At 65.3% G+C, this 56,289-nt stretch carries 53 protein-coding genes, 1 tRNA gene and 2 pseudogenes (1 of these 56 only partly in view); 35 read left to right on the plus strand and 21 right to left on the minus strand.

The window, feature by feature from the left end:
• Positions 1–125 precede the first annotated feature (125 nt).
• From CSQ99_RS19920 to CSQ99_RS19935, 4 genes and pseudogenes are all read left to right on the plus strand, one after another.
• Positions 126–476 (plus strand): annotated as a pseudogene (locus CSQ99_RS19920) (Dyp-type peroxidase); the annotation flags it as partial.
• Between the two features lie 126 nt (positions 477–602).
• Complete coding sequence (locus CSQ99_RS19925) at positions 603–1,751, plus strand: metallophosphoesterase family protein (protein ID WP_099040745.1); 1,149 nt, start codon at positions 603–605, stop codon at positions 1,749–1,751.
• Positions 1,748–4,393: an AAA family ATPase gene (locus CSQ99_RS19930; protein WP_099040746.1), complete on the plus strand. Its 2,646-nt coding sequence runs from the start codon at positions 1,748–1,750 to the stop codon at positions 4,391–4,393. The genes CSQ99_RS19925 and CSQ99_RS19930 overlap by 4 nt, the downstream gene beginning before the upstream one ends.
• Positions 4,394–4,452: 59 nt before the next feature.
• Entirely contained in the window at positions 4,453–5,991 is a 1,539-nt protein-coding gene (locus CSQ99_RS19935; RefSeq protein WP_099040747.1) for a GMC family oxidoreductase, read from the plus strand.
• On the opposite strand, the gene CSQ99_RS19940 is transcribed toward CSQ99_RS19935, so the two are convergent.
• Complete coding sequence (locus tag CSQ99_RS19940; protein ID WP_099040748.1) at positions 5,988–6,401, minus strand: DUF1622 domain-containing protein; 414 nt, start codon at positions 6,399–6,401, stop codon at positions 5,988–5,990. The genes CSQ99_RS19935 and CSQ99_RS19940 overlap by 4 nt on opposite strands.
• Before the next feature lie 80 nt (positions 6,402–6,481).
• Between CSQ99_RS19940 and CSQ99_RS19945 the strand changes: the two genes are divergently transcribed.
• The gene (locus CSQ99_RS19945; RefSeq protein WP_099040749.1) at positions 6,482–7,744 is read left to right on the plus strand and encodes an alpha/beta fold hydrolase; all 1,263 of its coding nucleotides are present in this window, start codon (positions 6,482–6,484) and stop codon (positions 7,742–7,744) included.
• On the opposite strand, the gene CSQ99_RS19950 is transcribed toward CSQ99_RS19945, so the two are convergent.
• The 5 genes from CSQ99_RS19950 to CSQ99_RS19970 form a co-directional block, all read right to left on the minus strand.
• Positions 7,734–9,401 (minus strand): ABC transporter family substrate-binding protein, encoded by a 1,668-nt coding sequence (locus CSQ99_RS19950; protein WP_099040750.1) that lies wholly within the window; start codon positions 9,399–9,401, stop codon positions 7,734–7,736. The genes CSQ99_RS19945 and CSQ99_RS19950 overlap by 11 nt on opposite strands.
• A gap of 77 nt (positions 9,402–9,478) precedes the next feature.
• Positions 9,479–10,909, minus strand: a complete 1,431-nt coding sequence (locus CSQ99_RS19955) for an RNA-guided endonuclease InsQ/TnpB family protein (protein ID WP_176561110.1) — start codon at positions 10,907–10,909, stop codon at positions 9,479–9,481.
• A 129-nt stretch (positions 10,910–11,038) separates the two neighbouring features.
• Positions 11,039–12,874, minus strand: coding sequence for a dipeptide ABC transporter ATP-binding protein (locus CSQ99_RS19960; protein ID WP_099040752.1), 1,836 nt, complete (start codon positions 12,872–12,874; stop codon positions 11,039–11,041).
• On the minus strand, positions 12,871–13,821 hold the full coding sequence (locus CSQ99_RS19965) for an ABC transporter permease (protein WP_099040753.1): 951 nt from the start codon (positions 13,819–13,821) through the stop codon (positions 12,871–12,873). Before CSQ99_RS19965 ends, CSQ99_RS19960 begins: the two co-directional genes overlap by 4 nt.
• Positions 13,818–14,795 carry an ABC transporter permease gene (locus CSQ99_RS19970; protein ID WP_099040754.1) on the minus strand — a complete coding sequence of 326 codons (978 nt, stop codon included), beginning with the start codon at positions 14,793–14,795 and terminating at the stop codon, positions 13,818–13,820. Before CSQ99_RS19970 ends, CSQ99_RS19965 begins: the two co-directional genes overlap by 4 nt.
• Positions 14,796–15,181: 386 nt before the next feature.
• On the opposite strand from CSQ99_RS19970, the gene CSQ99_RS19975 reads away from it, so the two are divergent.
• The 11 genes from CSQ99_RS19975 (at position 15,182) to CSQ99_RS20025 (ending at position 27,878) form a co-directional block, all read left to right on the plus strand.
• On the plus strand, positions 15,182–15,388 hold the full coding sequence (locus CSQ99_RS19975; protein ID WP_099040808.1) for a hypothetical protein: 207 nt from the start codon (positions 15,182–15,184) through the stop codon (positions 15,386–15,388).
• Between the two features lie 197 nt (positions 15,389–15,585).
• Positions 15,586–16,290: a response regulator transcription factor gene (locus tag CSQ99_RS19980; RefSeq protein WP_099040809.1), complete on the plus strand. Its 705-nt coding sequence runs from the start codon at positions 15,586–15,588 to the stop codon at positions 16,288–16,290.
• Complete coding sequence (locus CSQ99_RS19985; protein ID WP_099040755.1) at positions 16,268–17,845, plus strand: sensor histidine kinase; 1,578 nt, start codon at positions 16,268–16,270, stop codon at positions 17,843–17,845. The genes CSQ99_RS19980 and CSQ99_RS19985 overlap by 23 nt, the downstream gene beginning before the upstream one ends.
• Before the next feature lie 23 nt (positions 17,846–17,868).
• Positions 17,869–19,746, plus strand: coding sequence for an ArnT family glycosyltransferase (locus tag CSQ99_RS19990; RefSeq protein WP_099040756.1), 1,878 nt, complete (start codon positions 17,869–17,871; stop codon positions 19,744–19,746).
• Positions 19,747–19,793: 47 nt separating this feature from the next.
• Positions 19,794–21,062: a bifunctional glycosyltransferase family 2/GtrA family protein gene (locus CSQ99_RS19995; protein ID WP_425437843.1), complete on the plus strand. Its 1,269-nt coding sequence runs from the start codon at positions 19,794–19,796 to the stop codon at positions 21,060–21,062.
• 40 nt (positions 21,063–21,102) lie between these two features.
• Positions 21,103–23,004, plus strand: a complete 1,902-nt coding sequence (locus CSQ99_RS20000) for an ArnT family glycosyltransferase (protein WP_099040757.1) — start codon at positions 21,103–21,105, stop codon at positions 23,002–23,004.
• A gap of 85 nt (positions 23,005–23,089) precedes the next feature.
• Positions 23,090–23,581, plus strand: coding sequence for a beta-class carbonic anhydrase (locus CSQ99_RS20005; protein ID WP_099040811.1), 492 nt, complete (start codon positions 23,090–23,092; stop codon positions 23,579–23,581).
• 302 nt (positions 23,582–23,883) lie between these two features.
• On the plus strand, positions 23,884–24,099 hold the full coding sequence (locus CSQ99_RS20010) for a ferredoxin (RefSeq protein ID WP_099040758.1): 216 nt from the start codon (positions 23,884–23,886) through the stop codon (positions 24,097–24,099).
• A complete protein-coding gene (locus tag CSQ99_RS20015; RefSeq protein WP_099040759.1) occupies positions 24,096–25,499 on the plus strand; it encodes an NAD(P)/FAD-dependent oxidoreductase in 1,404 nt (467 codons plus the stop codon). The genes CSQ99_RS20010 and CSQ99_RS20015 overlap by 4 nt, the downstream gene beginning before the upstream one ends.
• 24 nt (positions 25,500–25,523) lie before the next feature.
• Positions 25,524–26,798, plus strand: a complete 1,275-nt coding sequence (locus CSQ99_RS20020; protein WP_099040760.1) for a cytochrome P450 — start codon at positions 25,524–25,526, stop codon at positions 26,796–26,798.
• A 90-nt stretch (positions 26,799–26,888) separates the two neighbouring features.
• Positions 26,889–27,878 (plus strand): NAD(P)-dependent alcohol dehydrogenase, encoded by a 990-nt coding sequence (locus CSQ99_RS20025; protein ID WP_245909003.1) that lies wholly within the window; start codon positions 26,889–26,891, stop codon positions 27,876–27,878.
• Here the strand turns inward: CSQ99_RS20025 and CSQ99_RS20030 are convergent, their stop codons facing one another.
• Positions 27,879–28,307, minus strand: coding sequence for a PaaI family thioesterase (locus tag CSQ99_RS20030; protein ID WP_099040762.1), 429 nt, complete (start codon positions 28,305–28,307; stop codon positions 27,879–27,881). It abuts the gene before it with no gap.
• A 205-nt stretch (positions 28,308–28,512) separates the two neighbouring features.
• On the opposite strand from CSQ99_RS20030, the gene cysD reads away from it, so the two are divergent.
• The 4 genes from cysD to CSQ99_RS20050 are packed head-to-tail and all read left to right on the plus strand — an operon-like array spanning position 28,513 to position 32,505.
• Entirely contained in the window at positions 28,513–29,439 is a 927-nt protein-coding gene (gene cysD / locus CSQ99_RS20035; protein WP_099040763.1) for a sulfate adenylyltransferase subunit CysD, read from the plus strand.
• Complete coding sequence (cysN, locus tag CSQ99_RS20040) at positions 29,439–31,283, plus strand: sulfate adenylyltransferase subunit CysN (RefSeq protein WP_099040764.1); 1,845 nt, start codon at positions 29,439–29,441, stop codon at positions 31,281–31,283. Before cysD ends, cysN begins: the two co-directional genes overlap by 1 nt.
• Positions 31,280–32,020, plus strand: a complete 741-nt coding sequence (locus tag CSQ99_RS20045; protein ID WP_099040765.1) for a 3'(2'),5'-bisphosphate nucleotidase CysQ — start codon at positions 31,280–31,282, stop codon at positions 32,018–32,020. The genes cysN and CSQ99_RS20045 overlap by 4 nt, the downstream gene beginning before the upstream one ends.
• An 8-nt stretch (positions 32,021–32,028) precedes the next feature.
• Positions 32,029–32,505 carry an Rrf2 family transcriptional regulator gene (locus tag CSQ99_RS20050; RefSeq protein ID WP_099040766.1) on the plus strand — a complete coding sequence of 159 codons (477 nt, stop codon included), beginning with the start codon at positions 32,029–32,031 and terminating at the stop codon, positions 32,503–32,505.
• Here the strand turns inward: CSQ99_RS20050 and CSQ99_RS20055 are convergent.
• On the minus strand, positions 32,502–33,143 hold the full coding sequence (locus CSQ99_RS20055; RefSeq protein ID WP_099040767.1) for a TetR/AcrR family transcriptional regulator C-terminal domain-containing protein: 642 nt from the start codon (positions 33,141–33,143) through the stop codon (positions 32,502–32,504). The genes CSQ99_RS20050 and CSQ99_RS20055 overlap by 4 nt on opposite strands.
• A gap of 67 nt (positions 33,144–33,210) precedes the next feature.
• Between CSQ99_RS20055 and CSQ99_RS20060 the strand changes: the two are divergent.
• Both CSQ99_RS20060 and CSQ99_RS20065 read left to right on the plus strand, forming a co-directional pair.
• A pseudogene (locus CSQ99_RS20060) lies at positions 33,211–34,125 on the plus strand (alpha/beta hydrolase); the annotation flags it as partial.
• A complete protein-coding gene (locus CSQ99_RS20065) occupies positions 34,112–34,771 on the plus strand; it encodes a maleylpyruvate isomerase family mycothiol-dependent enzyme (protein ID WP_099040769.1) in 660 nt (219 codons plus the stop codon). The pseudogene CSQ99_RS20060 and the gene CSQ99_RS20065, both read left to right, overlap by 14 nt.
• Here the strand turns inward: CSQ99_RS20065 and CSQ99_RS20070 are convergent.
• The gene (locus CSQ99_RS20070) at positions 34,740–35,132 is read right to left on the minus strand and encodes a VOC family protein (RefSeq protein WP_099040812.1); all 393 of its coding nucleotides are present in this window, start codon (positions 35,130–35,132) and stop codon (positions 34,740–34,742) included. The genes CSQ99_RS20065 and CSQ99_RS20070 overlap by 32 nt on opposite strands.
• 54 nt (positions 35,133–35,186) lie before the next feature.
• Between CSQ99_RS20070 and CSQ99_RS20075 the strand changes: the two genes are divergently transcribed.
• Genes CSQ99_RS20075 through CSQ99_RS20085 form a run of 3 tightly spaced genes read left to right on the plus strand, consistent with a single transcriptional unit; the run spans position 35,187 to position 38,125 of the window.
• On the plus strand, positions 35,187–35,714 hold the full coding sequence (locus CSQ99_RS20075; RefSeq protein WP_099040770.1) for a GNAT family N-acetyltransferase: 528 nt from the start codon (positions 35,187–35,189) through the stop codon (positions 35,712–35,714).
• A complete protein-coding gene (locus CSQ99_RS20080; protein ID WP_099040771.1) occupies positions 35,714–36,730 on the plus strand; it encodes a nitronate monooxygenase in 1,017 nt (338 codons plus the stop codon). Before CSQ99_RS20075 ends, CSQ99_RS20080 begins: the two co-directional genes overlap by 1 nt.
• Positions 36,731–36,778: 48 nt before the next feature.
• Positions 36,779–38,125 carry a flavin monoamine oxidase family protein gene (locus CSQ99_RS20085; RefSeq protein WP_099040772.1) on the plus strand — a complete coding sequence of 449 codons (1,347 nt, stop codon included), beginning with the start codon at positions 36,779–36,781 and terminating at the stop codon, positions 38,123–38,125.
• 7 nt (positions 38,126–38,132) lie between these two features.
• Here CSQ99_RS20085 and CSQ99_RS20090 read toward each other — a convergent pair whose 3' ends face one another.
• Positions 38,133–38,546, minus strand: a complete 414-nt coding sequence (locus CSQ99_RS20090) for a VOC family protein (RefSeq protein WP_099040773.1) — start codon at positions 38,544–38,546, stop codon at positions 38,133–38,135.
• A 40-nt stretch (positions 38,547–38,586) separates the two neighbouring features.
• On the opposite strand from CSQ99_RS20090, the gene CSQ99_RS20095 reads away from it, so the two are divergent.
• Positions 38,587–39,477 carry an LLM class flavin-dependent oxidoreductase gene (locus CSQ99_RS20095; RefSeq protein WP_099040813.1) on the plus strand — a complete coding sequence of 297 codons (891 nt, stop codon included), beginning with the start codon at positions 38,587–38,589 and terminating at the stop codon, positions 39,475–39,477.
• Here CSQ99_RS20095 and CSQ99_RS20100 read toward each other — a convergent pair.
• Complete coding sequence (locus CSQ99_RS20100; protein WP_099040774.1) at positions 39,462–39,896, minus strand: hypothetical protein; 435 nt, start codon at positions 39,894–39,896, stop codon at positions 39,462–39,464. The genes CSQ99_RS20095 and CSQ99_RS20100 overlap by 16 nt on opposite strands.
• 39 nt (positions 39,897–39,935) lie before the next feature.
• Here CSQ99_RS20100 and CSQ99_RS20105 point away from each other — a divergent pair, with 39 nt between their 5' ends.
• Entirely contained in the window at positions 39,936–40,616 is a 681-nt protein-coding gene (locus CSQ99_RS20105) for a DUF899 domain-containing protein (RefSeq protein ID WP_099040775.1), read from the plus strand.
• Here CSQ99_RS20105 and CSQ99_RS20110 read toward each other — a convergent pair.
• From CSQ99_RS20110 to CSQ99_RS20130, 5 genes are read right to left on the minus strand one after another with little or no spacing between them, the layout of a single operon-like run.
• Positions 40,613–41,434 (minus strand): mycofactocin-coupled SDR family oxidoreductase, encoded by an 822-nt coding sequence (locus CSQ99_RS20110; RefSeq protein WP_099040776.1) that lies wholly within the window; start codon positions 41,432–41,434, stop codon positions 40,613–40,615. The genes CSQ99_RS20105 and CSQ99_RS20110 overlap by 4 nt on opposite strands.
• Positions 41,434–42,267, minus strand: a complete 834-nt coding sequence (locus tag CSQ99_RS20115; protein WP_099040777.1) for an oxidoreductase — start codon at positions 42,265–42,267, stop codon at positions 41,434–41,436. Before CSQ99_RS20115 ends, CSQ99_RS20110 begins: the two co-directional genes overlap by 1 nt.
• A 1-nt stretch (position 42,268) precedes the next feature.
• Positions 42,269–43,522, minus strand: a complete 1,254-nt coding sequence (locus CSQ99_RS20120) for a DUF1214 domain-containing protein (RefSeq protein WP_099040778.1) — start codon at positions 43,520–43,522, stop codon at positions 42,269–42,271.
• Positions 43,522–44,724, minus strand: coding sequence for a sulfotransferase family protein (locus CSQ99_RS20125; protein ID WP_099040779.1), 1,203 nt, complete (start codon positions 44,722–44,724; stop codon positions 43,522–43,524). The genes CSQ99_RS20120 and CSQ99_RS20125 overlap by 1 nt, the downstream gene beginning before the upstream one ends.
• Positions 44,725–44,728: 4 nt before the next feature.
• Positions 44,729–45,172: a nuclear transport factor 2 family protein gene (locus CSQ99_RS20130; RefSeq protein WP_099040780.1), complete on the minus strand. Its 444-nt coding sequence runs from the start codon at positions 45,170–45,172 to the stop codon at positions 44,729–44,731.
• Between the two features lie 74 nt (positions 45,173–45,246).
• On the opposite strand from CSQ99_RS20130, the gene CSQ99_RS20135 reads away from it, so the two are divergent.
• Complete coding sequence (locus CSQ99_RS20135; RefSeq protein ID WP_099040814.1) at positions 45,247–46,137, plus strand: SDR family NAD(P)-dependent oxidoreductase; 891 nt, start codon at positions 45,247–45,249, stop codon at positions 46,135–46,137.
• Positions 46,138–46,161: 24 nt separating this feature from the next.
• Here CSQ99_RS20135 and CSQ99_RS20140 read toward each other — a convergent pair whose 3' ends face one another.
• Positions 46,162–46,596, minus strand: a complete 435-nt coding sequence (locus tag CSQ99_RS20140) for a DoxX family protein (protein WP_099040781.1) — start codon at positions 46,594–46,596, stop codon at positions 46,162–46,164.
• Positions 46,597–46,683: 87 nt separating this feature from the next.
• The gene (locus CSQ99_RS20145; protein ID WP_099040782.1) at positions 46,684–47,340 is read right to left on the minus strand and encodes a transmembrane-type terpene cyclase; all 657 of its coding nucleotides are present in this window, start codon (positions 47,338–47,340) and stop codon (positions 46,684–46,686) included.
• A 71-nt stretch (positions 47,341–47,411) separates the two neighbouring features.
• On the opposite strand from CSQ99_RS20145, the gene CSQ99_RS20150 reads away from it, so the two are divergent.
• Positions 47,412–48,011, plus strand: a complete 600-nt coding sequence (locus CSQ99_RS20150; RefSeq protein ID WP_245909004.1) for a TetR/AcrR family transcriptional regulator — start codon at positions 47,412–47,414, stop codon at positions 48,009–48,011.
• A gap of 184 nt (positions 48,012–48,195) precedes the next feature.
• Here the strand turns inward: CSQ99_RS20150 and CSQ99_RS20155 are convergent, their stop codons facing one another.
• Positions 48,196–48,516 carry a DUF732 domain-containing protein gene (locus CSQ99_RS20155; RefSeq protein ID WP_099040784.1) on the minus strand — a complete coding sequence of 107 codons (321 nt, stop codon included), beginning with the start codon at positions 48,514–48,516 and terminating at the stop codon, positions 48,196–48,198.
• A gap of 239 nt (positions 48,517–48,755) precedes the next feature.
• Between CSQ99_RS20155 and CSQ99_RS20160 the strand changes: the two genes are divergently transcribed.
• From CSQ99_RS20160 to CSQ99_RS20170, 3 genes are all read left to right on the plus strand, one after another.
• On the plus strand, positions 48,756–49,388 hold the full coding sequence (locus tag CSQ99_RS20160; RefSeq protein WP_099040785.1) for a GIY-YIG nuclease family protein: 633 nt from the start codon (positions 48,756–48,758) through the stop codon (positions 49,386–49,388).
• 156 nt (positions 49,389–49,544) lie between these two features.
• Complete coding sequence (locus CSQ99_RS20165; protein WP_245909005.1) at positions 49,545–50,024, plus strand: DUF4232 domain-containing protein; 480 nt, start codon at positions 49,545–49,547, stop codon at positions 50,022–50,024.
• A gap of 177 nt (positions 50,025–50,201) precedes the next feature.
• A complete protein-coding gene (locus CSQ99_RS20170; RefSeq protein ID WP_141562706.1) occupies positions 50,202–52,193 on the plus strand; it encodes a hypothetical protein in 1,992 nt (663 codons plus the stop codon).
• 73 nt (positions 52,194–52,266) lie between these two features.
• On the opposite strand, the gene CSQ99_RS20175 is transcribed toward CSQ99_RS20170, so the two are convergent.
• Complete coding sequence (locus CSQ99_RS20175) at positions 52,267–52,641, minus strand: hypothetical protein (RefSeq protein ID WP_245909006.1); 375 nt, start codon at positions 52,639–52,641, stop codon at positions 52,267–52,269.
• 57 nt (positions 52,642–52,698) lie between these two features.
• A tRNA-Arg gene (locus CSQ99_RS20180) sits at positions 52,699–52,774 on the minus strand.
• 104 nt (positions 52,775–52,878) lie between these two features.
• On the opposite strand from CSQ99_RS20180, the gene argS reads away from it, so the two are divergent.
• The 3 genes from argS to CSQ99_RS20195 all read left to right on the plus strand — a co-directional run.
• Complete coding sequence (gene argS, locus CSQ99_RS20185; RefSeq protein ID WP_099040788.1) at positions 52,879–54,528, plus strand: arginine--tRNA ligase; 1,650 nt, start codon at positions 52,879–52,881, stop codon at positions 54,526–54,528.
• 65 nt (positions 54,529–54,593) lie between these two features.
• Positions 54,594–55,943, plus strand: coding sequence for a diaminopimelate decarboxylase (gene lysA, locus CSQ99_RS20190; protein WP_176561111.1), 1,350 nt, complete (start codon positions 54,594–54,596; stop codon positions 55,941–55,943).
• 2 nt (positions 55,944–55,945) lie between these two features.
• Positions 55,946–56,289: the 5' end (the start) of a homoserine dehydrogenase gene (locus CSQ99_RS20195; protein ID WP_099040790.1), read on the plus strand. It continues 982 nt past the right edge of the window; 344 of the gene's 1,326 nt are visible here — the first part of the coding sequence; its start codon is at positions 55,946–55,948; its stop codon lies off the right edge, out of view.

Raw genomic sequence — 56,289 nt, forward strand, 5'->3', positions numbered from 1 at the left:
AGGCCGGGCGGCCAGTCCTTTCAAGCCGCACCACCAAGGCCGGCTAAACCGATGCAGCCTCACCCGGCCCACCCGGGTCACAGCACAACGTAACAACACGAAGTAACTGCACCTACGAACTTAAGGAGTCCGATGTGCCCGACCTGGACGCCGCCGTCGACGGGATACCGGTCATCCCGCCCAACGCGCACATCGCGCTGGCCCGACACCGCACCGCCGACGAGCAGTTCCTGCGCAGGCCCTACAACTACGACGATCAACCCGGTGCGGGTCGCACCACCGACAGCGGGCTCATCTTCGCGTCCTATCAGCGTGACCCCGCGCGCCAGTTCGTCCCGGTACAGGAGCGGCTGGCGGCCGCCGATGCGCTCAACCAGTGGATCACCACCATCGGATCGGCCACTTTCGCGGTCCTGCCCGGTGTCGGATCACCTACCGGATATCTGGGCCAGACGCTGCTCGAATCCCATCGATGAACAGTCCACGGGCGCGCCGCGCCTCACCGGACTTGTCGGCGGCCGGACCTACACTCGCGATGCCTGGCGAAGACACGGCGTAAGCAGCGGATCGGCCGCGCGTGAGTAGAAGGGGGATGGTTCGAGATGCGATTCATACACACCGCAGACTGGCAGCTCGGCATGACCCGCTACTTCCTCAACGGCGAGGCGCAGCCGCGCTATTCGGCCGCGCGTCGCGATGCCGTCGCCGGGCTGCACACGCTGGCCGTTGACACCGGTGCCGAGTTCGTCGTCGTGGCGGGCGACGTCTTCGAGCACAGCCAACTCGCACCCAAGGACATCAGCCAGTCGCTGGAGGCGATGCGCGCCATCGGCGTGCCGGTGTATCTGCTGCCGGGCAATCACGATCCGCTCGATGCGTCGTCGATCTACACCAGCCCGCTGTTCGTCGCCGAATGCCCGGACAACGTGACGGTCCTGGACCGCCCCGGTGTGCACGAGGTGCGGCCCGGCCTGCAACTGGTGGCGGCACCGTGGACATCCAAAGCGCCGTGCGCGGATCCGGTCGCCTCCGTGCTCGACGGCCTACCTGCCGACGGAGTGGCCCGCGTCGCTGTCGGCCATGGCGGTGTCGACATCTTCGTTCCCGATAAGGACCGGCCTTCGCTGATCCGGCTCGCGGCACTGGAGGCTGCCGTCGCCCGCGGCGCCGTGCATTACGTGGCGCTGGGGGACAAGCACTCTCGCATGCAGGTCGGTTCCACCGGCCGGATCTGGTACTCGGGCTCGCCGGAGGTCACCAACTACGACGACATCGAGTCCGATCCCGGCCATGTGCTGGTCGTCGACCTCGACGAGGCCGAACCCGGCGCGGCCGTGCGAGTCGAACCACGCAAGGTCGGCCGGTGGCGGTTCGTGACGCTTCGCCGTTCCGTTGACAGCAGCCGTGACATCGCCGACCTGGACCTCAACCTGGACCTGATGCCGGACAAGGAACGCACCGTGGTGCGAATCGGGCTGACCGGTTCACTGACGGTGACCGACAAGGCGGCGCTCGATGCGTGCCTGGACAAATATTCACGCCTCTTCGCGGCACTTAGCCTGTGGGACAAGCAGTCCGACATCGCGGTGACACCCGCTGACGGCGAGTTCGACGACCTCGGAATCGGCGGATTCGCCGCCGCCGCCATCGACGAGTTGGTCACCGTAGCGCGATCCGACGGCGATGACGGCGACGACGCACGTGCCGCGCTGGCTCTGCTGCTGCGCCTGGCCGACAGGGGTGTGGCATGAAGCTGCATCGCATGGTCTTGACCAACTACCGTGGCATCACCCACCGTGAGGTCGAGTTTCCCGATCGCGGCGTGGTGGTGGTCAGTGGCGCCAACGAGATCGGCAAATCGTCGATGATCGAGGCACTGGACCTGCTTCTGGAGGCCAAGGACCGGTCATCGAAGAAGGAGATCAAACAGGTCAAGCCGACGCACGCCGACGTCGGTGCCGAGATCACTGCTGAAATCTCCACCGGCCCTTATCGGTTCGTCTATCGCAAGCGGTTTCACAAGCGGTGCGAGACCGAATTGACCGTGCTGGCGCCGCGGCGCGAGCAGTTGACGGGCGACGAGGCGCACGACCGGGTCCGGGCCATGCTGGACGAGACCGTCGACACCTGCCTGTGGCAGGCCCAGCGGGTGCTGCAGTCGGCGCCCACTTCGGCGGTGGACCTGTCCGGGTGCGATGCGCTGTCGCGTGCACTCGACGTCGCCGCCGGTGCGGCCGTCGCACTGTCGGACGCTCCCGCTTCGGGCGCCAACGGCACCGACGCGCTGCTGGTCGACCGCATCGAGGCCGAGTACCTCGGCTACTTCACCCGAACCGGGCGTCCCACCGGCCCGTGGGCCGCCGCAACGAGCCGGCTGCGCGCCGCCGATGAGGAGCTGGCCCGTTGCGCGGCCGCCATCGCCGAGGTCGACGAGGGGGTCCATCGGCATGCGGCGCTGACCGCCGAGTTGGCCCAGCTGACCGCCGAGCGCATAGACGCTTCCAAGGAGCTCGCGACGGCCCGGGCCGCCGCCGATGCTGTCGCCGCGCTGGCCGGCCAGCTCAAACAGGCTCAGCAGGTCGCCGCCGCCGCGGACGCCGTCCGCACCACCTCGGTTGCGGCGGTGAACGAGCGGCGCAAGCTCGTCGAGGGGATCGGTCAGCGGGCCGCCGCCGTCGTCGAGCTCGAGGCTTCCGCCGTCGAAGCGGCCGAGGCGCTGACCACCGCCGCCGAGGTGCAGCAGGCGGCCGACGCGGTGGCCGAGCAGGCGCGAAAGACGATGGCCACCGCCCAGGCCCGCGCCGATGCGGCGCGCGGAACTGTGGACCAGCTGGCGGCCCGCGACGAAGCCGACCGGTTGTCGTCACTGTTGGCCAAGATCGCTGGCGCACAACGCGATCTGGCGGGCACCGATGCCGAGCTCGCGGGCATCACGCTGACGGGTGAAGGAATGCGGGCCATCGAGACCGCGAACGCTGCGGTCGATGTGGCGCTGGGGCAGGTGGAGCTGGTATCGGCACACGTCGAACTCGTCGCACTCGGCGATATCGAGGTGCGCCTGGATGGCGAATCCCGCGTTCTTGCGGCGGGTGAGACGTGGTCGGCGAGTATCAGCGCGCAGACCGACGTTGAAGTCCCGGGGGTACTGACGGCACGCCTGGCGCCGGGCACACCGGCATCGGAGACACAGGCCAAACTGCTTGCCGCCCAGGCGGTTCTGGCTGCCGCGCTGACGAAGAACGGTGTCGCCGATGTGGCCGCGGGCCGTATCCTCGACCAGCGGCGTCAACATTTGACGGCAACGCGGGATCGGCTGGGCGCCCGCATCGAGGCACTGACCGGTGACGCATCGGTTGACCAGCTGCGGACCCGGTTGGCCGAGTTGACCGCCCGGCAGCCCGCCACCGCTGACCTGTTCGGAACCGATGCGGGCACCGCGCGGGCCGAAGTGGATGCAGCAACGGCGGCGGTGGCCCATGCGATCGCGGACTGCGACAAGCATCGCAAGGTCGCCGAAGCAGCGGTAAAACTGCTGGGGGAGCGACAAACCCGCGTCGCGCTGCTGCGGGACAAACTGTCCACCGAGCAGGGACAACTCGCAATGGCGCGGGACGAGCTGGCGCGACAGCGAGCGACGACCACCGACGAGGAGCTGACCGCCAAGGCCGCGGCGACCGACGAAGAACTGCGCCGCGCGAATGTCCTGGTCGCCGGGCTCAGCGACGAGCTGGCGGGCGCGGCTCCCGACCAAGTCGCTGCCGCGCTCGACGAAGCCACCCGTCGTGCCGATGCGGTGGGCCGCGGCCACGACGCGGTGGCCGAGTCGTTGCGTGAAGTGACGACGCAGCTGAAGGTCTACGGCACCGAAGGCCGCAAGGCGCAACTGGACGCCGCGGAAACCGAACGCGAGCACGCCGAGGCGGAATACCAGCGGGTGCAACGTCGTGCCCGGGCCGCGGAGCTGCTGCGTGCGGTGATCACACGGCACCGTGACGCCACCCGATTGCGCTATGTCGACCCGTTCCGCAGCGAGGTGGAACGGCTCGGTCGCCTGGTCTTCGGCAGTAGTTTCGAGGTCGAGATCGACAGTGATCTCAGGATCTGCAGCCGTACCCTGTCGGGCCGCACGGTCCCATACGAGTCGTTGTCCGGCGGGGCCAAGGAGCAGTTGGGCATCGTCGCCCGGTTGGCAGGCGCGGCGCTGGTGGCCAAGGAAGACACCGTCCCGGTGGTGATCGACGACGCGCTGGGATTCACCGATGCCGATCGCCTGGTGAAGATGGGCGCGGTGTTCAACGCCGTCGGCGGAGACGGGCAGGTCATCGTGCTGACGTGCAGCCCGCAGCGGTACGCGGGCGTCGACGGCGCTCATCACATCGCACTGTCGACGTAATCTTCCCAATCTGCGCGAGCCCGCCACGCCTCGCGCGCAGGACTCATAGACTCCGGCGGATGGACGCCGACTACATCGTTGTGGGAACGGGCTCCGCCGGATCGGTGGTGGCCAACCGTCTGAGCGCGGATCCGTCCGCCGAGGTCGTGGTGCTCGAAGCTGGGCCGAAAGACAAGGACAAGTTCGTCCACATCCCCGCGGGCTTCGCCAATCTGATGCGTAGCGCGATGGATTGGGACTACCGGACGGAACCGCAGAAAGAACTCGACGGACGCGAGATCTATTGGCCGCGAGGCAGAATGCTAGGCGGCTCGTCGTCGATGAACGCGATGATGTGGGTGCGCGGCTTTGCCGCTGATTACGACGAGTGGGGTGCCGCCGCCGGTGATCAGTGGGACTACGCCCATCTCGAACCGTACCTGTCCCGGATCGAGAACGGCCCGTTGTCGATCGCGCGTCAGCGCAGCCCGCGTTCGTCCACCGCCGCGTGGCTGAAGGCCGTCGAGGAATGCGGCTATCGAGTCGAGGAGCCCAATCAAGCTGAGCCGGAGGGCTTTTGCGAAACACGCGTCACTCAGCGGCGTGGTGCCAGGTGGAGCACCGCGGATGCCTACCTGCGGCCCGCGCTCAAGCGCCCGAACTTGACTCTGCTGACCGAGGCCGCCGCGACGAGGGTGATCTTCGAAGGGCGCCGTGCCGTCGGCGTCGAGTTCGACAAAGGCGGAAACACGCAGACGGTTCGGGCGCGGCGTGAGGTGGTGCTGTGCGGCGGCGCGATCAACAGTCCGCAGCTGCTGATGCTCTCGGGAATCGGTGACCGCGACCAACTCAACGAACACGGCATCGACGTGGTCGCCCAGTCACCGGACGTCGGCGGCAAACTGCTCGATCATCTGGTGGTGCCGCTGGGATTCGACGTGCCCAACGACACGCTGTTCGCAGCGGAGAAGCCGCTGGAACTGCTGAACTACTTCATCCGCAGGCGCGGCATGCTCACATCCAACGTCGGGGAGGCATACGGGTTCGTGAAGAGCCGCGCGGACCTCGAATTGCCTGATCTGGAACTGATCTTCGCGCCCGCACCGTACTTCGAGGAGGGGATCGGCGACCCGTATGCGGGCCATGCCGTCGTCATGGGTCCCATCCTGCTCAAACCGCACAGCAGCGGCACCATCACGTTGCGGTCCTCAGATCCGAAGGACAAGCCGATCATCGATCCGCGCTATCTGACCGATTCCGCCGGTGCGGACCGCGACGCCTTGATGGCCGGACTGCGGATGTGTGCGACGATCGCGAAATCGCCGGCGCTGAACGGCATCATCGGTTCGATCGCCAGACCGCTGAATGCCACGATCCTCGACGACGAAACCTTGGACCGGGCACTGAATTCGTTGTCGCACACCCTCTATCATCCGGTGGGCACCTGCCGGATGGGTGGCGATGACGCCAGTGTGGTCGATCCGCAGCTGCGGGTCCGCGGCGTCGAAGGGCTGCGGGTCGCCGACGCATCGGTGATGCCGACGATCATCCGCGGGCACACCCACGCCCCCAGCGTGCTGATCGGTGAGAAGGCCGCAGACCTCATCCGCTCCAGTTAGGCGGGGGAGTCGGGCTTGGCCCTCATCGCCTTGCGCGCCGCATTGGCCAGCACTTCAGGCCCGGTGGTCAGTGCCTTGCGCCACGGTGGGACGCCGTCGATTTCGATCTGGATCGTGAAACTCAACACCGTCCGGATCAGGACGATCATCCCGAGAACGGCGGCGTCGGTCAGTGAAGGCGTCGACGTTACGGTCTTGACGATGTCCGCAGCGACAAGCAATTCGAGGCCGAGAAGAATTGCTCCGCCGAGTGATTCCCGCAGTGTCTTGAACGCGCGACCGCCATTCTTGGTGCGCACCCAGGTGACGATCGACAGCGCGAAGGCGAAGGCGAACCCGACGACCATCGACGAAACGCCCAGCACCTCGAACGCCTGCGTCGCCCGCTCGAAGAACTCTTCGGTTCGCACGTTGCCTCGGCTCAGTTGGGTGATCGATTCGTTCCGCGACTCTATAGAACCTGCGCCCGTGAGGGGCACAATGTACGACGATGACCATGAACGCCAGACGCCGGCGCGCACACGACAAACTTGCGGCGCTTCCCGGTGTTCGCGCCGTCCGGCGGCCGGTGGTAAGCGGTGCGGGCGGCGCTGACGACGAGTTCGACCTCTACTACGTGCGGTCCGGACGCAAGAGCCCACACCCGCTGGTCGTGATCCCAGGCGGTCCGGGCGCGGCCTCCGTCGCGCTGTACAGGGGATTTCGCCGTCGCGCCGCGGCCGAAGGCCTGGACGTCATTATGATCGAACACCGCGGTGTCGGCCTGTCGCGCCACGATGACCGCGGTGCTGACCTGCCGCCGGAGGCGTTGACCATCGGCCAGGTCGTCGACGATGTGGCGGCGGTACTCGACGACGCGGGCGTCGAAAAGGCAGTCATCTACGGCACCTCGTACGGCACCTATCTCGCCGCCGGGTTCGGCGTGCGCCATCCCCAACGCGTGCATGCGATGGTGCTCGACTCACCCGTGCTTTCCGCCCAGGACATCGATGCGGTCCGCGAGGCGGCCCGGCGGTTGCTCTGGAACGGCGACGATCCCGAGACCGCCGATCTGGCGCCCAAGGTGCGACGGCTGGTCGGCGATGACCAGTTGACTCCAGCGGCCACCCAGCTGGCGATCGCCGTCTACGGTCTCGCCGGGCCCACCCTGCTGCGGCGCCAACTGGACCTGCTGCTGACGGGCAAGCACTGGCTGTGGTCGGGCATGGCCCAGGCCACCCGGCTCGTGCTGGAGCGCGAGGCGCCGTACCGAAACGAGCCGGACCTCGTCAATCGCATCGCCTACCGCGAGCTCAACTACGGGGCGACCCCCGACGGCAAGCCGTTCGATCCCGCGGTGGCATATCGCGAAGCTGACACGGGGACAACAGAATTCGATGCCGAACCGTTTGATCTGGTCGCCGAGATGCCGAAGTTCACCTGGCCCACGGTGGTGATCTCCGGGGGGCGCGACCTGATCACCCCACCGACGGTGGCAGAGCGGGTGACCTCGCTGATCCCGAACTCAGTGCTGGTCAGCCTGCCGACTGCGGGCCACAGCATCGTCGATCTGCGGGAGAGCGCGGCTCTGGACATCGTCGAGGCCGTCTACGACGGCACGGTCGAAACGCTGCCCGAACGTCAGGCCGCCCTGGACTCGAAACCCGCCGGGATCGGAGTCCGGGCGTTGATCTGGGGTATCGAGGCGGCGGCGACCCTGGAGTCGGCGGTGCCCGCGGTGGTTCCCCGAACCGTACGCAGGGCTACTTCATGAAGCCGATCTTCGAGTAGTCCGCATCGGCCAGGCCGAACGCGCCGAAGTTCGCCAAATTGCTTCGCGCCGCGATGTTTCCGGTCGACTGAGTCAGGGGAAGGCTGAAAACCTCTTCGAACAGCAGCGTGTCGAGTTCGTTTGCGAGCGTTCGCGCCTTCGCCGGATCCAGCTCGCTGACCGTCTCCTCGATCTTGGCGTCGATCTCCGGGCTGCTGATATTTCCGAAATTGCTCTCTGCATCCGTGCGATAGATCTGAGTGAGGCTCGAGAGCGGGAAAGCGTCGCCGCTCCAGGAGAATTGGGCGATGTCGAAGTTGCCGACCGTGATGTAGTCGGTGAAGAAGCCCTGCGCGGGCCGGATGTCGAGATCGAGCTTTACGCCGATCTGAGCAAGGTTGTTCTGCGCGATCTGGGCGTACTGTCGCGTGCCGAGCGAGTCGAAGAGCACATCGCGGATGACCAGTTGTTTACCGTCCCTTTCCCGGAACTGCCCGTTCATCCGCCAACCGAGATCATCGAGTTCCTGCTTGGCTTTCTCGGGGTCGAAGGCGACGACGCCGCTGTTGTCCTGGTAGCCCTCCTGGCCGGCGACATAGATGTGATTGTTCAGCGGCACCGGGTTGTCGGCGAGCCCCCGCTGGACCACCGCGGCGATGGTGTTGCGATCGATCCCCCGCGCGACGGCGCGTCTCAGTGCCGGATCGGCCAGGATTCGGTCCGGAGACCCGTTGAATGTGAAGTGGTACCAGCCGAGCCCGGGGGCGCGACGGATGGTGATGCCCTGGGTGCGTCGGGCGATCTCCATCTCGTCGAGCGTGGCGAGGCCGGTGGCGTCGATCGTGTTGTTCTGCAGCGCGGGAATCCGAGCGGCGTCATCCAGGATCAGGTAAGTGATGCTGTCGAGCAGTGGCGGCTCCCCCCACCATTTGGGGTTGCGCGTCAACGTTATCCGCTGAGCGCCGCGGTCGAGGTTGGAAATGATGAACGGTCCCGCCGACGGGCCCGGTCCGTTGAGCTGCGCCCGGTTGAACGCTTCCGGGGTGGCCGTCGAGGCCTTCGGCAGCAGCATGGTGCTGCCCGCGAACATGCCGCGCCAGTCGGACCAGGGCTTGGCGAATGTCATGACGGCCTGTCGGTCGTCGACTCCGCGTTCAACCTTCTCGACGCGATCGCTGCCGTTGGTGGCCGCGATCGCGAACCCCTTGTCCTTGCCGCTGGTGGCGTTGATCTGGGACTGCAGGTCCTCCCAGGTGATCGGGGTGCCGTCGCTCCACACGGCTTTGGGGTTGATGGTGTACGTGACCACCTGCGGGTTGGTGCCCGTCAACTCGATGCTGGTGAAGTAATCGGTGTTTACCGTGGGTGAGCCGTCGGCGCCGATCCGGAACGCCCGCGGCATGGTGGGCCGCTCGATAGAGGCGACGTCGCCGGTATTGCCGTCGATATGAAGTGAGTTGAAGTTTGGCGGGAAGTCGTTGAGCGCCAGCCGTAGGTTGCCACCCTGCTTCAGGTTCGCGACGTCCTGGGGATTGATGTCGTTCGTGCTGCCGACCTCTGCGGATCCGCCCGCCGACGGCGCTTCCTGGTTGCTGTCGGAGCAGGCCGTCAGGGTCAGCGCAGCGATCACAGTTGCCGCAACGAAGCGTCGGGTCTTCATGCCGACCGACTCTAAAGCGTGCCGAACAACTCTGGTGAGGTGAGGTGTCGTCACCGCCCTTCTCGGGCGTCGTCAGTTCAGGCGGCGGGTGCGGCGTGAACGTCGGTTTCCGCGTCTTTCGGGCTGGTTTCACCAACACGCAGGTGGTGGTCAGAGCCGTCCCGTCGGCGGACCTTGGTGGCCCGGCCTCCTGCTTGGGGGTCCGGGGATCGGTGAGAGTCGTAGTGGTCCTGGCCCCAACGGGCCAGGTTTGTCGCCGCGTTGAGGTCACGATCCAGGCAATGTTCGTTAACGCAGACGAACACCCGATCAGCCAGGCTCAAATCGCTGCGACGTACACCGCAGATTGAGCAAAGCCGACTTGACGGATACCAGCGGTCTGCTTCGACGAGCTGGCCTGCGCGCCACGCCTGTTTGTATCTGAGCAGACGTGCAAACTCGGCCCACCCGGCATCGGAGATCGCGCGGGCTAGACGATGGTTGGCGAGCATTCCTTGTATGTTCAGGTTTTCAATGACAAGCCGGTCGTGGGTCTTGACCACCTCGCCTGACACCTGGTGCAAGAAATGCCGACGCACATTGGCGACGCGCTGGTGATGCCGCCCCAAGCGGGCGGCGGCATCTCTGCGGTTCTGTGATCCCTCCTTTTTGCGCGATAGCGACTTTGCCAGCCGCTGTTGCTGTTTCATGCTGGCGGCTAGTGCCTTGGGGGCGTCGACAATGCGGGCGAGCTCGGCGCCGGCGGCGTCGGCGGCGACCAGAAACACCGACAAGCCGCGATCCAGACCGACCCAGCCGTCCTGCTCACCGTCGGGTCGCTGCCGATGCCGCAGGGCGGGGTGCAGATCGGCGGCCGCCACGTTGAGCGCCACCCACCATCGGCCGCTGTGACGGCTGACTGTGGCAAAGCAGATGGTGGCCCGGCCCTTGGTCAGCATGCGCCGTAGCGCTCGAGTGTCGTCGTGGACCCCGATGGCGCCGATGCCGGGCAGGGTAACTGAGCGCGGTCGATCGTTATCGCCGACTCGAATCGCGGCCGGTCTGCTTTTTCGTTGCTTGTTGCGCAGCCGAAACGACGGCCTCACCGTGGTCTTTCTCTTGAACCGGGGAAACCCGACCTTCTGGCCCGCCCGTTTCCCCGAGCGCGAATCCGACCAGGCTTTCAGCCCGTTGCCCAGGTCGACTGCCGCTTCCTCGAAAACCTGCTGACACAGCTGATCCCGCCATGCCAGGCCTGTCACCGCGACCTCGGCAACGCCTGCACTGTCAACAGTGATGATCCGGCCGGCATCCTCGGTCTTCTTCCACGCGTTAAATGCGTTGATCAGGTCGAACCCCGTCCATGGCACCGCGGTGTCCGGGTCGGTGCGCCGCCGTGTGAGCTCGCTTTTCACCACCTGTAAGCATTGGTTGAACGCGAACCGTGAGGCCCCCGCGTGGCGGGCCAGCGCTTGTTCCTGCTCGACCGTCGGATCCAAGCAGAAGCGGAATGTGGTGTGCCGATCCATCGCCAATGACTGTCGCACACCACACCGACAACCCCCGGCGAGCAGCGATGTACCGGTCCATCCAATCACCGCCGGACTCATATGACCCACGCGACGCCACCTGCTTCGGCGACGCACCCGGAGCGTCCTCTAGCGGCGATTGACCTCTGGTTGCGGAACCGCAGCTAGCAATCGGCGGGTGTACTCGTGTTGCGGGTTGTTGAACACCTGGTCACCGTCGCCCTGTTCGACGATCGTGCCCTTGTACATCACCACCACCCGGTGAGCGAGGTGCTTGACCACGGACAGGTCGTGCGAGACGAACAGATAGGACAGCCCGAACCGCTGCTGCAGATCCAGCAGCAGGTTGATGATGCCCGCCTGGATCGAGACGTCGAGTGCGGAAACGGGCTCGTCGAGCGCGAGGATCTTGGGTTGGGTGGCCAACGCCCGCGCAATACCGATGCGCTGTTTCTGGCCACCGGAGAACTCTGCGGGGTATCGGGCGGCGTCTTCCCGTCGCAACCCGACGATGCCGAGCAGCTCGGCAACTCTGTCGTGGATTCGAGCCTTGTCGAACCCGTTGGCCTGCAACGGTTCGGCCAAGACGTCGAACACCGGCAGCCGTGGATCCAGTGCGGCCACCGGGTCCTGAAACACCACCTGCAGATCGCCGCGCAGCGCCCGGCGGGACCGAGCATCCAGAGTCGCGACGTCGGTGCCGAGCACTTCGATCGAACCCGACTGCGGCGCGCTCAATTCCAGAATCTGGTGCAGAGTCGTGGACTTGCCCGATCCCGATTCGCCGACGATGGCCAGCGTGCGCCCCTGTTGCAGTTCGAAGCTGATGCCGTCGACCGCGCGCACCTCACCGATCTGTCTGCGGAAGACGACACCCTTGGTGAGTTTGTAGGTCTTGACCAGATCCCGGACGCGCAGCACGACGGGTGAGTCGGCATCGGGCCGTACGTCGGGTGCGGCGGTGGACACGCCGTAGATATCGGCGGCGCTGCGGCCGGCGACCTCATCGGTTCGAATGCAGGCGGCACGGTGGGTTGGCGCTATTTCGAGCAGATCCGGTTCGGCGGTGCGGCAGTCGTCGATGGCAAGCGGGCAGCGGGGCTCGAACGGGCACCCGGGCGGCAGTGCGGCCATCGACGGCGGAGCGCCGGGTATCGGTACCAGCCGAGCGCCCTGGTGGGCATCGAATCGGGGCACGGAGCCGAGTAGCCCAGCGGTGTAAGGCATTCGGCGGTCGCGGTACAACTCTTGGACCGGCGCGATCTCGACGGGTCTTCCGGCGTACATCACCAACGCGCGGTCGGCGAACTCGGCGACCACCCCGAGGTCGTGGGTGATGATCAGAACGCCCGCGCCGGTCACGTCGCGCGCGGTTTTCAGCACGTCGAGGATTTGCGCCTGCACAGTGACATCCAGAGCGGTGGTGGGCTCATCGCAGATCAGCAGATCGGGATCGTTGGCGATCGCGATGGCGATGACGACCCGCTGCCGCTCGCCGCCGGACAGCTCGTGGGGAAAGGCTCGCGCCCGCCGTTCGGGCTGGGCGATGCCGACCAGATCCAGCAGTTCGATTGCCCGGTCCCGAGCCGTTCGCCGTGTGGTGCCGGGTTGATGGATCTCGATCGCCTCGGCGATCTGATCACCGACGGTGTACACGGGTGTCAGTGCCGACATCGGGTCCTGGAACACGGTCCCGATGGTCTTCCCGCGAATCTCGGACATCCGTTGATCGGAAAGTCCGATGAGCTCGTCGCCGTGCAGCCGAACCGAACCGGACACCGCGGCGTACTCGGGCAGTAGGCCGACGACGGCCATCGCACTCGCGGACTTACCGGCACCCGACTCGCCGACGAGCGCGACGACCTCTCGCGGGTCGACGTGAAAGTTCATCCCCCGCACCGCATTCACGGTGTCAGAGTCGGTCGGGAAGGCGACCGTCAGGTTACTCACCTCGAGAAGGCTCACTTGCGGGCCTTCCGTCGCAAAGCGCGGCTGCCGGGGTCGAGCGCATCGCGCAGGCCATCGCCGACGAGGTTGGCGCAGAAGATGATCAAGACCAGCACACCGGCGGGGAACAAGAAGAGCCACGGGAACGTCGTCGCCGACGGGGTGCCGCTGGCGATGAGGGTTCCCAGCGATACGTCGGGTGGCTGCACGCCGAAGCCCAGGTAACTCAGTCCGGTCTCGGCCAGGATCGCTATGCCGACGTTGAGCGCGGTGTCGATGATGATGATCGACGCCACGTTCGGGAGGATGTGGCGAATGATGTTCCTCGTATCGCGCACACCCATATATCTTGCGGCCACAACGAATTCGCGTTCGCGCAGGCTCATCGTCATGCCTCGCACGATGCGGGAGCTGATCATCCAGCTGAAGACGGACAGCAGAACGATCATCCATACGGTGTCGCCCTTGGTGCGCTGCACGACGATGGTGATGAGCAGGAAGCTCGGCACCACCAGCATGAGGTCGACAACCCACATCAGGGTGCGATCGCGCCAGCCGCCGAAGTAGCCGGCGATGGTCCCCACGGTGGCGGCGATGATTGTCGAGATGAACGCCACGCAAACGCCGATGAGCATGGATTTCTGCATTCCACGCAGCGTCTGAGCCAGCAGATCCTGACCGAGCCCGTTGGTGCCGAACCAGTGGCTGGTGCTCGGCGGCTGCTGCAGTGCGAAGTAGTCCAGATCGCTGTAGCTGTATGGCAGCAACGGCGGCAGCGCATAGCAGCCGACGAACAGCAGCAAGAGGATGGCGATTGACACGACAGCGGGTTTGTTGCGCAGGAACCGTCGCAGCACGAGGGTGCGCCGCGATGCGAAGGACGCAACAGCGAGGCCGGAATTCGCGGTCGTCGAAGAGTCGGCCGTCGTGGGCGACGAATCGGCAGGAGTCACGGGTTCGCTCATGTCACCCGCACCCTCGGGTCGAGTGCGGCGTAGATGACGTCGGAGAGCAGGCCGGCCAACAGGACCGTCACACCCGCGAATACCGCGATGGCGGCGATGATGTTGATGTCCTGGGTGTTGAGGCCCTGGATGAACCATTCACCCATGCCATGCCACCCGAAGATCTTTTCGACGAACACCGCTCCGGTGAACAGGCCCGCGAAACTGTAGGCGAACATCGTTGCCATCGGGATGAGCGCGGTCCGCAGCCCGTGTTTGAACAATGCCTTGCGGCGGGTCAACCCTTTGGCGCGGGCGGTGCGGATGAAGTCCTGCCCGAGCACGTCGAGCATCGCGTTGCGTTGGTATCGGCTGTAACCGGCCATCCCTCCCAGCGCCAGGGTGAGGGTGGGCAGCACCAGATGCTGGAGACGATCGACGAACTGGTTCCAAGCACCGCCGACCGCGTCCGGCGACGTCTCCCCGGTGAACTCGAACAGCTGGACCCCCAGCGCAGAGTTGGCTCCCAGTGCCGACAGGATCAACAGGGTGGCCATCACGAATGACGGTGTGCTGATCACCAGCAGCGAGAGGGCGGTGATGACGCGATCGCTGAGCCGATACTGGCGAATCGCGCCCCATGCGCCGATCATCACTCCGGCGACAGTGCCGATCACCGAACCGAGGACGAGTAGGCGCAGGCTGACGCCGATGCGCCGCCACAGCTCGTCGCTGACCGGTTGGCCGCCGACCGTGGTGCCGAAATCGCCGTGGACAACCCCGGACGCCCAGAGTCCGTACTGGACCAATATCGGCTTGTCGAGGTTGAGTTCGACCCGCTTCGCCTCGATGACCTCCTGCGGTGGACGCGGATTGCGGCTCTGCAGATTTTCGAGGGGATCGAACTGCCACGATGCCAGAGAGAACACCACGAACGAGGCCAGCGCCAACAGCACCAGGTAGTTGAGCAGCCGACGCGAAAGGAAGCGCGTCATTCGGTCGGTCCGCACGTGGGCTGCATGCGCACAGGCTATGAGATCGGGGCGGCCGACCTCTGGACAACTCACATGTGGCGTACAGCGGGTGTCCAGATTCGGCGCGTTCAGTGGTAGTCACCTGCAGTTTTCGCGGTGGCCGCGATCGGCCCGATGGTGGCCCAGGAGCACGACGGCGGCGGCGAAGAGGGAGTCGATGACCGTCAGTGCGATAAGTGCACAGGCGACGCCGTCCGAGCAGGGGCCGCCAGAAAACTCGTTTCGTCGCTGTCCGCATCGGTTACCCAACATGTAGACGGGCAACGACGAGCCCGTAGCGCACTGTTCCGATGGGCCGTTTCGTTCGATCGAAGCGGCTCACCTGAAACCGGATAGGAGTGGTCAAGGTGAATTCGAAGCAGATCAAGCTGGGTTCGGCAACACTGGGTGCCGGCGCTCTGATTGCAATGGGCGCTTTCGGCGTCTCCAGCGGCACGAGTGCTGCTCAAGACGAGCCGGATCCGCCAGGGCCGGCGACGTCGGAGGTTGTCGTGAGCGAAACCACGGTTGTGGTCCCCGACGTCACGGCGGTACAGCCCCAGCGTCCGAACTGACAGTCCGGATCAGGTTCCGGTGGCTCGAGTAGGGCTGGCCGGAACCTGCTTGGACGGTGTTGGCCGACTATCGACCGGGCGATTCACAGCTGGCACATAGCCAGCGCACAGTGATAGCCCACTGACCGGTCGATAATGGACGTGTGGTGAGTCCCAACGGTTCGGCGGTCAGCGACCCAGAGCCCGGGCGCGTCGTGATGCGTCGGGCCGACGGTAACCCCATTCATGTGCTGGTTGTCGACGACGAACCAGTCCTCGCCGAGTTGGTGTCGATGGCCCTTAGATATGAGGGCTGGGAGATCGTGACGGCGGGCGACGGAGCGAGTGCCATCGCCCTTGCCCGCGAGACCCCACCCGATGTGGTCGTGCTCGACGTGATGCTGCCGGACATGAGTGGGCTGGATGTGCTGCACAAACTGCGCGAGCAGATTCCGGGTCTGCCGCTGCTGCTGCTGACCGCCAAAGATTCGGTCGAGGATCGGATCGCCGGTCTCACCGCGGGTGGTGACGACTACGTGACGAAGCCATTCAGCCTTGAAGAGGTGGTACTGCGACTGCGCGCCCTGCTGCGACGCACGGGGGTCACCAGCGAATCGGGCGGTGCGAAGATCGTGGTCGGGGATCTGGTGCTCGACGAAGACAGTCACGAAGTGACCCGCGCGGGCGAGTTGATCACACTGACCGCGACCGAGTTCGAGCTGTTGCGGTTCATGATGCGCAACTCCAAACGTGTGCTGAGCAAGGCCCAGATCCTCGACCGGGTATGGAGTTACGACTTCGGCGGGCGATCCAACATCGTGGAGTTGTACGTCTCGTATCTGCGCAAGAAGATCGACATCGGGCGCGAACCGATGATCCACACACTGCGCGGCGCCGGTTATGTCCTCAAACCCGCACGCTGAACCGGCGGGTCGGACGCGGCTTCGTTCGCCGCGCACGTGGTCACTTCGAACGCGGCTGCTCGTGTCACAGATCATCCTTCTGACCTTGGTGTGCGCAGGCATGGGTGTCGGCACAATGATTGCTCTGCAACACTTTCTGACCAACCAGCTCGACCGCCAGCTGGCTGAGACGGGCACGCGCTCTGCGGGCCTGTTCGAACTTGGCCCGCCCCCGCCCGGTTTCCCCGGGCCGCCGGGCTTTCCGCGCCGGATGATCATCCGCGACGACGTGGGGCCCGGCCCGGCCTTCCTCAACGCGCCCGGTCAAGCAGCGCGAACGGTCGGCGCGGTGATCTCGCGCGGCACGCCTGTCGACGCCGGTGTCATCACTGCCGACGGCACTCGCAGCCAGATCAGTTCCACCGCAGCGCAACAACTCGCCAGTATCGAGCCCAACGAAGTGCCGACAACGGTTCAGCTCGACGGTCTAGGCCGCTACCGAGTGATCGCGATGCGCGCGCACGGGCCTGGCGAGACGATCGTCACCGGCCTGCCCACCTCCGAGGTCGATGACACCCTGCTCACCGTCGCGATCATCTTCAGCGTGGTGGGTGTCATGGCGCTGATCGGCGGGACCACGGCCGGGATCCTGATCATCCGCCGTCAACTCGCGCCGCTGTCAAGGGTTTCCGCGGCGGCACGGCAGGTGGCCGACCTCGAGCTCGATCGCGGCGAGGTCCGGCTGCCCACGCCGATCGTCGAGGTGGATCCGGCGGGCGCGCACACCGAGATCGGGCAGCTCGGTTCTGCACTGAACCGGATGCTCGACCGCATCTCCGACGCGTTGTCCGCCCGGCACGCCAGCGAGACCAGGGTGCGTCAGTTCGTCGCGGATGCGAGCCACGAGCTGCGCACGCCGCTCGCGGCGATCCGCGGCTATACCGAACTGGCACAACGCAAGCGCGGTGATGTCCCCGACGATGTGGCGCATGCGATGAACCGCGTCGAGTCCGAGACGGAGCGGATGACCCAGCTGGTCGAGGACATGCTGCTGCTGGCCCGCCTGGACACCGGGCGGCCGTTGCAGCAGGAGGCAGTGGATCTTTCGCGATTGGTCGTCGACACCGTCAGCGACGCCCACATCGCCGGACCTGACCATCAGTGGTTACTCGACCTGCCCGACGAGCCCGTCGTCGTCATCGGTGACGAAGCGCGTCTGCATCAGGTGTTGGGCAACCTGCTCGCCAACGCGCGCACCCACACGCCGCCGGGCACGTCCGTCACGACGTCGTTGGCGCGATCCCCCGGCGGAGGCGCGGTGCTAAAGGTGGTCGACGACGGTCCCGGCATCGCAGAGTGGCTGCAACCCGAGGTCTTCGAGCGGTTCGCCCGCGGCGACACGTCGCGCTCCCGGCGCGGGGGCAGTACCGGGCTGGGACTCGCGATCGTCGCCGCCGTAGTCAAAGCTCATCGCGGCGCGATCGAGGTGGACAGCGAGCCCGGATCGACGGCTTTCACCGTGACCTTGCGGGGCGATTCACAGATAAATCACAGTGCGAGCCCATTCGGGGCATAGCGGGGCCGGACAGGGTCGTCGTAGTGACGACCACCCTCGCCCTCTCTGACGAGCACACGGACAAGGCCCCGACACGCAGGGCGAAAGGCCACCTTTCCGTTGTCTCGCGGGTGCAACTCGCCGTCCTGCTTGTGGCGACGGCGGTGCTGTACCTGTGGAACCTGTCGGCCAGCGGGTGGGCGAACGCCTTCTACACGGCGGCGGCGCAGGCAGGCGCCAGCAACTGGACGGCGATGCTGTTCGGGTCCAGCGATGCCGCGAACGCGATCACCGTGGACAAAACACCAGCGGCGCTATGGGTCATCGACATATCGGTTCGGCTGTTCGGCCTGAATCCGTGGAGCGTGCTGGTGCCTCAGGCGCTCGAGGGGGTCGCGGCGGTCGCGCTGCTGTACTTCGCTGTCCGCCGTGTCGCCGGAGCTGGGGCGGGACTGTTGGCCGGTGCGGTGCTCGCGCTGACGCCCGTCGCAGCGCTGATCTTTCGGTTCAACAACCCTGATGCGCTGCTCGTACTGTTGTTGGTCGCTGCGGCATACTGCGTGCAACGGGCATGTGAAAAGGACGCCAGCCGTTGGTGGTTGGTGGCTGCGGGCGTTGCGGTGGGATTCGGCTTCCTCGCCAAGATGCTGCAGGCGTTCCTGGTGCTGCCCGGATTCGCGGCGGCCTATCTGGTCGCTGGGCACCGCCCGCGCAAGCGCCGCCTCGCCGACTTGTTGATCGCGGCCACCGCCGTCGTGGTCTCCGGCGGGTGGTACCTCGCGCTCGTCGAACTATGGCCGACGTCCGCGCGGCCGTACATCGGAGGTTCGCAGCACAACAGCATCATCGAATTGACACTGGGCTACAACGGTTTAGGCCGGTTGACGGGCAACGAAACCGGTGGACTGGGCAATCTCAACCACGACGTCGGCTGGGGCCGGCTGTTCGGCGTGGGGATGGGGTCGGACATCGCGTGGCTGCTGCCCGCGGCGGTGATCTGCGTCGTGACGGGCGTGATCGTCACGCGGCGCGCACCCCGTACCGACCCGACCCGCGCCGCACTCATCATCTGGGGTGGCTGGCTTGCCGTCACCGCGGTGGTGTTCAGCTTCGCCAACGGCATCGTGCACTCGTACTACACCGTTGCTCTCGCACCTGCCATCGGTGCATGCATCGGCATCGGGGCAACGCTGTTGTGGCAGAGACGATTCGACGTCCGAGCGGCGGTCACAATCGCCGGTGCTGTGCTCGTCACCGTCCTCCTTGCCGCGGAGTTGCTGTCCCGTCACGCGGAATGGACGCCGTGGCTGCGCGCGAGTGTCATGGTCGGGGGAGTAGCCGCGGCGACGCTGCTGCTGGTCTCCAGTCGGATGGGGCCGAATGTCACGCGGTCAATCGCCACCCTGGCGCTCGTGTCGTGTCTGGCCGCCCCCGCGGCCCACTCGATCGCGACCGCGGCGTCGTCCCACAGCGGCGCGATACCGACCGTCGGACCGACCCATCACTCGTTCGGCGGTGGTAGGGCCGGGCCACCGGCGGGACTGCTGGACTCGCCCAAGCCCGGGCAGGCACTTTCGGCAGCACTGGCCAACGGCGCCGGTAACTACACCTGGGCCGCAGCGGTCATCGGTTCCAACAACGCCGCGGGATATCAGCTGGCGAGCGGGGCGCCGGTGATGGCCGTCGGGGGTTTCAACGGCACCGACCCCGCACCCACGCTCGAGGAATTCCAGAACTATGTGGCGACGCGGCAGGTCCATTACTTCATCGGCGGCCGGATGCTGACCGGGCGTTGGGGATCGTCGAACAGCGGCAGCCGTGAGTCTGCATACATCGCGCAGTGGGTGGAGACGCACTACACCCCAATTGTCGTCGACCACGCGGTCGTCTATGACCTCAGCGTGCTGCCGCGGAATTCATAGCTGGCATACAGCTTGGCCCAACGGCCAGCACAACCTGCACCTCGAACATGGGTTTCATGACCGATACCGCCCTCGAACGTGGCACTTCTGCTCGGAGGACAATCCAACGGCGACCCAACGCCACCGAGATCGCGCGCGATGCAGGCGTGCCCGTGCTCGACGTGGTGGTGCCGGTGTACAACGAACAGTCCGCCCTAGCCGACTCGATCCACCGACTGCACCGGCACCTTCGGGACCACTTTCCGTTCTCGGCGCGCATCACCATCGCCGACAACGCAAGCATCGACGACACCCAGCAGATCGCCACCGAACTCGCGGCCGAGCTGAGCGGCGTCCGTGTCGTGCGGGTGCCGGAGAAGGGGCGAGGCCGGGCGTTGCACGCGGTGTGGTCGGCGTCTGATTCGCCGGTGCTGGTCTACATGGACGTGGACCTGTCCACCGATCTCGCCGCACTCGCCCCGCTGGTGGCTCCGCTGGTATCAGGCCATTCCGATCTGGCGATCGGCACCCGGCTGGGCCGCGGCTCGCGGGTGTCGCGAGGCGCCAAACGTGAGGTCATCTCCCGCTGTTACAACTGGATTCTGAAATCTACTCTCGCAGCTGGCTTTTCCGATGCGCAGTGCGGATTCAAGGCGATTCGGGCCGACGTGGCGAAACTGCTGCTGCCCCACGTCGAGGACACCGGATGGTTCTTCGACACCGAACTGCTGGTGTTGGCCGAACGCAGCGGTCTGCGCATCCACGAGGTCCCGGTGGACTGGGTGGACGACCCGGACAGCCGGGTGGACATCGTCGCGACCGCCGCCGCTGATCTGAAGGGCATCGGCCGGCTGCTGCGCAGCTTTGCGAAAGGGACCATTCCGGTGAATACGATCGCCGCACAGCTCGGTCCGCCCGGGTTGACAGCGGCGCCGCGCTCACTGTTGCGGCAAGCGGTGCGGTTCGGTGCCGTCGGAGTGGTGTCGTCGGTGGCGTACATCGCGCTGTTCATGGCGATGCAGGGATCACTCGGCGCGCAGTCGGCGAACCTGATCGCGTTGCTGCTCACCGCGATCGGCAACACCGCGGCCAACCGCCGCTTCACGTTCGGTATCGGCGGCAGGACGAACGTGGCCCGCCATCACGTCGAAGGCCTCATCGTGTTTGCGATCGCGCTGGCGATCACCAGCGGATCGCTGGCCGTGTTACACCTGTTAGTCGCCGATCCACACCACCTGATCGAGCTCGTCGTGCTGGTGATGGCCAACCTGATGGCCACCGCCGCGCGGTTCGTCCTCTTGCGCGGGTGGGTGTTTCACCCCCGCCGGGCCCACTGACCTTCTCTGACAATCTCCTGACCGAAAAGGCAACTCATCGATGACCATCACCGACGCCCAACCGCACACGACGCCGGCTGCCGACGACCCTGCCAACGGCGCGCAGCCGCGCTGGGTTCGACCCGCGCTGTTCTCCCTTCTAGCCGCGACCGCAGTGCTTTACCTGTGGGGACTGGGGTCATCCGGCTGGGCCAATGACTACTACGCAGCAGCTGTGCAGGCGGGCACCCAGGACTGGAAGGCCTGGCTGTTCGGCTCGCTCGACGCGGGCAATGCGATCACCGTCGACAAGCCGCCCGCGTCACTGTGGTTGATGGTGTTGTCCGGCAGGATCCTCGGCTTCAGCGCCTTCACGATGCTCCTGCCCCAGGCGTTGATGGGGGTCGGTGCCGTGGGGACGCTGTATGCGACTGTCCGCCGGTCCAGCGGCCCGGCGGCGGGCCTGATGGCTGGCGCCGCGTTGGCGTTGACCCCGGTCGCGGCGTTGATGTTCCGGTTCAACAATCCCGATGCCCTGTTGGTGTTGTTGTTGGTGGTGGCCGCGTACTGCATGGTGCGCGCCATCGAAACCGCGAGCACCCGCTGGATCGCCCTGGCGGGCGCCGTGATTGGCTTTGCATTCCTGACGAAGCAGCTACAGGCTTTCTTGATCGTCCCCGGTTTGGCGCTGGCGTTCCTCGTCGCGGCTCCGGTCGGCATCTGGAAGCGCATCGGAAAGCTGGCCATCGGCGGTATCGCGATGGTCGTGTCGGCCGGCTGGTATCTCGTGCTCGTCGACCTGTGGCCCGCCGATTCCCGGCCGTACATCGGCGGCTCATCGGACAACAGCCTGCTCCAGCTCACGTTGGGCTACAACGGAATCGACCGTGTGCTCGGCGGCGGCGAAGGGCGCCCGCCCGGCGGACCGCCCGACGGCCCGGGGGCGGACCTCGGCGGGGCGCACAACGTGTTGTTCGGTGGGGAGCCGGGCCTCGGCCGATTGTTCGGCCATTCGATGGGCACCCAGGCGTCGTGGCTGCTACCTGCCGCACTGATCGGTCTGCTCGCAGGGCTGTGGTTGACCCGGCGTGCGGTCCGCACGGACAATCTGCGTGCCGCGCTGCTGCTGTGGGGCGGCTGGCTGATCGTTACCGGTGCGGTGTTCAGTTTCATGGATGGCATCATTCATCCCTATTACACGGTTGCATTGGCGCCGGCGATCGCGGCGCTGATCGGTATCTCGGCGCGAGAGCTGTGGCGTAGCAGGGAGTTTCTGAGATCGCGCATGCTGGTGGCGAGCATGTTGGCGGCCACCGGCGTATGGGCCTTCATCCTGATGGACCGCACGCCGGAGTGGTGGCCGGCGGTGCGCTGGGTGGCGTTGGTGGGCTCAATCGTCGTCGCATTGATCCTGGTGTTCGGGGCACACCGTGTCGGCCGTTGGACGGCACTCTTGGCAGCGTGTGCAATGCTTTTCGGTGTTCTCGGGCCTGCCGCGTACTCAATCCAGACGGTGACGAATGCTCACAGCAGTGGACCGATGGCAATGGCAGGCCCGAGCAGTAACGCCCAGATCGGGCCGCCGGGCGGTCCTGACGGTCCGCCCCGCGGTGCCGTCGACAATCCTTTGCTTGAAGATCTCGTCAGACGCGCTGACAACCGTTGGGCAGCAGCGACCGTCGGATCGATGACGGCGGGCAGTCTCGAATTGAAGACCGGCGCGTCGGTCATGGCGATCGGCGGATTCACCGGCTCGGACAACTCGCCGACACTCGCGCAGTTCCAGGACTACGTCACCAACCATGACGTGCGGTATTTCATCTCCGGAAACCACGACGGCCCACCGCCGTGGCGGGAGTCTGGCACTTCGAACGACATCACGGCCTGGGTGAAGCAGAACTTCACACCGGTCGATATTGCCGGCACGACGGTGTACGACCTCGACGCACCGATCAGTAAGTGATGCGTCCGGGGCCAGCACCCTCGCCATTTTGATCGGGATGATTCTCTTCGCCTCGGACGCCACTGAGCGGCGATACAGTCGAAAGATGTCTGTGACCGACGACTACCTGAAGAACAACGAGGCCTACGCGAGCTCCTTCTCAGGCCCGCTGCCGCTGCCGCCGAGCAAGCACGTCGCCGTGGTGGCGTGCATGGACGCCCGGCTCGACGTGTACCGAATGCTCGGCCTCGGCGACGGCGAGGCCCACGTCATCCGCAATGCCGGCGGCGTGATCACCGACGACGAGATCCGCTCGCTGGCCATCAGTCAGCGGTTACTCGGCACCAGAGAGATCATCCTGATCCATCACACCGACTGCGGGATGCTGACCTTCACCGACGACGGGTTCAAACAGCAGATCCAGGACGACACCGGCATCAAACCGGAGTGGGCCGCGGAGGCGTTCATCGACGTCGACGAGGACGTGCGTCAGTCGCTGCGCCGCATCGAGGCCAGTCCCTTTGTCACCAAACACGAGTCCCTGCGCGGCTTTGTTTTCGACGTGGCGACGGGCCGTCTCAACGAAGTGACGCTCTAGACCCTCCGCCGTGGGCCCCCGCGGCTGGGGACGCACGGTTGTCAACGGGGTCACTCGCGTTTCGTGTACGACAAGCGTGCGGTCGCCATGGCAGGCCACTCGATGACCCGAGTTCCCGATACCTTAATGTCCCAGCGACAGCACCAGTTTCGTCCGTGGAGCAGATCGCCGGTCGCGCGGCCGTCAAAAATGTCAATCCTGCGATTTCCTCCGTCTCCTGGCGGTACTGTCGGCCCTCTTCCCTGAGGTTTCGGGAACTGCGCTGACCAGCCCTCAGCGTCGGTTGAGAAGGAGCCGCAACAGTGCGCATTGTCGTGGATTTGAATCGTTGCCTCGGATATGCGCAGTGTGTGCCGCTGGCGCCGGAAGTGCTGCAACTGCAGGGCGAGGAAGCGCTGGCATACGACCCGAACCCGGACGACTCGCAACGCCAGCAGGTGGCGCGGGCCGTCGCGTCGTGCCCGGTGCAGGCGATCATCGCCGAGATGGATCCGCCCGCGGACCGGACGACGAAGTGAGCACCCATCCGCTGATCGACGAGATCGTCAGCACCTTCAAGGCGGAGGGGCGGATCGTGATCGTCGGCGCGTCGCTGGCCGGACTGCGTGCTGCGGAGGCGTTGCGGGACGAGGGGTTCACCGGCTCGCTGACCATCATCGGCGACGAAGTGCACGAGCCGTACGACCGCCCGCCGCTTTCCAAGCAGGTACTCAAGGGGTGGGTGCCTGCGGGTAACACGAAGCTGCCTCGATTGCGGGCAGTCGACGCCGACTGGCGGCTCGGCGTGGCGGCAACCGGATTGGACCGCGACAACCGAGAAGTGCTGTTGGCCAACGGCGATAAGGTGCCCTATGACCGGCTGCTGATTGCCACCGGAGTCCGGTCCCGCGGATGGTTCAACCCCGAAGAGGCGAAGCTGAGGGGTCTCTACACGCTGCGTACCAGCGACGACGCCGCAGCGATTCAGACCGCGTTCAAGGCCAAGCCCAAGCGGGTGCTGATCGTCGGCGCGGGCTTCATCGGCTCCGAAATGGCCTCGGTCTGTCGTGATCTCGGCCTGGATGTGACGGTTGCGGAACGCTCGAGCGCGCCACTGGTGGGCGCGCTCGGTGGGGTGATCGGCGACATCGCCGCCAAAATGCAGCGTGATGCCGGAGTCGATCTGCGCACCGGTGTGGCAGTCGAGGCGCTGGAAGGAGACGCCGACGGACACGTCCGGCGCGCCAAGCTCTCCGATGGCACCACGCTTGACGTCGATGTGGTGGTGGCGTCGCTGGGGTCCATTCGCAACGTGGAATGGCTCGAAGGGGCCGAACTCGCCAGCGGGTTCTGGGGGGTGGCCTGCGACGCCGGTTGTCGCGCATTCGACATCAACGGCGTGGTGACCGACAACATCTTCGTCGCAGGCGACATCGCGCGAGCCCCGCATGTGCTCTACGAGTACGAGTTCATGGCAATCGAGCACGTAGACGCCGCGGTGCTCGGTGCCCAGACCGCCGCCCACAACATGGTCAACCTCGAGAGGGCACGACGACCGCATCTGCCGTTGCCGCAATTCTGGTCAGGTCAGTTCGGCGTGAACATCAAGGGCTGCGGCGTGTGCTCCTTCGGTGACGAGATCGTCTTCACCCAGGGCTCCGTCGAGGATCTCCGATTCGCAGCCGCCTTCGGCAAGAACGGCCGCATCGTGGGCGCCATCACCTTCAACCACGGCAAGTGGCTCGAGTACTACGGCAGACTCATCGAGCAATCGGCGCCCTTCCCGCCACCACCGCCCGGCTATGACGAGCCGCCAGACGCGGAGCCGATGTCGGCCCGCTTTCCCGACCCACGGGAACCGACGGGAATTCCGGATGTTGTTCTCACCGGCCATGATCCGACGTCACGAGGCGCCGAGTTCCGCCCCAAGAGCCGCTAGCCCGCCCTCAGGAAGAGAGCTGCCATGACCACCGCAGAGACCGCCTGGACAGAGGCGATGAGGTACGAGAACCGCCACGACCCGTACCGATTCTTCGACGAGCTTCGAAAGACGCCGGTCGTACAGGTCGCCGACAAGGTCTACGTCGTCACCGGTTACCGCGAGCTGTTGCAACTCGCACACGACCCACACGTCAGCTCGGACATCAGTCGCAGCCCCATCTCGGCCAAACCGGCCGCCGACGCGCCAGACGTCGGCGCCGATCACATGGACGCCTACGGCCGCGAGCCGAGCCTGATTGTTTCCGACCCGGCCAAGCACGACAAGCAGCGCCGACAGGTGATGCGGCACTTCGCGCCGCCGCATTCCCCGGACGTCATCCCCAACATGGCGGCCGACATCCAGACGCTGTGCGATGAACTGCTCGATAAGGCAAAGGAGAAGGGCAGCAACACGTTCGATGTGGTCGACGAATACGCCTACCCGGTGCCGGTGGCCGTGATCTGCAAGATCCTTGGCGTGCCGGTGGCGGACGAGCCCACCTTTCACGGCTGGATCTTCGACTTCATGGCGGGCGCAGATATGGGCCCGGACGCCGACACCGAAGAAGGCCGGGCGCGCGCGCAGAAGGGTAAGGAAAGCACTGCCGCACTCACCGCCTACATGGCCGATCTCATCCATGGGTTCTTGACCGATCCGCAGGACAATGTGCTGTCCAAGTTGGTGAATGACACGAACGGGCCGGACGGGCCGATGACACCGAAAGAGGCTGCGGCCAACGCGATGCTGCTGCTCATCGCCGGGCACGACTCCACGGTCAACACCATCGCGCACTGTGTGTTGACGCTGCTGCGCAACCCGGAGTCGATTGACCTGCTCCACGAGAAGCCGGAGCTGATCCCCAAGGCGATCGAGGAGGTGCTTCGGCTGCAGTCGGCCGTCCAGTTCTTCCCCAGCCGCAGCGTCACCGCCGACATCGAGGTCGGCGGGACCGTCATCCCCGCGGGCTCGGCGGTGCATCTGCTGTACGGCGCGGCCAACCGCGATCCCAAACGCTTCCCCGACCCCGAGAAGTTCGACATCCAGCGTCCTGACAACCAACACGTGGGCTGGGGCCGCGGAGTACACAGTTGCGTCGGAGGTCCGCTGGCGCGCCTGGAGGTCAACATCGCGCTGGAGACGTTCTTACGGCGCGTGGAGAACCCCCGACTGGTCGTCGACCCGCCGCCGTACCGGGTGAACCAGGTGTTCCGCGGTCCGCTGCATCTCGAGGTCGAGTTCGACGAGATCAAGGATTGACGCCGAGAGCGAAGCGACGGGGAGAAAGGAGGCCGCGAAATCAAGGCGTTCCAGTTCGTCGAATGGCAACAGCCGGGCCAACTTCGTGACGTGCCGGTGCCGGAGCCGGGGCCCGGGGAGGTTTTGCTCAAGGTCGGCGGTGCCGGAGCGTGCCATTCGGACCTGCACCTGTTGGAGGTGCCCGCCGGGGCGCGGTCGTTCACGCTGCCCTTCACCCTTGGGCACGAGAACGCCGGCTGGGTCGAGACGATGGGTCCCGGGGCAACGGGTTTCGAACCAGGAGATCCGGTCATCGTGTACGGCCCATGGGGTTGCGGCCTCTGTATGAACTGTCGGCAGGGAATCGAGAACTACTGCCAGACACCGGGAAAGCCGAGCCCGGGAGGGCTTGGCGGCACCGACGGCGGTATGGCCGAGTACCTTCTTGTCCCGTCGACGCGCTATCTGATCCCGCTGGGGAGTCTCGACCCGCGCGAGGCGGCTCCACTCACCGATGCGGGTCTGACGAGCTATCACGCCGTGAAGCGCTCGGTACACCTGTTGGGCCCGGGCTCGACAGCGGTGGTTATCGGTGCCGGCGGCCTCGGTCAGATGGCGATCCAGGTGCTCAAGGCCTTGAGCTCCGCGACAACCGTTGTTGCGATCGATACTTCGGCAGACAAGCTGAAGATCGCCAACACGATGGGTGCCGACGAAGAACTCGTCTCAGGCGACGACGCGGTCAAACAGATCAAGGACATGACCCACGGTCAAGGGGCTGAGGTCGTGCTCGACTTCGTCGGCATCAACCCGACGCTCACGATGGCGGCACAGGTGTCGCGAATGCTCGGGCATCTCACCATTGTCGGGCTCGGCAACGCCGCCCTGCCGGTGAACTTCAACAGCCCTGCGAAGGAATGCTCTGTCGCATCGCCGTTCTGGGGGTCCATTCCCGAGCTGATCGACGTCATCGCGTTGGCGCAGGCCGGAAAGATCAAGATGCTGGTCGAACATTTCCCGCTCGACAGTGCAGCGGAGGCCTACCGCCTACTGCACGACGGCAAGATAGCCGGACGCGCCGTCATCACGCCGAACGATTGACTAGCCCACTTTGTAGGTTGCGATCGCCTTCGCGACCGCCTCGCCGTCCGGAGTGACGACGTCGACATCGCAATTCACCAACGTCTTACCGCGCCGCAGCACCCGGCCGACTGCGATCAGATCCGTTGCGCGGGCCGGCGCGAGAAACTGCACGGACATCGATGTGGTCACGCCCCGCAGGGACTCGGGTACCTCCGCGCCCGCCCATGCCGCGGCCATCACCGCGACGTCGGCCAGCGCCGCGACGGCGCCGCCGTGGACCATGTCGCCGAGTGTGACGTTGGATTCGTCCCACGGCAGGCGTAGCCGCACCTCGTCACCGTCGAGTACTTCGGCAACGATGCCGAGTTTGGCGACGAACGGCGAGGCGGGGATGAACTGGGCCATAACCTCGGCGCCGGTCTGGGGTGGGGTAGCGGTCTGTGTCATGTATCCAGTATCTGCACCGGATCAATTACCTCCGGGGTAGTCACCTGTTCCGCGACCGTGCGTGTTTGCGGCCGACACGCCGTCGAAAGCCCGGAGTTTGTGCACGTTCGCGCACATTCGAGCGTTGACAGAGCAGGCCAACCCTGGTTTCATATCGGGTTATGCAGATAAAGCTGGTCATTCCTACCAACTTTACGAGGAAATCGTGACCGATACCGCCGAGCAACTCAACGCGCCCCGATACGAGCTGAGCCACCTGCGCTCGCTGGAGGCCGAAGCCATTCACATCATCCGGGAGGTGGCCGCGGAGTTCGAGAAGCCGGTGCTGCTGTTCTCCGGCGGCAAGGACTCCATCGTCATGCTGCACCTCGCGATCAAGGCGTTCCGGCCAGGCCGGCTGCCGTTCCCGGTGATGCACGTCGACACCGGGCACAACTTCGATGAGGTACTGCAGGCCCGCGACGAGCTCGTCGCCGAGTCCGGCGTGCGCCTCGTGGTCGCCAAGGTGCAGGACGACATCGACGCGGGCCGCGTCGTAGAGACCATCCCATCGCGCAACCCGATGCAGACCTTCACACTGCTGCGGGCCATCCGGGAGAACAAGTTCGACGCCGCGTTCGGCGGTGCGCGCCGTGACGAGGAGAAGGCGCGTGCCAAGGAGCGGGTGTTCTCGTTCCGCGACGAGTTCGGTCAGTGGGATCCCAAGGCGCAACGGCCTGAGCTGTGGAACCTGTACAACGGTCGCCATCACAAGGGCGAGCACATCCGCGTGTTCCCGCTGTCGAACTGGACCGAGTTCGACATCTGGTCCTACATCGGTGCCGAGAAGATCAAGCTGCCGTCGATCTATTACGCCCATCAGCGCCAGGTCTTCGAACGTGACGGCATGCTCCTGGCCGTGCACAAGTACCTGCAGCCGCGCAAGGAAGAGGCGATCGTCGAGAAGACCGTGCGGTTCCGCACCGTCGGCGATGTCACCTGCACCGGCTGCGTGGAATCCCTTGCGGGAACGGTGTCTGAGGTCATCGCCGAGACCGCGGTCTCGCGCCTGACCGAACGCGGCGCCACCCGAGCCGATGACCGCATCTCCGAAGCGGGCATGGAAGACCGTAAGCGAGAGGGCTACTTCTGATGGCGACGTTACTGCGCATCGCGACCGCCGGCTCCGTCGACGACGGCAAGTCGACGCTCATCGGGCGACTGCTGTTCGACTCCAAAGCCGTCATGGAGGATCAGCTCGCCGCTGTCGAGCGCACCTCCAAGGAACGCGGACACGACTACACCGACCTGGCGTTGGTGACCGACGGCCTGCGCGCCGAACGTGAACAAGGCATCACGATCGACGTCGCCTACCGCTACTTCGCCACGTCCAAGCGGAAATTCATCATCGCCGACACGCCGGGCCACATCCAGTACACGCGCAACATGGTGACCGGCACGTCGACTGCCCAACTGGCGATTGTGTTGGTCGACGCCCGGCACGGCCTGCTCGAGCAGTCGCGCAGGCACGCCTTCCTGGCCTCGTTGCTCGGGATCCGGCACATCGTCCTCGCGGTCAACAAGATGGACCTCGTCGACTGGGATCAGGAGCGGTTCGAGAAGATCCGTGACGATTTTCACGAGTTCGCCGCGCGACTCGACATCCACGACGTGACGACCATTCCGTTGTCAGCGCTCAACGGCGACAACGTGGTAACCAAATCGGACGTCACGCCGTGGTACGACGGGCCCGCGCTGCTGTCGCATCTCGAGGATGTGTACATCGCGGGCGATCGCAACCTCGTCGACGTGCGGTTCCCGGTGCAGTACGTCATCAGGCCGCAGAGCCACGAGCACATCGATCACCGCAGCTATGCAGGTACCGTCGCCGGTGGTGTGATGCGCCCCGGTGACGAGGTCGTCGTCCTTCCGGCAGGGAAGACGAGCCGTATCACTGCAATTGAAGGGCCGGACGGGCCTGTCTCCGAAGCGTTCCCGCCAATGGCCGTGTCGATCAGCCTGGCCGACGACATCGACATCTCGCGCGGAGACCTGATCGCCCGGCCGAACAACCAGCCAAGGGTGGCGCAGGAATTCGACGCGACGGTGTGTTGGATGGCCGACGAGACGTCGCTGGAACCGGGCCGCGACTACGTCATCAAACACACGACCCGCACCACACGGGTCAAAGTGACTGCTCTCGATTACCGTCTCGACGTCAACACACTGCACCGCGACAAGACCGCGACGGCGCTCAAACTCAATGAGCTGGGGCGCATCTCGCTGCGCACACAGGTGCCGTTGCTGCTCGACGAGTACAGCCGCAACGCGGCCACCGGCTCGTTCATCCTCATCGACCCGAACACCAACGGCACCATCGCGGCGGGCATGATCCTGCCGCAGGTCGCGGCGCGCACCTCGAGCCCGAACACCGTGCGCCACGAATCGCTGTGCAAGGCTGAGGACCGGTTGTCGAAGGGCAGGACCGTGTGGTTCACCGGGCTGTCCGGGTCGGGCAAGTCCTCGGTGGCGATGCTCGTCGAGCAGAAGTTGATCGAAAAGGGCGTCCCTGCCTATGTTCTCGATGGCGACAACCTGCGCCACGGTCTCAACGCCGACCTCGGGTTCTCGATGGCGGATCGGGCGGAGAATCAGCGCCGACTGGCCCACATCGCGGCCATCCTCGCCGACTCCGGTCAGGTGGTGCTGGTGCCCGCCATCAGCCCTTTGGAGGAGCACCGAGCACTGGCGCGCAAGGTGACCACCGATGCGGGGCTCGACTTCTTCGAGATCTTCTGCGATACACCGCTCGAAGACTGCGAGAGACGCGACCCGAAGGGGTTGTACGCCAAGGCGCGCGCCGGCGAGATCACCCACTTCACCGGGATCGACAGCCCTTACCAACGGCCAAAGAGCCCCGATCTGCAGCTCACTCCGGACAGCACGCCGGATGAACTCGCCGACAGGGTGATCGAACTGCTGGAAAGCAAGCAGTGAGCGATCACAGCGATCATGACGTTGCCGCACGGCTGGCGACAGAGGCGGGCAAGCTTCTGCTCGAAGTCCGCGACGAACTTGCCAATGCCAGCCAGGATGAGCGGAAAGCGGCGGGGGACAAGCGGTCCCACGACTTCCTGATGGCCGCGCTGGCCGACGAGCGTCCTGGCGATGCGGTGCTGTCAGAAGAAGGTGCGGACGATCCGATTCGGCTGTCCGTCGACCGGGTGTGGATCATCGACCCGCTCGACGGCACCAGGGAATTCTCCGAGCCGGGCCGCGACGACTGGGCGGTGCATGTCGCGCTCTGGCAGTCGGGTGAACTGGTCGCAGGTGCCGTTGCGCTTCCGGCCCAAGGCATCACGCTCGCGACCCCTACGGTCAGCGCACCGCCGCCGGCTCCCGAGAAGCCGCGTGTGGTGGTTTCGCGTACCCGACCTCCCGCTGTCGCGCTGGCGGTGCGTGACGCGTTGGGCGGCGTACTGATCGAAATGGGCTCGGCGGGCGCCAAGGTCGCCTCCGTGGTGCAAGGGCGCTCCGACGTCTACGTCCATGCCGGAGGCCAATACGAATGGGATTCCGCCGCGCCGGTCGCGGTGGCCCGTGCAGCCGGGCTGCACACGTCGCGTATCGACGGCTCGCCCCTCACCTACAACAGGCGCGATCCACGATTGCCCGACGTCGTGGTGTGCCGACCGGAGCTCGCAGCAGCGGTGCTCACGGTCACACGTGATTGACTGGGCTCATGCGGATGTCGGCAAAAGCTGAATACGCCGTCCGAGCGATGATTCAGCTGGCCACCACCGATGACGGCGCGGTGGTCAAGACCGACGACCTGGCCAAGGCACAGGGCATCCCGGCGCAGTTTCTCGTCGACATCCTCTCCGACCTGCGCACTGACCGTCTCGTTCGCAGCCACCGCGGCCGCGACGGCGGATACGCGCTGGCGAGGCCGGCCGCCGACATCAGCATTGCCGACGTGCTCAGATGCATCGACGGCCCGCTGGCCAGCGTGCGCGACATCGGGCTCGGCGACCTTCCGTACTCCGGACCGACCGCGGCGCTGACCGACGTGTGGCGGGCGTTGCGGGCCAGCATGCGATCGGTGCTCGAGCAGACCAGTCTCGCCGAGGTCGCCGCAGGCGCCTTGCCAAGGCATGTCGGCAAGCTGGCCGACGACTACCGCAAGCAGGAAGAAGTGCGCGGCCACTCCCTGGGTTAGCGCCGGCGTCGCTTCGTGCCCCGCGCGGCGATCCCGTCGAGCAACATGCGCAGGCCCAGCGCGAAGTCCGCTTCCACCGACACCTCCTCGGCGACGTGCGAGAGCGCTTCCACGTGGGGATGCGCCGCGCCCGCGGTCGATCCGATGCGTGCGGCGGCGTCGCCGGCATCACGGCCACGCGTGAAGGGCCCGGCGAGTTCGGCCTGGGCCGCGCCGACAATGAGTGCAAAGACGGCGTGGAAGGCCGAGAGGTGGTCGGCGTCCGAGAGGCCGCCACGGCCAAGTGCGGCAATAAGCGCGTCGACCACCGCGAAACCGGTCGCCGATGAGGTTCGGCGCGTCAGCACCAGGGGAATGGCGGCGGGATGGGCTCTGATACCCAGCCACATCGCCTCGGCCACCGCGTAGACGTCGTCGATCCAGTTCGCGCTCGGCTCGGGCACTCGCACCTTGGCGACCACCGCGGCCACGACCAGTTCCTCCAGGCCCTCCTTGTCGGGCACGTAGTTGTACACCGTCATCGGTCCGGTGCCGAGCGCGGCGGCCAGAGCGCGCATGCTCAGCGCGCTCACGCCGGCATCGTCAACAATGCTCAATGCCGCGGTGGCGATCTCATCGGTGGTGAACCGTGCGCGCATTCTTTTCCGACTCCTTGACAAGTACGTCGTACGTGAAGCAGTCTAGCCATACGTACAACGTACTTATGAGGAGTGGGCCATGACAGTGACGATTCCGACCGAACGGGTGGACTTCGATTCGCACGGGACGCGCTGCGCGGCGTGGCTGACGCTGCCTGCCGGTGCCGGGCCGCACCCCGCCGTCATACTGGTGCACGGCCTGGGTGCGACGCACGACATGATGCTGGCTCAGTATGAACAGCACTTCGCCGCGGCCGGCATCGCCACCCTGGCATTCGACTACCGACACACCGGTGCATCTGATGGTCAACCGCGGCAACATATCTCGACACGAAACCAATGTCAGGACGTTACTGCGGCCATCGCGCACCTTGACGCACGCGCCGATATCGACGCCGCGCGAATCGGGCTGTGGGGGACCAGCCTCGGTGCAATGAACGTGCTCCGGGTCGCGGCCGAACGCGACGATATCGCCGTCGCGGTCGTGCAATGCCCGATCGTGCACGGGCCAGGCGCAGCCCGTCGACTCGGGCTGTTCGCAGCGCTCCGTCTCGCGCCGGCGATCACCGAAGACCTCCTGCGCGTCGCGACACGACGCGGTCGCCGCTACGTACCGATCGTGGGACCGCCGGGAGCGCTCGCGATGGTCACGGTCAAGGGTGCCGAGGAGGGCTGGAACTCGACCGTGCCGCCCGGCGGACGGTTCGACAACCGGATCGCCGCTGCGAACGCGATGACCGTGGTGACCACATCGGCGCTTCGTCACGCCCGCGACGTCACGGCGCCGCTGCTGGTCTGCGTGTGCGATCGCGAGAACCTGATGGACCCCGGTTACGCCGAACTGGCTGCTCGCAGGGCGCCTCGCGGCGTCGTCCGGCACTACGACTCGGATCATTTCGCGATTTACCATCCGCCGCTCGTCAGCCGGGTTCTTGCCGACCAGACCGCTTTCCTGCAGGAGCACCTCAATGTCGGCGCGTGAGATGCTGCGCTTCAACGACGAGCGCTTCCGTTCGTTGGCCGCCGGACTCGGCCCCGACGAATGGGCGCACCCCAGCCTGTGCCACGAGTGGTCCAACCACCAGGTGCTGGCACACCTCGTCGTCGGCTACCGCGCGGGCGCCGGTTTGACGATGCGCGAGATACTGCGCCGCGGTGGCTCATTCGACCGCGCCAACGCCGCGATGGCCTGCGCGCTCGCCGAAGCCCGCAGTCCGGTCGAACTGCTCGATGAGTTCGCGCAGCTGGTGTATCGACCCCGCGGGATCGGCCGCATCTTCCCACCGCAGCTGCTGCTTGGTGATCACATCACCCATGAGCTCGACATCCTGTTCGCGCTCGACCGTGCACCGCAGATTCCTGAGGAGGCCGCGGTAGCGGTGCTGAACACGCAAGTGGCACTACCTAATCCGTTCGTGCCCGCCTTCCGTAACAGCCGGGGACTAAGGCTGCGCGCAATCGACGTCGGGTGGGCACACGGTGAGCAGGGTCCCCTCGTCGAGGGCCGCGCCGCCGAACTGGTGTCCGTTCTGGGCAACCGGCCGCGCATGCTGCCCGCACTGCGCGGCGACGGCGTCGAACTGCTCGCGTCGCGGGTCAGCCCGCGCCGGATCCGTAGGGCCGGGTGATGATCTCCAGATAGTGACCGCCGGGATCCTGGAAGTACACGCCGCGGCCGCCGTCGTTGTGGTTGATCTCCCCGGGCCGGCTGCCCCTTGGATCGGCCCAGTGCTGCAGGCCCCGCTCGCGGATGCGCCCGTAGATGGCGTCGAACTCGTCCTCGGACACGAGGAATGCGTAGTGCTGCGCGTGGATCTCCTCGTCGTCACCCACCTGGGCGTAGTCGAAGCTGGCGCCGTGGGTGAGTTCGACTGCCAGGAACGGCCCAAACTCCCTGGGGGCGGGCAAGCCGAACAGCTCAGTGAAGAAGTGTGCCGATTCTGCTCGGCTCTTCGCGGCGACGATGGTGTGGATGAACGTGATTGCCATCAGATCCAGTGAACCACTGTCAGCGTCGGGACGGCAACGATGCACCATAGGGGAATGACGCACGTCGATGTCCTGACCGGCCCACGGGTCACTCTGCGCGCACCCACCCTCGATGATGCGGAACCGCTGTTCGGGATTGCGTCCGACCCTGCTGTACCGAAGTACATGTCGTGGCGGACCCATCGCAACGTCGGCGAGACCCGACGCGTGATCACCGAGGTGTTGAACGTCGGAGGGGAGACCACACGGCTGATCGACCTGGGTGAAGATGGAGGAGTGATAGGAGCCATCGGCTGGCGGCGTCCGCAACCCCACATCATCGACTTCGGCTATTACCTCGGCCGTCGGTGGTGGGGCCGGGGGTTCATGGCGGAGGCGGTGCGCCTGCTCCTCGACAGCGCCAAGAGCGATCCGGCCGTATACCGCGTCTCGGCGTACTGCTACGTCGACAACACGGCGTCGGCACGAGTGCTGGAACGCAGCGGCCTCACCCTGGAAGGCCGTCTGAAGCGCTACGCCCGGCTACCGAATATCAGCTCTGAGCCGCAGGACTGCCTGCTGTTCGCAAAGGCGGTGAAGTAATGAGTGCGTTCGACCTTCGCGACCTCACGGTCCCGATCATCGTCGCGCCGATGGCCGGTGGGCCGTCGACGCCGGAGCTGGCTGCCGCGGGAACCAATGCCGGCGGCCTCGGGTTCGTCCCTGCGGGGTACCTGACGGCTGAAGTGTTCGCCGAACGGCTTGCCAGGGCGCGCCAACTCGCGACCGGGCCCATCGGCGCCAATCTGTTTGCGCCACAGCCGAGTGCGGGCACGCCTGCCGCAATCCAGGCGTACGCCGCGGCACTGGCCCCTGAGGTGGAGCGCTACGGTGCTGCGCTCGGCTCGCCTCGCTTCGATGACGACGCATGGGCCGCGAAGCTGGACGTGTTGCTTGATCTGCGGCCCGAAGTGGCGTCGTTCACCTTCGGTGTGCCCAGCGCGGACGAATGCAGGAGCCTGCGCGATGCGGGCATTGTGACCGTTGGCACCGTGACGACGCAGGCGGAGGCGCAGATGGCCATCGCGGCGGGCGTCGATGTGCTGGCGGCACAGAGCCCTTCGGCAGGCGGGCATCGCGGGACGTTCGACCCGTCGGCGCAGCCGGCATCCGAACCGCTCGAGCAACTTTTGGCCGCCTTGAGTGCGTCAGTCGATGTTCCGGTGATCGCGGCGGGCGGACTGTCGACCGCGGAGGAGATCCGGCGCGTGATTGAGGGTGGCGCGGCCGCAGCCCAACTCGGCACCGCGTTCCTGCTGGCCGATGAAGCGGGCAGCAGCGGTGTTCACCGTGCCGCACTCAAGGATCCCCAGTTCACCGAAACCGTTGTCACCCGGTCGTTTTCCGGTCGCTACGCGCGTGGTCTGCGGAACCGGTTCGTCAACGAGCACGAGGCCGAGGCGCCGCTCGGCTACCCCGAGGTCCACTATCTGACCAGCCCGGTCCGTGCTGCGGCGGTGCGCGCAGGCGACCCACACGGCGTCAACGTCTGGGCGGGCACGGGATACCGCAACGCCAGGGTTGGTTCAGTCGCAGACATCATCGCGGTACTAACGTAGACGTCAATATCGCCGTGACATCGGCACCGGCAAGCTACTGTCCGAACCATGTCGCAGCTGAGTCGGCGCCAGTTCACGGTGAGCGCGGGCGTGCTCGCGGCTGCGACGCTGCTGCCCGGCTGCGGCAGCAGCGGCGACGAGCCTGAACAACGCCCCAGAGGCGACGCGCCCAAAGAACGCATCGTGGTGGTAGGTGCGGGTATGTCGGGCTTGGCAGCCGCGCGGCGTCTGGCCGATGCGGGGATGGAAGTCACCGTGCTGGAGGCCCGCGACCGGATCGGCGGCCGCACGTGGACGGATACCTCGCTGGGAGTGCCGATCGATCTCGGTGGGGCATGGATTCACGGCCCCGAGAACAATCCACTCACCGAACTCGCGGATTCCGCGGGCGCGCGACGAGTCGAAACCGACTTCGACAATCCTGTCGTATTCCAGGATGGTCGTGAACTCAGCGCCGAGGTCGTTCAGAACACGTTGATGCGCTGGCAGGAAGTCACCAAAGAGCTTGCACCGCTGAGCGAGGAGGCGGGGGAGGACGAGTCGGTCGCCAACGGTTTGGCCGAAGTCGCAGATATGAACGATCCGCTGATCCAGTGGGCTGTGGCGAGCGAGATCGTCGGCGAGTATGCGGCCGATCCAGATGAACTTTCGCTGCGGTGGTTGGGCAGCGAGGGCGAGTTCGGCGGAGGTGATCTGATTCTGCCTGGTGGATACGAGCAATTGACACAGCACCTGGCACGCGGGTTGACGATCAAGCTGGGCGCCGAGGTCAGCAAGGTCATTCACAGTGACTTGGGGGTGCGGCTGGAAACGATCCAGGGCGCCGTCGACGCGGACCGGGTCATCATCACGATTCCGCTGGGTGTGCTCAAGGCGGGCGCGATCGCCTTCGACCCACCGCTTCCCGATGAGAAGCAGGCGGCGATCGAACGGCTCGGCTTCGGTCTGCTCGACAAGGTGGTACTCAAGTTCGACCGGCCGTTCTGGCCGGACGCCCAGGTGATCGGTCTCGTTGGTCGCGACCAGCCGGTGTCGATGCTCATCAACGGTGAGACGTTCGCCGATGCGCCGCTGCTGATCGGCTTACGCGGCGGTCGCGAGGCGCGTGGACGCGAGGCTCTCACCGATCAGGACGCGGTGGGCCAAGTGGTGACGGCCCTGAACGCTCCCAACCCGACCGGATCACTGGTCACCCGGTGGGCTGAGGACCCGTTCGCGCGCGGTTCGTACAGCTTCATCGCCGTCGGTTCGAGCCCCGACGACATGGCGGCCCTGGGCGAACCAGTTGGCGAGCGGCTTCTGTTCGCGGGCGAAGCCACCAACCCGGAATTCTTCGCCACTGTGCACGGCGCGTATCTGAGCGGTGTCCGCGAAGCGGAGCGAATTCTCGGCTAGAGCGCGGCTATTTCGGGGCGCTGAGCTCGAGCGCGATGTTGTCCGGGTCGCGAAACTCCAGGATGTAGGCAGGGCCGATGTCCTTTATCGGCTCATGGGCGATGCCAAGGAAATCGAGATGACTTGCCGCGGAATTCAATTCGTCCTTGCTGCCGACCCGGAACGCGAGATGGTCCAGGCCGGCGCGGTCTTCGTCGAAACGTTCGGTGGCGACAGGGCGCAGTCCAACCAGTGCGCTGCCGAGGTCGTAGATCACGCCGCCGAATAGGAATCCCAGCATCTCGCGCGTCGCGTCATCGGCGCCCTCGGGCAGCTCGACAAGGATGGGCCAGCCGAACACGCTCTCGTAGAACTGTCGAGACCGATCGATGTCGGTGACAGTGAGCCGGATGTGCGCAATGGACGTGGTGTTGATCGCCATGAAAGTCGATCGTGCCAGAATCGCGAGCGTGCAGATCGGGATGACGATGCCGGTGATGGAGCCGAACCTGGACGCGGCGACGCTCCAGGCGTGGGCACGGACGATCGACGACGGACCTTTTTCGTCGCTGTGCTGGGGTGAACGCATTGCGTTCGGCAACCCCGACTCCCTGACGCTGCTGGGTGCGTTGGCGGCGTGGACCGATCGGGTGCGTTTGGTGACGACCGTCGTGGTTCCGCAGCTACATGACCCCGTCATGCTCGCCAAGGCGCTGGCCACCGGTGACATGCTCAGCAGCGGTCGGCTCACCGTCGGCCTGGGTGTCGGAGGCAGGCACGAGGATTACAACGCCGTCGGCGCGGACATCGCGACCCAGACGATGCGCGGGATGGCCGACAGCGTCGCGGTAATGCAGCGCATCTGGGCGGGGGAGAAGGTGACCGAGTCCGTCATTCCGGTCGGGCCGCCGCCGCTGCAGGCCGGCGGGCCGCAACTGCTGGTGGGAACCATCGGACCCAAGACCGTGCGCAGTGCCGCCGCGTGGGCCGACGGTTTGGCCGGTATGACGTTGGACCTGGACGTCGAGAAGGAGAACGCCCTGTTCGACGTGGCGCGGACGTCATGGGCGCAGGCGGGCAAGCAGCGTCCGCACCTGGCCACGTCCTTCTGGTTCGCAATCGGCGACGGGGACGACGCACGGGCGCAGGTCCACGCGCATCTGCGCCGCTACATGAACTGGATTCCGGCCGAGATCGTCGACGCGATGGCACCCACCACCGGGTGGGCCGGAACCGAGGCTGAGCTGCTCGAGGTACTGCGTGGATTCCAAGCGATCGGCGCCGACGAGATCCATTTGATCCCAACCAGTTCGGACATCGATCAGGTCCGCCGGGTTGCCGACGTGGTCAAGGAGCTTCAGAGACCGTCGTAGACCTTCTTGTAATACGACGACAGCGAACGCGACCCGATGAACCGCATCATGGTGACAGCCAGCAGGCCCCTGATGCTCTTCGACGTCTGTTGCCACACCCCGTGCACCACGCTGCCGCCGTCGCGGTGTGCCGCGGTGAGCGACATGAAACCCCCCGCTTCGAGGGCGTCGCTTTCGGTGATCGTCAGAATCACCGCGTTCGGCTCCGACCAGTCGTAGTGCCATTTCGCCCACAGTTTCGGGAAGTCCTGGCCCTCGCGGATGTCGGCGTCGGTATCGCCGACCCGATACACCTCGAATGCGTCAACAGACGACGCCGGCCATCGGTGGGGACGGTTCGGAGAGAAATCCGTCATGAGCTCGACGACCTGTTCCGGCGTCGCGGTTGTCACGAAATCGAACTCGAACCTGGTGCGCACGCGCCGAACGTATCAGTAGTGCCGTGGCAAGCTGAATAGATGACAACCCATCCGCTGCCGCCGATCGTTTCGCGTTCCGATTGGGAGAAAGCACGCGCCGAATTGCTGCTCCGCGAAAAGGAACTGACGAGGCTCAAGGACTCCGTCAGCGCTGCCCGGCGCCGCCTTCCGATGGTCGAGGTCACCGAGTCATACACCTTCGATTCCGAGCAGGGTGCGGTGACGTTGCTCGATCTGTTCGACGGGCGCAGGCAAGTGATCGTGCAGCACTTCATGTTCGGCAGCGATTGGGCGCAAGGGTGTGACGGGTGTTCGATGATGGCCGAACACATCGGACCGCTGTCGCACCTGCACGCGAAAGACACCTCATTCGTGCTGGTTTCGCGCGCCGCGCTGCCCAAGCTGCTCGCGTTCCGTGACCGGATGGGCTGGCGGCTTCCGTGGGTGTCGTCGTCGGGCACGACCTTCAACGAGGACTTCGGTGTGACGGTCGACGGTGAGGAGCTCCAGTCGGTGAGCGTGTTCCTGCGCGACGGGGACAGGGTGTTCCATACGTGGCAGACGTTCAGCCGAGGCGAAGAGCCGTTCATGGTGGTCTTCGACCTACTCGATCTCACGCCGTACGGGCGGCAGGAGACGTGGGAGGAGTCACCGGCTGGGTGGCCGCAACAACCGCCCTACGAATGGATGCGGTTGGCCGACGCCTATGAAATCAGCTAGCTACGTAGCGTGAAACCCGCATCGAGCGGCCATGACGTGCCCGTGATGAACTGACCGGCATCTGAGACGAGCCACGCCACCGCCCCCGCGACGTCCTCCGGCTCCAGCAGTGGGATGGGTAGCGCGTTCTGCTGGGCGAGAAGCCAGGGATCGTTGGCGCCTGCGAGCGCCATCGTCGCCTCGTTGATGATCATTGGGGTGGCGACACCGCTGGGGTGGATGGTGTTGACGCGGATCGAGTGCGGTGCAAGCTGCAGCGCCCAGCCCTGCATCAGAGCGACCAGGGCGCGTTTCGATGCGGCGTAGGCCTGCAGGCCGGCGCGATCGGTGCCCGATGCCTTGATGCCCTGGGTCGAGCTCGTCAGCACGATCGACCCACCGCGGCCACCGGAGATCAGCGCCGGAATCGCGGCGTCGACGGTGTTCCAGGCGCCGACGAGGTTCACCTCGACGATGTCTCTGAATGTCTGCCGTGAGTGTTCGCAGTCGGTCACCCGGATGATGCCCGCATTGGCAAGGACGATGTCGATGCGGCCGAATTCTGCCAATCCGTCGGCCACCACCGCGTCCATCGCGTCGGCGTCCCGGACGTCGGCCTCGCGCGCCACGATCCGGCGCCCCCGCGACTCGACCAGCCTTGCCGTTTCGGAAAGGTCCGCTGCGGTCGCGCCCGGATAGTCGGTCGATTCGAAGTCGGCACAGATGTCGATGGCAATGACGTCTGCACCCTCGCCGGCGAGTTTGATCGCGTGCGCACGGCCCATCCCACGGGCGGCTCCGGTGATGAGGGCGACCTTGCCCTCGAGGCTGGCCACCATCACTCCTTCGGGAAGTTGACGTCTTTGGTGACGGATTCCCATTCGTCGATGGAGGCGGAGAACGCGGCTAGCTTGTCGCGCACGGCTTTGAGCACGTCGCGCCCAAGAAGGAGTCGCAACGGTGGGTCGTCGAGATCCGTCACCATGAGAACGGCCTCGGCGACCTTGCGTGGATCACCCGGTAGGTGATTGGCGAACTCCTTGATCATCGTCTTGCGGGCGCCGACGTTCTCGTCGTAATCGCCGATCGGAGTGGAGGATTCCCACATCGAGCGGGCGGCCCAATCGGTGCGGAAAGCGCCGGGCTCGATAGCGGTGACCTTGATGCCGAACGACTTCACCTCCTGCGCCAACGCTTCGGTCACTGCTTCAAGCGCGAACTTCGTCGACGAGTAGTACGCATTCGGCGGGTTGGCGACCAGGCCTGTCATCGACGAAATGTTCACGATGTGCCCCGACTGGCGGTCACGCATCTGGGGGAGTACTGCCTTGATCGTGTCGACCACACCGAAGTAATTGGTGTCGAACAGCTTACGGACTTTGTCGTCCTCACCCTCTTCGATCGCGGACAGGTAACCGTTGCCCGCGTTGTTGACCAGAACGTCGATTCCACCGAACGCGTCCTCGGCCGCCTGGACCGCCGAGGTGATCTGGCCCTTGTCGGTGACGTCCAATGCGACCACGGTGGCGCGGTCACCGTACGCGTCGGCGAAATCGGCCACCGTCTCGGTCCGCCGCGCGGTGACCACGACGGAGTGGCCCGCTTCCAGAGCGGCCCTGGCGATTTCTCGTCCGATTCCCGTCGAGCATCCGGTAATCAACCAGCGGCCCATGTCAATTCGTCCCTTCGGGCAGTCGGCGTAGATAAGCCGCTCGGCGATCGGCCAGTTCGGCGCCCCGTTCCGCTGTGGACACCCGGCGCAGCGACGGTACCTCCTTCTCGAGGTCGTCGAGCTTCACCACACGTCCACTAGCACCGAGATCCTCCTTGGGACCGTCACCGCCGAACTCGGCCATGCGCAGCGTCAGGATGGCTTCGTGCAGACCATCGGAGTCGATCCAATTCGCGACGCCGGGGTCGGTCGGGGAGATGACGTAGGTGTAGGTGCCGTCCTCATTCGGCACTGACTGCGCCTTGTTGAGGCTGCCCGTTCGGTCGACGATGTCCAGGGTGGTGCCCCAAATATTGCTCAGCGGCACCGTGAAGTATTCGGCACCGCCGTCGCTGACGTCGACCACGAACGCCTCGCCGGGATTCAACTCGAAGCGGCCCATCACGTACACCTGGTTGCGCATCGCGCCGACACGATCGGCCGACCACGCGAGGTTGAAGTTGTTGGGCGCCATCTTGTAAACCCCGTGGCTGAGCTTGCCGGTGAAGTCGGCGAAGTACGCCATCATCGCCGCGGTGGCGTCTGCCTGTTCGTCGAGTGTGCGCGGCGGTGTCCTGGGCTCCGCGCCGAGTCGCCGTACGGCCAGATGATTCGCGTCATCGCGGTCCCAGTTGAGCAGCACATCGCGGATGTAGAACTCGTGCGCCTCCTGCGTTGTCTGCACATGGTTTGGCCGCCCGTCAGCGGGGTCCGGATCGACTGAGATCACAAACGAGCCGTCGCTGTCGACCTGCATCGTGCGGCCGTTCAGGACCGCGACGGTACCCATGTTGGCATCCCACAGCGTGAAGTAATTCTCCGTCATCCGGTTGGGGCCGACACGACCGTGAATCTCATAGCGCTCGTCTCCGGAGATGGGAATCACCCGATAGACACTGTCGGGATTGTCGATACCCCAACGTGATCCCGGGATGGGACGATTTGCGACGGGGTGCCCGATCCGGGTGATGCAGCTGACTTTCGGTCGGAGTTTGTCTTGATTGGAAGACCACACCGCTGCCGAGAACATCACCTCGGCGAACGCATCGTCGAACCGTTCGCGCATCGCGTCTGAAGCCTTGGCTCGACTGAGCCACTTCTCAGCGACGCTGCGGTACGCGGCCTTGACGGTGGGGTGGTTGGTCAGGTCCAGTGCGGCCAGTTCCTGTTCGTGTTGCGACGCCGTCGCCACCGGGTCGCCCGTGAAATCTGGCATCAATTCCTCCTCGAAGTGGCCGCGGCGCGGAAACGAGAGTTGTATTCGGCGAACCGTTGGTCGATCTCTCGGTCGTCAAGCCCGAAATCTGTTGCCGCGTACGGCGGGCGAGCGGTTTCGCGCGGACGCTCGGCCAGCCAGCGGCGCATCGCCGATTCGGCGTCGGACGTCAGCGTCAATCCGATCGCGTCGTAGACCCGGGCCACCTGTCCGATCGGATCGGCGACCGCGTCGGTGAACTCGATGTCGGTGTAGCGCTGGAACTCGTCGCTCCAACCCGAGCGCGAAGCCATTGCACGGTCATTGGTCCAGCCCATCCGTTGCAGCCACTGGGCCCCGATTCGATGGCGATCCACCTCATCGGAGTGCATCGCGTGCAGCGTCGCGTTGAGGCTGGCGCCCGATGGGATCGTCTGCTTCGGATCGCGATGCATGTGCACCACATGCAGATCGGGGAACTGGTGCCGCAGGGAATCCAGATACCCCAGGTGCGCAGGGGATTTGAGCACCCACCGACACACCGGCCCCGCCGGCCCCGCGGTCAGGCCGCGTTGGCGCTTCTGCCACTGGAGGAATTGCAACATTCTGTGCAGGTAGGCGTATGCCGGTGCGAAGTCCTGTCCGTCAATCCACTCGCGGTACCTGGGCACCTGCGCACCCGACTCGGGCACATGCGACAAGAACGCATCCGACAGAAAGACGATCTCCTCTTCGGGCTCGCGGGCATACATCGGGTGGATGGCGAACAACTCCGGGGCGAGTTCACGCGATGTCGCTTCACGCTTCTCGCTAACGGCGATCCGCGGGTCCTCTTCGGCGGACCAGTCGTAGTCGAGCCGAGGGGCGACCTCGACGACCTCCCACCCGTATGCACAATGAAAGCGGTTGTCGGCGGCAAGAAGTCGTTGCAGCAGCGTGGTACCGCTGCGCATCATGCCGACCACCACGATCGGCGCGGTGATGACCTCCGCAGCGATCTCCGGATGGCGCCGTATCCACTCCTGCGCGCGTAGCCTCATCCGCAGGCTGTGCACGAGGCCCGATCGCAGGATGTGCGCACCGATGTCGTTCAGATCCGCCGAACGGTAGCTCTCTGCCAGTACGGTCAGCGGCTCCTCGAACGGTAGCGGGCCCCAGTCGTCAAGGCCCTCCTTCTGCTGCGCTGTCGTCGCGAGACCGGTCGCGTCGAAGGAATTGTTCACCGGGTCAGAACTTCAGGTGGTGGCTGGTATCGCCGAGTTGGTCGACGTACATGATGCGGGTGTCGAACCACCAGATGCCGTCGATTCTGTGAAAGGTGTCGCGGTAATGGCCGGTCACGATGATCTGGAGCGGCAGGTCATTTGTCGCCTGCGTGACGCAGTAGTAGGCGCTACCGCGCGCGGTTCCGGTGGCCTCGTCGACCTCGAGGCGCACATTCGTGGTGAAATGCTTGGTCTTTGGTGTGCCGTCCTCGTAGAGGCGCGTTGCCATCTCGTACATCTGGCGGACCCCGGAAGTGCCGGCGAAGACGGTTTCCGGCGGCCCGTCCTCCATGCCGCAGATCCGTCCGTGTGCGAACAGAGCGGCGACACCGTCGAGGTCGCCTGCGTCCAGACGCTCGGCATAGGTGTACACGAGATTCTCGATCTCGCGGGCGCCGTCGCTCATCGGCGGTAGACAACCAGTCCGAAAGTGTCATGTCAACGTTTGCCCTCACTCGGCCCCTGACTATGTTCGACAGCGTGACATCGAATTGGGCGCCGAGCCGACTCGGCGATTTGAGCGGTAAGCGCATCATCGTCACCGGCGCCACCAACGGTGTGGGTCTGGGGACGGCGCGAGCGTTGGCCCGCGCCGGTGCGCACGTGATTCTGGCCGTCCGCAACCTCGACCTTGGCGCGCAGCGCGCGGCGGAGATCGGCGGCGACACCGCGGTCGTCAAGCTCGACCTCGCCGACCAGTCGTCGGTGCGGGCGTTTCCCGATCTGTTCACCGGCGACGTGGACATCCTGATCAACAACGCCGGCATGGTCGCGCAGAAGCGAAGTGACACCGTCGACGGCTACGAGATGACGATGGGCACGAACTTTCTTGGCCCGTTCGCGTTGACCAACCTGCTGTTCGAGCGGGTGCGTTCGAAGATCATCAACGTCGGCTCCGATGCGCACAAGTCGGCCTCGATCGCCCTCGATGATCCACACCTCCGCTCGCTGAAGTGGTCTTCATTTCCGGCATACGCACGCTCGAAGCTGGCCGTCATGTTGTGGGGCTTGGAGTTGGACCGCCGCTTGCGCGAGGCGGGTTCGCCGGTGACGTCGTTCCTGACGCATCCGGGCTGGGTCGCGTCGAATCTGCCCAACATTTCCGACACCAGGCTCATGTCGGGATTCCACTCGGTGGTGACCTCCGTGGCGAACGTGGTCGGCAATGACATCGACGCCGGCGCCGCGCCAACGCTGTACTGCATCAGCGAGCCGATTGCGCCGGGTAGTTACGTGGGCATCGACGGAAGGTTCGGGTTCAAGGGCGGTCCGACGCTCAGTGGCCGCAAAGCGAATGCCTGTGACTTCGCCGACGCCCGGAAGCTCTGGGAATTCGCCGAGAAGGAGACGGGCACCGCCCTGCCCGTCTAGCCAAAATCGCCGCGCGAGGGATTTTCAGCGTTTCAGGCCGACGATCGTCAGCAGTTGCGGACGGCGCAGTGCGAGTCCGACCCACATCAGCACGCCGACATACACCGCGAACAACACGTGAGTGAACAGCGGGGCTTCCATTCGCATATTCGCGGTCACCGCTCCGCCGAGGTAGGCCGTGATGCCAAGGGCCCCCAGCACAGCCGTGCGCGGAATCGCGTAGACCAACACACACAGCGCCAACACGACGCCCATGACCAGCGCCTGGCCAACCGGGAAACCGAGTGCCTGTGTGCCGTCCTTGACCTGCTGGACGCCCGCGAGCTTGCCGACCGCGTCGAACACCAGGAACGCCCCGACGAGCGCGCTGATGGCAACGCCGATCCTTTGGCTCCGGCGAGTCGCCGCAGGCTCCGGTGAGATGCCGGCGGGGTTTGTGTGATGAGAGGCGACGGTCATAGGGAGAACTCCTTGGTCGAAGGCTGCTGTCGAATGGGCAGACTGACAAGGACCGCAAAAATCATCACCTCGACAGACGCCGCCTGTTCAGCGCACCGTCGCCGCGACGGCAGCCACCTCATCGCGTTCGTAGCGAGGGGCTCTCGACAACAGGAAGACGTAAAGCAGATCCAGGATCAGGATCTCGACGTAGATCACCAACCAGAGGACATTTCCCGGGTCGTACAAGTACTGCGAGAGGGCGGCGGTCACGGTGCCCAGCAGCTTTCCCCACGCGATCCACATGCTCTGGCCGCGGCGGTCACCACGACGCAGAAGCATGCTCAGGAACAGCACCGACATGACCAGGTTGTCGATGTATGCCGTGTAGACCGAGCCGTCCTCGCGCCCGAACACCGACACCGTGGCGACCATCATGGGCGCCACCATCGCGAAGGTGAAGACGAACATTGGCCAGAAGTACGACTCGGGAAGGTTTTTCGGGTAGTCGGAGCGCCAGTACTTCACGAAGATCGCGAGGATCGCGACGTCGGCGGCGAACCAGATCGCGTTGATGGATTCCTGCATGATCCCGCCGATCGACGGATAGACGAAGGTGAACAGGAACTCCCAGGTGATGTTCATCGCCAGGGCGAGAAACGGCATCGCGTACGTACGGTCGAGCAGGCCACGCCGTATCACGCATGCGTACGTGAAAATCCAAAAAATGCCGCTGGCAAGTCCGAGCGCGTCGATCAGGGACATCAGGGCCAACTTTCCGCGGTATGTAGATACAGACTAGTAGTCTGTATCTACATGAGATGGCGGAATCGCTGATGACGAGACGCACCCAGGCACAACGCCGTGCCGCGACCCGCGCCGCCATCCTCACCGCGGCCCGCGAATTGTTCGCCGAGCACGGTTATCACGGGTGCAGCATCGACACGATCCTGATCCGCGCCGAATCCAGCAAGGGCGCCTTCTACCACCACTTCCGCGATAAGGCCGCGGTACTTGAGGCCCTGCTCACCGAGTTCGAGGAAGAGGGCGTGCGGCGGGCCAAGCAATGGAGCGCCGGAATCACCTCACCGCTGGAAATCATTCGGGTCTCGGCACACAACCTGTTGGCCTGGTGCACGGACCCCTATGTCCGCCAGGTCGTGCTGACGGACGCGCTGTCGGTACTCGGATTCGTTCGGTGGCATCAGATCGACGATCGCTACACCCTCGAGGTCCTCGACCGGTTGTTGCAACGCGGTATCGAGATCGGTGACGTACGCCCGTTGCCGTCGACCCGCATGATGGCGCGGTTGATCAACGCTGCGACAAATGAGGCGGCGCTGTTTGTCGCGAATGCCGTCGATGTCGATGCGGCGCGGGACGAGGCGAGTGCCGGCATCGACGACCTGATCATGTCGATCGCCGACACCGGGTGATTGCGCCACAACCTCTGTCCGATAGGGGCGTTGCCAGTTTCTATGGCAGAGCAATCAATGCGTTGCGCCTAAAGCTGAACAAGATTCGGCAATCAGAACAAGACCGATGAAGAAACGGTCGCCTTACCGAAAGAACGCCCCGGCGAATTTCGCCGGGGCGTTAGTTCAGAATTCGGAATGTGAGTCAGCTCACCTTCGACTCGTACTCCGGGCAAAACGCTCCCGTCGCCGCTCCGATGAGGAACGCGGCGTCGTCGGGGCTGAGATTGCTGGTAAGTGAGGCGACCTCTTGTTCGAACGTGGCGCCGCTCGCCCAGTCCTGGCAGACGCCCTTGCCCGCCGCGACCATGTTGTCTGGGGTGGCACCTGGCCAGGTGACGCCCTGCTCGGTCAGTGCCCCGACGAACGCATCTTCGGGACTCGCGGCCGCAAGCGGCGCGCAGATCAAGGCCGCCGCAGACAAGCCGGCAGCTACGGATCCGGCGATCTTCAGGGAATGCTTCATGGTCGTTCTTTCTCTAAAGGGTGCTTAGGTAACGCGAATCGTTACATAACGAATCGTTACATGGCGCCGAGACCGGCCGGGCGAATTTGAAGAAACTGATCTGCATGGCCGTTGGGCGAATTGTCGGCTCAGCGCGGCGTATGAATTTCCGTCAAGAAAGTAGTAACCCGCGGCGGGCGAAATGGTGGGCTGAATCCAATGGCGTGGGTGGGCGCTCGCCTGCGGCTACGCTGACAAACATGGCTGAGTCGATGGCCGCGAAGCGGGCCGCAAACGCTGTCGCGAATTTTCTTGCGGCTCAGCGGTATACGCGTTCAGAGATATTCGCCGATCCGTGTCCGGTGCCCGACCAGGCGGGTGCCCACGGTTGGTGGTTCCGCGAAATCCCCGGGGACATCGATATCTCGGGCTGCGAACAGCGGGACGGCTGGACCCTGCTCTACGTCGGAATCAGCCCCGGTCCGCCGCGGGCCGGGGGTAAGCCGCAGAGCCCGCAGGATCTGCGCAAGCGCATCCGATATCACTTCGGTGCCGGCAATGCGAACGCGGACGGTTCCACGCTGCGCAAGTCGCTCGGCGTTCTGCTCGGCGACCAGCTCGGCTTCGCTCTGCGCCGGATCGGTTCGGGAAAGCGACAGACCTTCGCGGGCGGCGAAGCAGTCCTGACCCAGTGGATGGTCGAGAACGCCGCGGTGTCCTGGGTGCTGCACCCGGAGCCGTGGTATCTGGAATCCAAGCTGATCAGCGCGCTGGATCTCCCGCTGAACTTTCAGGACAACGAACGCAACGGTTTTGCGCCAGAACTCAAGCGGTTACGTCGGTCGGCTGCGGTGAAGGCAGCCAAGATGCGCGTGCTCGCGGAGTGGTCATAGCCCCACAGTCACGACGGTGTGGACGCGATACCAGGACCAACATCGTTGAACGCCGATAAAGATGCTGGCCCGGGGCCTAGAGTTCGTCCACCAGCGTCGAGAAGAGGCAACCTGATGGTTCCAAGATTCTCGGTGTACGCGACCAGCATTTCTATCGTGTCTGCGCTCGGCATTGCGGCGGCCCTCGATACGACGGCTTTCGCCGCCCCGTGGTGTGGAACCGATTCGTTGGGCCTGAGCACCGGAGCGCTCACCACGACCGAGTACGTCAACCAGGATCAGCTCGAGCTGATCCTGACGAACATCTCTCCGCAGTCGTGCACGCTGCAGGGTTATCCCGGTGTGGACCTCGTCGGCCCCGACGTCCCAATGTGGGGTCCGGTCTTCAGCCTCTCGCGACAGAGCGGCGATCCACAGTCTTTCACCCTTGAACCCGGGGCATCGGCCACCAGCATTCTCACGATCGGAGGGCCCTCGCTCCCCGAAGACTATTGGCTGCCCACCACCCTCGTGGTGACCCCACCAGACGCCACAACGCAGCTGCAAATCCCGTGGATTCCCAGTACTGCCGTTCAGCGGCAGGACGGCGCGACGTCGCCTGCCACCTACATCGGGCCACTGCAGCCGTCGGCCTGAATCAAGCTGGAGAGCCCATCGTTCGCGACTGCCTCGGTCTGGAAGCACTCGCTTGTTTCGGCCAGAAACTCGCCGTTTGCGCCGCCCAGAATCGGGTAGTCCCGGCTCAATTAACGATCTTGACAATAGTGCGTTTTCCTGGCAAGAAGTTATACGGAGGCTGAAGGGACTGGTCAGATGTCTGACAAGAACCGCAACGCGAGGCGCCGATCGACACAAATCGCAATGGTGGGCGCCGCCGCCACAACCGCGGTAGCCCTGGCCGCCGTCATGGCTGCGCCCGAGCCGCCGGTAGTCGGGGACGTGAAGCTTGCTGCGGCCGCCAGCCCCTTCAGCACCCAAGGCATGACCAACTGGTCGAGAACCTTCGACAACTCCCTGCTCTTCATGGGTAGCTTCGGCGGTGCCGCGGCGGCGTTCTGGAACCCAATCGCGGGGATGTCGGGCGGCTGGTTGCCCACCTTCACCGCGCGAACCACGCAGCGAGACCTGAGCACCTCCGAAGGCCTTCTCGGTGCGGGGGGCGCAGCGACGAAGCTGAATGTGGTCCCGGGCGTATCGGGGGATGCGACGACCACCATCCTCGCTGCCACCGCGGAAACGGTTAGCCCCGTCCCGGGAACGGGTGACGAGGTGGAGGCTGCCGTCGACACGATCCTGATACCGCTCGCGAGTATCAGGCAAGTGATCGACGCACTCAACGGCCTCAACGATGCTCCGTTGGTGGGCCACCAGCTGGCAGGCATCCCTTCGGTCGAAGATCTGCTCGACGTGCTCGGCCTGACTGCTACTCAGACCACGTTCGAATCGACGTACCAGTGGCCGATATTCGGGCTCGATGGAACGACCCATGTCGGCAACACGTTCATCCAGCTGCCCCGCCAGACCGCAACCACGCTGGCCGCCCGGCTCGGCGAGCGGCTCACGATCGGCGGTCGGCCGGTTTCCGAAGCCGCTCCCGAAGTGCAGCAGGTCGTCGGCAATGCGCTGGCGCCCCTGGACAACATCGTCGCCACTCCGACGGTGACCGCGTGGATACCGGCCGGCTCCAGCACGTTGCACACTCCGATCGGATCGGCAGGCGGGCTGGCGGCGGTGCCGATGGTGGCCGTCGGGCCTGTCGCCGCGTTGTCGGCGGTTCCGCTCCCTGACGGCTTACCCGACACCACCCAGGACACAGCGGTCGTCGTCGCTCCCATCGGCGGGTGGGGCATTGAGTCGCCCTACGGCATAGCGTCGTTCGGCATTCTCACCGCGCCGGGTGTCATCACGCCCGCCGCGACCTTCTTCACTCCACCGGTTCCTGTCAGCTATTCGCGTCTGAGCACCCCGTCCTCCACGTACGTCGGAACCAATGGGGTCAACTACAACAGCGGTGGCACTATCGGCCTGCTGATCACGCCAGTCGGCCTTGTTCCGCTCGTGTACACGCTCGGCTCCTTTAACGCCGGCGCCACCGGATTGGGTTTCGCCGCCCCGTCATTGTTCGGCACCACGCCGCTGCCGCCCGTTCAGGTTGGGACCGCGCCGACGCGCCAATCCGCGGACCCCATCGCCGCAGCGTTGTCGAATCTAGGGGTGCCTGACCAAGGCGAAGCGGTAACCGCTGCGCTCAATTCTCCGGTCAGCACCGCGGTGGAGCCTCTGAGTCCTCAGCTCACCAAGGCGCTCAACGGTTCGTTCGGTCCGGCGGCAAGCGAGATCGCCCGCAGATTAGTCACCCTGACCGAACTGTTGAATCAAGCATCACAGGCGATCCCATCGGCGAGCTTGCCAAACGGGTCCGGCGTGCCGGTGTCGACACCGCCGGCCAACCCCGTGCCGAACGACCTGTTCACAGGCTCTGCGCCCGTCGTGCCGGGCAGGCCCCTCGCAGCCGTCGCCGATATTGCCGACAATGAGGATGTCGTTCTGCCGGACGGCCCGCAACCGAGGAAGCTGCCGCGGCTGGATCTCACATCCAGCACGGACGACCAAGACGATGGCCCTGTCTTCGGTAACCGCACTTCGACCAACGGGTCGCGGACGAATGCGCCGGGCGGGCTTCGCTCGACGGTTCAGAATGCGCCAAAGCGCGTCACCGACACGGTGCGCGGCACCGTCAAGTCGGTCACCGACAAGGTCAGCGACGCGGTCGGCAGCCTTGGCAAGGACGGTGACGAGGGCTGAGCCCAGGCTGGTCTCCACCCACTGCCAGAAGCGATTTCGAATCATCGTCGTGGCTTGTCATGGACGTGGTGCGTCAGCCGCCGATTCCGTTGTCGAGGCCGAGATGGGTTTGGAAGTACCAAGGGACGCCGACTTGTGCGGCCGTTGCGATCAGCACGAATGCGACAAACGCGGCGAGCCAAACAATTGTGCGCACTCGGGTCCCGATCGGCGAAAATGCGAGCGCCAAGAACAGCAGTCCGAAACCAGCCGCCATCCACGTGATGATCGTCAGAGGGGTGTCTGCCGCTTTCTGGTAGTCGGTGCTGTGTCCATCGGGAAAGCCGAACATGGATACATCCATATACGTCCAGAGGGACAGGCCGAACGCGGCAATCGCGCAGATCACGCAGGCGGCGACGACGAAGGTACGCATCATTCCCTTGCCCGTGCTCTCAGCGATCGGCATCGGATCATCATCGATGGACCGACCACACCTGTTGCGACAACTGAGCTGCGAAGATGCTGGTGCCCCCGGCAGGATTCGAACCTGCGGCCTTCTGCTCCGGAGGCAGACGCTCTATCCCCTGAGCTACGGGGGCGCACATAGGTGAAGCTGCGCCAATGGGCGTCGACAGCCTAACGCATCCACGTGAGCGGAAACGGATTCGGGGCCTGACCATGCCAGACCATAGGATGGACCCTCGTGACCCCCGCCGACCTGGCAGAGCTGCTCAAGACCACCGCGGCCGCGGTGCTCTCCGAGCATGGCCTTGACACCTCAGCGATACCCGCCACAGTCACCGTCGAGCGTCCCCGTAACCCCGACCACGGCGACTACGCCACGAATCTGGCCCTTCAGCTGGGCAAGAAGGTCGGCGCGAACCCGCGGGAGCTGGCCGGCTGGCTCGCCGCCGGGCTGGCGCAGGCGGACGGGATCGCCGCCGCCGACGTCGCCGGCCCGGGCTTCGTCAATCTGCGACTCGATGCCTCGGCCCAGAACGTACTTGTCGCAAACGTGATCGACGCAGGCCAGGCCTACGGTCACTCGGACGAGCTCAACGAGAGCGTCAACCTCGAGTTCGTCTCGGCGAATCCCACCGGGCCCATCCACATCGGCGGCACCCGTTGGGCCGCCGTCGGCGACGCGCTGGGTCGGCTGCTTACGACGCAGGGCGCGCGCGTCGTCCGCGAGTACTACTTCAACGATCACGGCGCCCAGATCGACAGGTTCACCAGCTCGTTGATCGCGGCGGCCAAGGGTGAGCCGACGCCTGACGACGGCTATGCCGGCGACTACATCAAAGACATTGCCGCCCAGGTGCTTGCCAAGGACCCGGACGTGCTCGGCCTGCCCGACGACGCGATGCGGGAAACGTTCCGAGCCATCGGCGTCGACCTGATGTTCACCCACATCAAGGCCTCGCTGCACGAGTTCGGCACCGACTTCGAGGTCTACACCCACGAAGACTCGATGCATACCTCGGGCCGCGTCGACCAGGCGATCGCCAAGCTGCGCAAGGAAGGCAAGGTCTACGAAAAGGACGGCGCAGTCTGGTTGCGCACCACCGACTTCGGCGACGACAAGGACCGCGTCGTCATCAAGAGCGACGGGGCGCCCGCCTACGTCGCCGCCGACATCGCTTACTACCTCGACAAGCGCGAGCGCGGGTTCGACCTGTGTATCTACATGCTCGGCGCCGATCACCACGGCTACATCGCCCGACTCAAGGCGATCGCCTCCTCTCTCGGGGAAGATCCCGCCACCGTCGAGGTGCTGATCGGGCAGATGGTCAACCTTGTCCGCGACGGCCAACCGGTGCGGATGAGTAAGCGTGCGGGCACCGTGATCACGCTCGACGACCTGGTGGACGCGATCGGCGTCGACGCCGCCCGGTACTCGCTCATCCGGTCCTCGGTGGACAGCCCCATCGACATCGACCTCGCGCTGTGGTCGTCGGCTTCCAGCGAAAATCCGGTCTACTACGTGCAATACGCCCACGCCCGGCTCTCGGCACTGGCTCGCAACGCCGCCGAGCTTGGGCTGGCCGCAAGCACAGCGCACCTGGATCTGCTGACACACGAGAAGGAGGGCGTGCTGATCCGCAACATCGGCGAGTTCCCCCGTGTGCTGAAAACCGCGGCGGCATTACGCGAACCGCACCGAGTCTCGCGCTACCTCGAAGACCTCGCCGGCGATTACCACCGGTTCTATGATTCGTGCCGCGTACTGCCGCAAGGCGACGAGGCTGCGAACGACCTGCATTCCGCGCGTCTGGCGCTCTGCGATGCGACTCGCCAGGTCATCGCCAACGGTCTTGGCATTCTGGGCATCACCGCCCCGGAGCGGATGTGATTGCCCACCCGGCGGGCCCCCGGCACGCAGAAGAGATCCACCACGGGGGAGCACCGCCGCGCCCGATGTCCGCAGCCGAGGTCCTGCTGCTCGCGCCGAATGTCTGGCCACGCAACACGGTTCGCGATGACAACGGTGTGGTGTCGATCGCTGGTGTTTCCGTCGCCGACATCGCCGCCGAGTTCGGCACCCCGACGTTCGTGATCGACGAAGACGACTTCCGGTCGCGCTGCCGCGAGATCGCCGCCGCGTTCGGCGGCGGGGAGAACGTGCGCTATGCGGCCAAGGCGTTCATGTGCTCTGAGGTGGCGCGCTGGATCGCCGAAGAAGGGCTATCCCTGGACGTCGCGACGGGTGGGGAGATGGCCGTCGCACTGCACGCGGGCTTCCCCGCCGATCGGATTGCATTGCACGGCAACAACAAGTCGATCGAAGAACTGACCGCTGCCGTCAACGCCCGAATCGAACATGTGGTCGTCGACTCGATGGTCGAGATCGAGCGCCTCGACGAGATCGCTGGAGCGGCGGGGATTGTTCAGGACGTACTGGTGCGCGTCACCGTCGGGGTCGAGGCGCACACCCACGAGTTCATCTCGACCGCTCACGAAGATCAGAAGTTCGGTCTGTCGCTGGCCAGTGGCGCGGCCCTGGGTGCCGTGCGCCGCGTCTTCGCCACCGACCATCTTCGTCTGGTCGGCCTGCACAGCCATATTGGATCGCAGATCTTCGATGTTGCCGGTTTCGAGATCGCCGCGCACCGTGTGATCGGTCTGCTGCGCGACGTGGTCGCCGAATTCGGTGTCGAGAAGACGTCGCAGATGTCGATCGTCGATCTCGGTGGCGGGCTCGGCATTTCGTATCTGCCGCAGGATGATCCGCCGCCGGTTGCCGATCTGGCTGCCAAGCTCAGCGCCATCGTCCGCGACGAGTCGGCGGCGGTCGCGCTGCCCACGCCCAAACTGGTTGTCGAGCCGGGTCGCGCGATCGCCGGCCCGGGCACCATCACGCTCTATCGGGTCGGCACCGTCAAGGATGTGGCCGTCTCATCCGACAGATATCGGCGTTACGTCAGCGTCGACGGCGGTATGAGCGACAACATCCGTACATCGTTGTACGGCGCGGAATACGACGTTCGCCTGATCTCACGGGCCAGCGAAGGCTCGTCGACCTTGGGCCGTGTCGTCGGAAAGCACTGCGAGAGTGGCGATATCGTCGTTCGCGACACCTGGGTGCCCGACGATATCAGGCCGGGTGATCTGCTGGGCGTCGCTGCCACGGGCGCCTACTGCTATTCCATGTCGAGCCGTTACAACCTCATCGGCCGCCCTGCGGTCGTGGCCGTGCGCGACGGGCAAGCCCGCCTGATTCTGCGCCGGGAAACGGTCGACGATCTACTCAGTCTGGAAGTGAGGTAGCAATGAGCACCGAAGATAAGCCCATCGGCGTAGCGGTCTTGGGATTCGGCAACGTGGGCAGTCAGGTCGTCCGCATCATCGAGGAGAGCGCCCAGGACCTGGCCGCCCGAATCGGTGCGCCAATGGTGTTGCGCGGCATCGGGGTGCGCCGAGTGGCCGACGACCGCGGTGTTCCCGTCGACATGCTCACCGACAACATCGACGAACTGGTGTCGCGCGACGATGTCGACATCGTCGTCGAACTGATGGGACCGGTCGAGCCGGCGCGCAAGGCGATTCTGTCCGCCCTGGAGCAGGGCAAGTCCGTCGTCACCGCCAATAAGGCGCTGATGGCCGTCTCGACCGG

The sequence above is a fragment of the Mycobacterium neglectum genome, from assembly GCF_002591975.1.
Lineage (GTDB): Bacteria > Actinomycetota > Actinomycetes > Mycobacteriales > Mycobacteriaceae > Mycobacterium > Mycobacterium neglectum.

What these genes read in the sequence shown, in the direction of transcription:
- CSQ99_RS19925 (WP_099040745.1), top strand. Translation starts at nt 603, where the DNA reads ATGCGATTCATACACACCGCAGACTGGCAGCTCGGCATGACCCGCTAC.
- CSQ99_RS19930 (WP_099040746.1), top strand. Translation starts at nt 1,748, where the DNA reads ATGAAGCTGCATCGCATGGTCTTGACCAACTACCGTGGCATCACCCAC.
- CSQ99_RS19935 (WP_099040747.1), top strand. Translation starts at nt 4,453, where the DNA reads ATGGACGCCGACTACATCGTTGTGGGAACGGGCTCCGCCGGATCGGTG.
- CSQ99_RS19945 (WP_099040749.1), top strand. Translation starts at nt 6,482, where the DNA reads ATGACCATGAACGCCAGACGCCGGCGCGCACACGACAAACTTGCGGCG.
- CSQ99_RS19950 (WP_099040750.1), bottom strand. Translation starts at nt 9,401, where the DNA reads ATGAAGACCCGACGCTTCGTTGCGGCAACTGTGATCGCTGCGCTGACC.
- CSQ99_RS19955 (WP_176561110.1), bottom strand. Translation starts at nt 10,909, where the DNA reads ATGGATCGGCACACCACATTCCGCTTCTGCTTGGATCCGACGGTCGAG.
- CSQ99_RS19965 (WP_099040753.1), bottom strand. Translation starts at nt 13,821, where the DNA reads ATGAGCGAACCCGTGACTCCTGCCGATTCGTCGCCCACGACGGCCGAC.
- CSQ99_RS19970 (WP_099040754.1), bottom strand. Translation starts at nt 14,795, where the DNA reads ATGACGCGCTTCCTTTCGCGTCGGCTGCTCAACTACCTGGTGCTGTTG.
- CSQ99_RS19980 (WP_099040809.1), top strand. Translation starts at nt 15,586, where the DNA reads ATGCGTCGGGCCGACGGTAACCCCATTCATGTGCTGGTTGTCGACGAC.
- CSQ99_RS19985 (WP_099040755.1), top strand. Translation starts at nt 16,268, where the DNA reads ATGTCCTCAAACCCGCACGCTGAACCGGCGGGTCGGACGCGGCTTCGT.
- CSQ99_RS19995 (WP_425437843.1), top strand. Translation starts at nt 19,794, where the DNA reads ATGGGTTTCATGACCGATACCGCCCTCGAACGTGGCACTTCTGCTCGG.
- CSQ99_RS20000 (WP_099040757.1), top strand. Translation starts at nt 21,103, where the DNA reads ATGACCATCACCGACGCCCAACCGCACACGACGCCGGCTGCCGACGAC.
- CSQ99_RS20005 (WP_099040811.1), top strand. Translation starts at nt 23,090, where the DNA reads ATGTCTGTGACCGACGACTACCTGAAGAACAACGAGGCCTACGCGAGC.
- CSQ99_RS20020 (WP_099040760.1), top strand. Translation starts at nt 25,524, where the DNA reads ATGACCACCGCAGAGACCGCCTGGACAGAGGCGATGAGGTACGAGAAC.
- CSQ99_RS20030 (WP_099040762.1), bottom strand. Translation starts at nt 28,307, where the DNA reads ATGACACAGACCGCTACCCCACCCCAGACCGGCGCCGAGGTTATGGCC.
- cysN (WP_099040764.1), top strand. Translation starts at nt 29,439, where the DNA reads ATGGCGACGTTACTGCGCATCGCGACCGCCGGCTCCGTCGACGACGGC.
- CSQ99_RS20050 (WP_099040766.1), top strand. Translation starts at nt 32,029, where the DNA reads ATGCGGATGTCGGCAAAAGCTGAATACGCCGTCCGAGCGATGATTCAG.
- CSQ99_RS20055 (WP_099040767.1), bottom strand. Translation starts at nt 33,143, where the DNA reads ATGCGCGCACGGTTCACCACCGATGAGATCGCCACCGCGGCATTGAGC.
- CSQ99_RS20065 (WP_099040769.1), top strand. Translation starts at nt 34,112, where the DNA reads ATGTCGGCGCGTGAGATGCTGCGCTTCAACGACGAGCGCTTCCGTTCG.
- CSQ99_RS20070 (WP_099040812.1), bottom strand. Translation starts at nt 35,132, where the DNA reads ATGGCAATCACGTTCATCCACACCATCGTCGCCGCGAAGAGCCGAGCA.
- CSQ99_RS20075 (WP_099040770.1), top strand. Translation starts at nt 35,187, where the DNA reads ATGACGCACGTCGATGTCCTGACCGGCCCACGGGTCACTCTGCGCGCA.
- CSQ99_RS20080 (WP_099040771.1), top strand. Translation starts at nt 35,714, where the DNA reads ATGAGTGCGTTCGACCTTCGCGACCTCACGGTCCCGATCATCGTCGCG.
- CSQ99_RS20085 (WP_099040772.1), top strand. Translation starts at nt 36,779, where the DNA reads ATGTCGCAGCTGAGTCGGCGCCAGTTCACGGTGAGCGCGGGCGTGCTC.
- CSQ99_RS20090 (WP_099040773.1), bottom strand. Translation starts at nt 38,546, where the DNA reads ATGGCGATCAACACCACGTCCATTGCGCACATCCGGCTCACTGTCACC.
- CSQ99_RS20095 (WP_099040813.1), top strand. Translation starts at nt 38,587, where the DNA reads ATGACGATGCCGGTGATGGAGCCGAACCTGGACGCGGCGACGCTCCAG.
- CSQ99_RS20105 (WP_099040775.1), top strand. Translation starts at nt 39,936, where the DNA reads ATGACAACCCATCCGCTGCCGCCGATCGTTTCGCGTTCCGATTGGGAG.
- CSQ99_RS20110 (WP_099040776.1), bottom strand. Translation starts at nt 41,434, where the DNA reads ATGGTGGCCAGCCTCGAGGGCAAGGTCGCCCTCATCACCGGAGCCGCC.
- CSQ99_RS20115 (WP_099040777.1), bottom strand. Translation starts at nt 42,267, where the DNA reads ATGGGCCGCTGGTTGATTACCGGATGCTCGACGGGAATCGGACGAGAA.
- CSQ99_RS20120 (WP_099040778.1), bottom strand. Translation starts at nt 43,522, where the DNA reads ATGCCAGATTTCACGGGCGACCCGGTGGCGACGGCGTCGCAACACGAA.
- CSQ99_RS20130 (WP_099040780.1), bottom strand. Translation starts at nt 45,172, where the DNA reads ATGAGCGACGGCGCCCGCGAGATCGAGAATCTCGTGTACACCTATGCC.
- CSQ99_RS20140 (WP_099040781.1), bottom strand. Translation starts at nt 46,596, where the DNA reads ATGACCGTCGCCTCTCATCACACAAACCCCGCCGGCATCTCACCGGAG.
- CSQ99_RS20145 (WP_099040782.1), bottom strand. Translation starts at nt 47,340, where the DNA reads ATGTCCCTGATCGACGCGCTCGGACTTGCCAGCGGCATTTTTTGGATT.
- CSQ99_RS20150 (WP_245909004.1), top strand. Translation starts at nt 47,412, where the DNA reads ATGACGAGACGCACCCAGGCACAACGCCGTGCCGCGACCCGCGCCGCC.
- CSQ99_RS20155 (WP_099040784.1), bottom strand. Translation starts at nt 48,516, where the DNA reads ATGAAGCATTCCCTGAAGATCGCCGGATCCGTAGCTGCCGGCTTGTCT.
- CSQ99_RS20160 (WP_099040785.1), top strand. Translation starts at nt 48,756, where the DNA reads ATGGCTGAGTCGATGGCCGCGAAGCGGGCCGCAAACGCTGTCGCGAAT.
- CSQ99_RS20170 (WP_141562706.1), top strand. Translation starts at nt 50,202, where the DNA reads ATGTCTGACAAGAACCGCAACGCGAGGCGCCGATCGACACAAATCGCA.
- CSQ99_RS20175 (WP_245909006.1), bottom strand. Translation starts at nt 52,641, where the DNA reads ATGCCGATCGCTGAGAGCACGGGCAAGGGAATGATGCGTACCTTCGTC.
- lysA (WP_176561111.1), top strand. Translation starts at nt 54,594, where the DNA reads ATGTCCGCAGCCGAGGTCCTGCTGCTCGCGCCGAATGTCTGGCCACGC.